This window comes from Amycolatopsis sp. NPDC058278 (assembly GCF_042881395.1).
GTDB lineage: Bacteria > Actinomycetota > Actinomycetes > Mycobacteriales > Pseudonocardiaceae > Amycolatopsis.
Map to the genome: position 1 here is coordinate 1 of NZ_JBHVXZ010000045.1, position 55921 is coordinate 55921.

Genomic DNA, 55921 nt, shown 5'->3' on the forward strand with positions numbered 1-55921 from the left:
TGCCCCTTTGTTTGTTGTTGTCCCCCCGGGTGCTGCTGCTCTCCTGTGTTTGGGGGGGCGGGGGGCCGCCCGCCCGCCGCCGCCCCCCCGCGGCGATCGGGACGTCGACGGCCAGGCCACTTGCAGCCGCGCTTCGCTGAGCCCGTCCAGCTCGCGGTAGGCGATGCCTTCGCGGGGGTAGCGGCGGGCCACCGATCGCGGCAGGAACGTCACCGCACGGCCGAGTTCGACCAGCCGCAGCGCCTCGGCGAGGTCCTTCGCCGCCCGCCCGGCGGTGGCGGGCGGCGGATCGGTCAGCCGGGCGAGGGTCCCGGGGTCGCGGGCGCGGTAGTAGGCGTCGAGGCGCTCGTCGACGCCGGGCCACGTGACGGCCGGGAGGGCGAGGACTGCCGCCAGCGTCGTCGCTTCCCGGCCACGCGGCTGAGCGGCGACGCGCGGTTCGGCGTGGACCTGCTCGACGTCGAGCCCGGTGCGGTCGAAGGGCGCGGCCACGAGCGCGACGTCACCGCGACCGTCGCGGAGCATGCCTGCGGCCTCGTCGCCCGTGGTCGCGAAGAGCAACTGGACGGGTTCGCCGAGTCCTTCGAGGATCCCGGGCAGAAGGCCGGCGTCACCGTCCGGTTTGGACACGACGACCAGCGACCCGGCCCGCCGGGCCCGTCGCCGCGCGGCTCGGGCGGCGTCGACGGCGGTACGAGCGTCGGGCAGCATCGCCTCACCTTCGGGGGTCAGGGCGACGCGGCGGGTGGTGCGTGCGAAGAGCGTCACGCCGAGCGCGCGTTCGAGCCCGCCGACGGCCCGCGAGAGCGTCGGCTGGCTGACCCCCAGCCGGTCGGCGGCGCGGCCGAAGTGCAGCTCCTCGGCGACCGCGACGAAAGCCTCGAACCCATTCATACGCCTTCAGCATAAATGGCGTATTTCCGTTCGGGCCAGGACGCTGGTTGCCTGGGCGCCATGACCACCATCGATGTCATCCGCCGCTACCTGGACGCCTTCAACCGCGGCGACCTCGACGCGTTCGACGAGCTGATCGACCCCGAGTACGTCAACCACAGCCCGAGCCTGCCGGACCTGCCACGCGGGCCGGCGGGGCTGAAGCCCATCGTGGAGGACCTGCGGCGGCAGGCGCCGGACCTGCGCTTCGAGGAGATCCACCTGCTGGCGGACGGGGACTTCGTGGCCGCGCACCTGCTGGTCCACGGCTTCGGCCCGGAACCGGCGCGGCAGATGCAGATCGAGCGGCTGCGCAACGGCCGGATCGTGGAGCACTGGCGGGTCACGGCCTGAGCGGGAGGACGGCGGCGACCTCGTCCCCCTCGGTGGTGAGGTTGGCGCCGATCCCGCCCAGCAGTGCCCGCGCGCCGCGGTTGTCGGCGGTCGTGGAGGCGATGAAGCTCGCCGCGCCGGTCGCGCGGGCCTCGGCCAGCAGCAACGCCGTCACCTGCTTGCCGATCCCCCGGCCGCGGGCGGCCCTGCTCAGCCAGATGCCCGCCTCGACTGCCTCGCCGTGGCGCTCCAGGCGGGCCGCGCCGACCGCGGTTCCGTCGACGTCGATCACCCAGGTGCGTTCCACCGCCGTCGCCGGGTTCAGCGAGCGGGCGCGGTGGAACGCCAGGAACGCGGCGCGGCGCACGGAAGTCCAGCCCGGTGGCCCCTCGACCGGGGGCATCACTTCCCGAGGATCGGCTCCGGCCTCGGCAGCTTCGAGAAGCCGCGCCAAGGCGGCCTCGTCCAGCGGCGTCAGGCGGGTCACGCTCGCAGTTTCGCGTCGATCCGCGTGCGGCGCGAGCGCATTTCGCCGAAGGCCCTCCGCCCCGCGACCGGCGTGGGTTCCGGCTACCGGCGGACCTCCGCCAGCTTCACCGGACGCCGTTCCCTCCTCGACACCTCGCAGGCCTCGGCGATGTAGAACGCCTCCAACGCGTCCGCCGCCCCACAGGGCGAAGGTGCCCGGCCCGCGACGACGTCCAGGAACGCTCGCAGTTCTGTCGTGTACGCCGGGCGGAAGCGCTCCATGAAGCCCGGGTACGCCGGGCCCGGCAGCGGGGCCACCCCCGGCTCCACCGACCGCAGCGGGGCCCGGTCGTCCAGGCCGACCACCACGCCCGACACCGAACCCAGCACGTCGAGGCGCACGTCGTACCCCGCGCCGTTGTAGCGGGTCAGCGACACCGTCGCCAGCGTGCCGTCGTCCAGGGTCAGCGTCGCCGCCGCCGTGTCGACGTCGCCCGCGTCGCGGAAGAACTGCTCGCCGCGGTTCGCGCCGATCGCGTACACCTCGTCGACCTCGCGGCCGCTCACCCAGCGGATGATGTCGAAGTCGTGCACGCCGCAGTCGCGGAACAAGCCGCCCGAGTGGGCCACGTACTCCGCCGGCGGGGGCGCCGGGTCGAACGTCGTCGCGCGCAAGGTGTGCAGCCGGCCCAGCTCGCCGGACGCGACCGCCGCCCGGGCCGCCGCGTAGCCCGCGTCGAAGCGGCGCTGGAAGCCGATCTGGACCGCGACGTCCGAGGCGCCGATGCGGTCGATCACCGCCAGGGTGCCCGGGATGTCCGCGGCCACCGGCTTCTCGCAGAACACCGGGAGGCCCGCGTCGACCGCCGCGATGATCAGGCCGGGGTGCGCGTCCGTGGCCGCCGTGACGACCAATCCGTCGAGACCCGCGGCGAACAGCTCGTCGAGGGACACCGATTCGACGCCGAGCTTCGCGGCGGCGGAAGCGGCACGCGCGGTGTCGACATCGGCCACGACGACCGATTCGACCTCCTCGAAGCCCTTCAGCGTCTCCGCGTGCGCGGTACCGATCCGGCCGGTGCCCGCCAATCCCAACCTCATCGTGGTGCTCCTCCTGTCGCAGACTGTGCTGATGGTTTCCGATCCGGCCACAGCCACGGCCGAATGACTTCGCAGCAACGATTACGTGCCGCTCGGAGGTCGGCCTGCTTTGGGCCGGATCAGAAACTCGGCGGTGGTCGCCCGGACCACCAAGGACGGGTGCAGCAGGTGCCGGACCGGCTCCGTGCGCTCCCCGCGGACGCGCTCGATCAGCGCTTCGAAGGCCAGCCGCCCCATCTCGGTGCGTGGCTGGTCCACTGTGGTCAGTGAGAGGTGCCGCAGCGCGGCCAAGGACGTGTTGTCGTAGCCGACGACCGAGACGTCCTCGGGCACCCGCAGCCCGGCTTCCTCCAGCGCCGAGATCGCCCCGACGGCGTTGAAGTCGTTGCCCGCCACCAGCCCGGTCGGCAGGTCGAGCCGCGAGTACGTCGCCAGCAGTTCGCGCACCGCCTTCTCGCCGCCGGTGTCGGTGTGCTCGCTGCGGACGACGATCGGCTCCAGCCCGTGCCGCCGCATCGCCGACTGGAACCCGCGGCGCCGCTGGGCCGCCCCGGCCGCACCCCCGCCGTCCAGGTGGGCGATGCGCCGGTGCCCGAGGCGGACGAGGTGGTCGACGGCTAGCGCGGACCCGGCCTCGCCGTCGTCGTTCACCGTGTCCACCGTGGCCGAGCGGATCGTCCGCGAGACCAGCACGACCGGGCACTGCTTGGCCGCGATCCGGATCGACGCCGCCGGAACGACCGGCGAAAGCAGGATGATCCCCGCCGGGCGGAAGGAAAGCAGGTTGTGCAGGGCGTTCCACTCGCGGGTGGGACTGCGGCCGCCCGTGTTGAGGATCAGGTCGAAGCCCGCGGCCTGTGCGGCGGCGTCGAGCCCCTCGACGACGTCGGCGAAGAAGGCGTTGCGCAGGTCGTTGACCATCACGCCGAGCACGGTGGACGTCCGGCTGGCCAGGGACCGCGCCATCACGTGCGGCTGGTAGCCGAGTTCTTCGGCCGCGCGCAGCACCGCCGCGCGCCGCGCGTCGGACACCTTGGGTGAATTCCGCATCACCAGGGAGACCAGTGCGCGGGAAACTCCGGCCCGTTCCGCGACGTCCTCCATGGTCGGACGCGCCATGCGCACCTCCCCTGATCTCGGAAAACTCAGCCTTGACTTGCTGTGACGGACGCTACAAGATTAGAGCGCTCTAATCAATAGAGCGCTCCAACGGACCGACGGAGGCCCCCTGTGACAGCGACGATCCGCGTGGCCGCCGCCCCGATCTCCTGGGGCGTCTGCGAAGTCCCGGGCTGGGGCCGGGTGCTGGACGCGGCGACCGTGCTCGGCGAGATGGCGGCGCTCGGTGTCCAGGCCACCGAGCTGGGCCCGCCCGGGTACCTCCCGCGCGACCCCGCCGAGCTGCGGGAGCTGCTGGCCGGCTACGACCTGACACTCGTCGGCGGCTTCCTCGCGGTCGTCCTCCACGAAAACCAGGAGAATGCTCTCAAGGAAGCGGAAGAATCCGCCGCGCTCTTCGCCGCCTGCGGGGGTGACGTCCTCGTCCTCGCCGCCGCGACCGGCCTCGACGGCTACGACGACCGCCCGCGGCTCACCGACACCGAATGGGCGACCCTCGTCGACACTGCGGGCAAGATCCGGGACATCGCGGCGGCCCACGGCCTGCGCACGGTGCTGCACCCGCACGTCGGGACGCACGTGGAGCAGCAGGCCGAGGTCGAGCGCTTCCTCGCCGACTCCGAGCTCGGGTTGTGCCTCGACACCGGGCACCTGATGATCGGCGGGACGGATCCGGTGGAGCTGGCGAAGCGGTATCCCGAACGGGTGGGGCACGTGCATCTCAAGGACGTCCGGGAAGACCTGGCGGCCGAGGTCCGCGCGGGCCGGCTCGCCTACACCGACGCGGTCGGGCGGGGCATGTACACCCCGCTCGGCGAGGGCGACGTGGACGTGGCCGCCATGGTGCGCTCCGTCCAGGCCGCCGGCTACGACGGCTGGTACGTCCTCGAACAGGACACCGCCCTCGGTGACGCGAGCCCCGACGACGTACCCCGGCGGGACACCGAGCGCAGCCTGGCCCACCTCGCGAAGATCACCGACTCCCTCTAGAAACCTGGTCCCAAAGGAGTGACTGTGTTTTCCTTCAAGAAGCTGGCCGGCGTGGCGGCGATCGCCGCCGCCGGGCTGGTCCTCTCCGCCTGCAGCGGCCCGACGGCCGACAACTCGAACACCAGTGCCAGCGGCAGCCCGTCGGCCGCGGCGCCCGGCACGGGTGGCCCGCTGAAGGTCGCCGTGGTCACCCACGGCAGCGCCGGCGACGCCTTCTGGAACGTCGTGAAGAACGGCGCCGAGCAGGCGGCCAAGGACCTCAACGTCGGTGTCGACTACTTCTCCGACGGCGACCCCGGCAACCAGGCCCGGCTGATCGACAACGCGGTCGCGCAGAAGGTCGGCGGCCTGGTCGTCTCGATGGCCAACCCGCAGGCGCTGCAGACGTCGATCCAGAACGCGGTGAAGGCCGGCATCCCGGTCGTCACCATCAACTCCGGCGAGGACTTCAGCGCCCAGTTCGGCGCGATCGCGCACGTCGGGCAGAGCGAAGGCCTCGCGGGCCAGGGCGCCGGCCAGCGGCTCAAGGCGGCCGGCAAGACCAAGCTGCTGTGCGTCATCCACGAGGCCGGCAACATCGGCCAGAACCAGCGCTGCGACGGCGCGAAGCAGTCCTTCGGCAACGTCACGACGCTGCAGGTCGACATCTCCAACCCGACCGACGCGCAGGCCCGGATCCGCGGCGCACTGCAGTCCGACCCGTCGATCGACGCCGTGCTGGCGCTGAACTCGCAGGTCGCGGCCCGCGCCGTCGCCGCGGCGAAGGAAGCGAGCTCCAAGGCCCAGGTGGCCACCTTCGACCTGAACGCCGACGTCGTCGCGGCCATCAAGGACGGCAGCATCCTCTTCGCCGTCGACCAGCAGCAGTACGAGCAGGGTTACCTGCCGATCGTGTTCCTGAAGCTGTACAAGGAGAACGGCAACACCATCGGCGGCGGCAAGCCGGTCCAGACCGGCCCGGGCTTCGTCGACAAGACCAACATCGACACGATCGCCCCGTACGCGCAGCGCGGCACGCGATGACCGCAGCGTCTTCTGGGGCCGAGCCCCAGACCCCGGCCGGGGGCCAAGCCCCCCTGGACCCCCCAACGGCCGGTGGGATCCAGGCCCAACCCGACGAGCGCGTCGCCAAGAAGAGCCTGACCGACCGATTGGTGGTCCGGCCCGAGATCGGCGCGCTCCTCGGCGCGGTGCTGGTGTTCGTCTTCTTCTCCGTCGTCACCGGCCAGTTCCTCAGCCCGCTGGGCGTGGCGACCTGGCTCGACGACTCCTCGACCCTGGGCATCATGGCCGTCGTGGTCGCGCTGCTCATGGTCGGCGGCGAGTTCGACCTGTCCGCGGGGGTGATGACCGCGTCGACGTCGCTGGTCACGGCGATCCTGGCGACGCAGGCGGGCTGGAACGTCTGGCTCGCGCTGGCCGCGTCACTGGTCTTCGCGCTCGGTGTCGGCGCGTTCAACGGGTGGCTGGTGATGAAGACCGGGCTGCCCAGCTTCATCGTCACGTTGGGGTCGTTCCTGGCCCTGCAGGGGCTCAACCTCGGCGTGACGCGGCTGGTCACCAACACCGTCCAGGTGTCGGGCATGCGCTCGACCAGCGGCTACGAGTCGGCGGGCGGGCTGTTCGCGTCCACGTTCGACATCGGCGGCACGGAGTTCCAGTCCTCGATCGTCTGGTGGATCGTCGTCACGGCGATCGCCGCGTGGCTGCTGGTGCGGACCCGGTTCGGCAACTGGATCTTCGCGGTCGGCGGGTCGCAGGTGTCGGCCCGCTCGGTCGGGGTGCCGGTGGTGCGCACGAAGATCCTGCTGTTCATGGGCACCGCGCTCGGCGCGTGGCTGGTCGGCTCGATCAACATCCTGCGCTTCGCCAGCGTGCAGGCGAACCAGGGCATCGGGCTGGAGTTCCAGTACATCATCGCCGCGGTGATCGGCGGCTGCCTGCTCACCGGCGGGTTCGGCTCGGCGGTGGGCGCGGCGATCGGCGCGCTGATCTTCGGCATGGCGCGCCAGGGCATCGTGTTCGCGCAGTGGAACAGCGACTGGTTCATGCTGTTCCTCGGCGTCATGCTGCTGGCCGCGGTCCTGGTCAACAACGCCTTCCGGCGCCGCGCGGAGAGGGTACGCCGATGAGCTTGCTGGAAGTGAAGGACATCGGGAAGACCTACGGCAGCGTGATCGCGCTGCGCGATGTGTCCACTGTGGTCAACGCGGGCGAGGTGACCTGCGTGCTCGGCGACAACGGCGCGGGGAAGTCGACGCTGATCAAGATCCTGGCCGGGGTGCACCAGCACGACCGGGGCGAATTCCTCGTCGAGGGCGAGCCCGTGCGGTTCTCGTCGCCGCGAGAGGCACTCGATCGCGGCATCGCGACCGTCTACCAGGACCTCGCCGTGGTGCCGCTGATGAGCGTCTGGCGGAACTTCTTCCTCGGCTCCGAGCCGACGACCGGGTTCGGCCCGTTCAAGATGCTGGACCGGAAGAAGGGCCGCGAGACGACGAAGAAGGCGTTGTCCGACATGGGCATCGACCTGCGGGACGTCGAGCAGCCGGTGGGGACGCTCTCGGGCGGTGAGCGCCAGTGCGTCGCGATTGCGCGGGCGGTGTACTTCGGCGCGAAGGTGCTGATCCTGGACGAGCCGACGGCCGCGTTGGGCGTCAAGCAGGCCGGAGTCGTGCTGAAGTACGTCGCCCAGGCCCGTGACCGCGGGCTCGGCGTCGTGCTGATCACGCACAACCCGCACCACGCCTACCCCGTCGCCGACCGGTTCCTGCTGCTCAAGCGCGGTGCCGCGCTCGGGCACTACGAGAAGTCCGAGATCGACATCGGCGAGCTCACCCGGCAGATGGCGGGCGGAGCCGAGCTGGAAGCCCTCGAACACGAGCTGCGGCAGGTGGAGAAGGCGTGAGTCTCGAAGCGCTGACGATCGGCCGGGTGGGCGTCGACCTCTACCCCGAGCAGAGCGGCGTGCCCCTGGCCGAGGTCAGCACGTTCGCCAAGTCGCTCGGCGGGACCGCGACCAACGTCGCGGTCGCCGCCGCGCGGCTCGGCCGGCGCACGGCGGTGCTCACCAAGGTCGGCCCGGACGGCTTCGGCGACTACGTCCGGCAGGCACTGGAAGGCTTCGGCGTGTCTTCGGCGCACGTCGGTACGTCGCCACACCTCCAGACGCCGGTGGTGTTCTGCGAGCTGAACCCGCCCGCGGACCCGCCGCTGCTGTTCTACCGCTCCCCCATCGCGCCCGACCTCACGCTCACCGACGACGACGTGCCGTGGGACGTCGTCGAGTCGGTGCCGCTGCTGTGGGTGACCGGCACCGGCGTCTCCGCGGAACCGGCGCGGGCGACCCAGCGGAAGATCCTCGAAGCCCGGGGCCGCCGGGAACACACCGTCCTGGACCTGGACTACCGGCCGATGTTCTGGCCTGACGTCGCCGGCGCGCGAACCGAGATCGGCGGGATGCTCGACCACGTCACGGTCGCGGTCGGGAACCGCGCCGAGGTGGAGGTCGCCGTCGGCACCGCGGACCCGGACACCGCCGCGGACCGGATGCTGGACCGGGGGCTGCGCCTGGCGGTGATCAAGAAGGGCGCCGAAGGAGTCCTCGTGGCGACTCCGGACGGCCGCTGGACCGTGTCGCCGCAGCGGGTCGAGGTCGTCTGCGGGCTCGGCGCGGGCGACGGCTTCGGCGGGGCGCTGATCCACGGGCTCCTGTCGGGCTGGGACCCGGTGCGGATCGCGGAGTACGCGAACGCGGCGGGCGCGCTCGTCGCGTCCCGGCTGGCCTGCGCCGACGCCATGCCGACCGCCGGGGAGATCGAGGAGCTGCTGTGATGCTCTCCGACGAGCGCCGGACGGAGCTCCTGCACACCCGCGCCACGAACCCGGGCGCGGTCGTGGGCCACACCCAGCTCGGCGGAAACGCCAGGGCTGCTGTCGAAGCCGCCGCAAAGACACTGGAGGCCGCGAAGTGAGCAAGCTGCACCGTCCACTCGGGACACTGTCCGACGACGCCGACCCGGTCCGGCTGACCCCGGACACCGCGGGGTGGCGGTACTCCGGGCTGCGGGTGCTCTCGCTGGCCCCCGGCGAAGTGCGGATCCTGCACACCGGCGAGTTCGAGGCCTTCGTGCTGCCGCTTTCCGGTTCCGCGACCGTCCGGGTGGACGGCGAGGCCTTCGAGCTGGCCGGGCGGTCTTCGGTCTTCACCCGGGTGACGGACTTCGCGTACGTACCCCGGGAGGCCGAAGTCGAGTTGTCGACAAAGGACGGTCTCGAGGTCGCGCTGCCGATGGCGCGCTGCACCCGCCGTCTCTCACCTGCGTACGGTCCCGCGGAGAACGTCCCGGTCGAGGTGCGTGGCGCCGGACAGGCGACGCGGCAGGTGACCAACTTCGGCGTGCCCGGGGTGTGGGACCACGCCGACAAGCTCAACGCCTGCGAGCTGATCACGCCGGGCGGCAACTGGTCGTCGTACCCGCCGCACAAGCACGACGAAGCGACCGAGTGCGAGGTCGTCAACGAGGAGATCTACTACTTCCGCATCGCCGGCCGCGACGGCGTCACGCCGTCCCGCGAAGGCTTCGGCCTGCACCGGACGTACACCGCCGACGGCGAGCTGGACGAGGACGTCGCCGTGCGCGACCACGACGTCTTCCTCATCCCCCGCGGCTACCACGGGCCGTGCGTGGCCGCGCCGGGCTACCCGATGTACTACCTGAACGTCCTGGCCGGGCCGGCCGAGGAGCGGTCCATGGCGTTCTGCGACGACCCGGCGCACGGCTGGGTCCGCGACACGTGGGCGGCGCAGGATCTCGACCCACGGTGTCCGGTCACGAGTCACGAAGGGCGTGTGCAGTGAAGCTGACGACGGCTCAGGCGCTGGTCCGCTGGATCCTCGCCCAGCGCTCGGAAACCCTGGACGGACGCGAGGTTCCGCTGTTCCCGGGGGTGTTCGCGATCTTCGGGCACGGCAACGTCCTCGGCCTCGGCACCGCGCTGGAGGAACACCGCGGGGACATCCCGGTCTGGCGCGGGCACACCGAGCAGGGCATGGCGCTCGCCGCGGTCGGGTACGCGAAGGCCACGCACCGGCGGCAGGTCGGCGTCGTGACGTCGTCGATCGGGCCGGGCGCGCTGAACATGGTGACCGCGGCCGGCGTCGCGCACGCGAACCGGCTGCCGGTGCTGCTGCTGCCGGGCGACACGTTCACCAACCGGGCGCCGGATCCGGTGCTGCAGCAGATCGAGCCGTTCGGCGACGCGACCGCGACGGTGAACGACGCCTTCCGCGCGGTCTCGCGCTACTTCGACCGGATCAGCAGGCCCGAGCAGCTGATTTCGACGTTGCCGCAGGTCGCCCGGGTGCTGACGGACCCCGCCGACGCCGGGCCGGTGACGCTGGCGCTGCCGCAGGACGTCCAGGCCGAGACGTACGACTTCCCGGACGCGCTGTTCGAGCCGGTGACGCACCGCCCGCAGCGCCCGCGCCCGGACCGGCGCTCGGTCACCGAGGCGGCCGGGGTGCTGCGTGCCGCCCGCCGCCCGCTGATGGTGCTCGGCGGGGGCGTCCGGTACTCCGGTGCCGGGCAGCGCGCGCTCGAGTTCGCCGAGCGGCACGGGATCCCGCTCGTGGAGACAACGGCGGGCCGGACGCTGGTGCCGCACGGGCATCCGCTGCACGCGGGTCCGCTGGGCATCACCGGCTCGACGTCGGCGAACGTCGTCGCGGCGGCCGCGGACGTCGTGCTTGCGGTCGGGACGCGGCTGCAGGACTTCACGACGGCGTCCTGGACGGTCTTCTCCCCCGACGTCCGGCTGGTGTCGCTCAACGCGGCCCGGTTCGACGCGGTCAAGCACGGCGCGCTGTCGGTGGTCGGGGACGCGGACGCGGGCCTGACGGACCTCGCCGTCCAGCTGGAAAGCTGGCGGGTGGACCCGGCGTGGACGTCCCGGGCCGCGGCCGAACGGGCTTCGTGGGACGCGCACATCGATGCACTCCGTTCCGCAGCCGCGGAGCTCCCGTCGTACGCGCAGGTCGTCGGCGTGGTCAACGACCTGTCGGCGGCCGACGACTACGTCATGACGGCGTCCGGCGGGCTACCGGGCGAGCTCATCGGCGGCTGGCGTGGGTCCGGCTCGGTCTCGATGGACGTCGAGTACGGGTTTTCCTGCATGGGCTACGAGCTGTCCGGAGCGTGGGGCGCGGCGATCGCCCACCCCGGCCTGGTGACGACGCTGCTGGGTGACGGCTCGTACCTGATGCTGAATTCGGAGCTGTTCTCGGCCGCGTTCGCCGGTCACCCGTTCGTCGCCGTCGTCTGCGACAACGACGGGTACGCGGTGATCGCGCGGCTGCAGGAGGGTCAGGGCGGGAAGCCGTTCAACAACTTCTACGCCGACTGCACGACTTCGCACGTTTCGCCGCCGCGGGTCGACTTCGCGCGCCATGCGGAGTCGCTGGGGTGCGTGGTGTTCACCGCGTCCGATGTGGACTCCCTGCGTTCTGCCTACGCTTCGGCCCGCGAATCGGCCGTCTCGGAGCAGCGGCCGGCGGTCGTCGTGGTGAAGACGCAGCCGTCGGCGTGGACCGAAGCCGGTGCCTGGTGGGAGGTCGGCGTGCCCGAGCACTTGGCCGGCCGGGAGGGCTTCGAGCGCGGGAAGGGCGCCCAGCTGCGTTACCTGGAGTCCTGAGCGGGCGCGAACCGCTTGGTGTACGAGCCGACGGTCGCCGTCTCGATGCCCTGGACGCCCGGGAGGGCGCCGACGCGGTCGGTGAGGTAGCCGTACAGGTCGTCCGCGTCCCGGCAGACCAGCACGGCGAGGAGGTTGTGGCTGCCCGTGGTCGCGGCGACGTGCGCGGTCCGGGCGTCCGCGGCCAGCTCGTCGGCGACCTTCGCGAGGTGCTTCGGCGCGACGGAAAGCCACAGCAGGCCCTGGGTCCGGTAGCCGTACAGCGCGGGGTCGACCTCGACGTGGAACCGCAGGTGACCGGCGCGGCGCAGCTCGTCGAGGCGGCGGCGCACCGCGGACTCGGACCAGCCGACGCGCCCGGCGAGGTCGGCGTACGGCGCCCGGCCGTCGGCGGCGAGGGCGGGCAGCAGGCGCCGGTCGAGGTCGGCCGGCTCCAGTTCGGACCGTCCGGGGCCCGGCTCCCGCAGTGCGGCGATCTGCTCCGCCGTGAGCGCCGAAGTCCGGCCCGGCCACCAGCCGTCCATGAGCGACCGCAGGAGCTGCTGCGCGCGGACGTCGGTGACGTGCGGGTGCCGGCTCAGCTCGCCCAGCGCACCGGACGTGCGGAGCAGGCACGCGATCTCGGTGTCCCCGGACAGGAGTGTCACCCACGCGGTGTCGGTGCGCTCGGCCAGGGCCCGGGCGAGCGCGGCGGCGCCGTGCGGGCGGACGCGCAGCCGGACGAGCCACTCGGCGGGTCCCCGGGACACCGCGCTGACCCGCACGGCCCCGGCTTCGCGGAGCCGGGTGAAGCGGCGGACGACGGTGCGGTCGGAGACGGCGAGGACTTCGGCGATCCGGCTGAACGGCACCCTCGCGTCCAGCTGGAGGGCGTGCAGGAGCCGCCGGTCCAGGTCGTCGAGGCTGACGGATTCCACCCGGCCAGGATAGGAGCGTGCCGGATTCCGGCGTCGCGCCGTCCGCCACGGGCTCCGGCCCGGGCCGCCGGGCCAGGCTCGGCCCATGACCATCACCGGCTTTCACCACATGGGTGTCGTGACCCGCGACCTCGACGGCCTCGCCGCCCGGTACGCCGCGCTCGGGTTCACGGTGAGCCCGCGCTCGCGGCACCTGCTCAGCGCTTCCCCCGGGTCGCCGCCGATGCCGAGCTGCACCGCCAACCAGTGCGTCTACCTCGGCAACGCCTACATCGAGCTGCTGGGCATCGTCGACGACACCGCGCCGGCCCCCTGGCACGCCCGCGAAATGGGCACCGGCTTCCGGATCCTCAACTTCGAGACGCCCGATGCCGCGTCCCTGTCCGTGCCGGGCATCCCGGCTTCCGGCGTCCTGGATCTGGAGCGGAACGTCGAGGGCGGGCGGACGCTGCGGGCACGGGCGGTGCACCTCGATCCGCGCTCGACGCCGGAGGGGTACATCGGCGTCGCCCAGCACCTCACGCGGGAGTACACGCGGGGTGGCGAGCACCCGAACGGTGCCCGGTCCCTGGCCGCGGTCCGGATCTCGGCGACGGACGCCGACTTCGACGCCATCGTGGACCGCTACGCGCGGCTGCTCGGCGCGGCGGCCGCATCGGTGTTCACGGTGGGCGACGCCCGGTTGGAGATCGTCCGCGGCCCGGTCACGCGACTCGAGTCGATGACCGTCGTGGGCGACGGCCTCAGCCTGGACATCACGTCATGATCCTCGGCGTTCTCGTGGTGGCGAGCCTGCTGTTCCGGCTGCGGTTCCCTTCGTGGCGAGTGGCCGCCGCGCACGGGCTCGCGGTGATGCTCGTGGTGACGGCGTCCGCGCACTTCGTGCCGAGCGGGCTCGGGTTCATGCCCGGCCACGACGACCTCGTGGCCATGGTGCCGCCGTTCGTGCCGTTCCCCTCGGCGGTCGTGTCCGCCACCGGTGTGCTGGAGCTGCTCGGCGCGCTCGGGCTCGTCCTCGAACGGACGCGGGTGGCCGCCGGGTGGTGCCTGGCCGCGCTGTTCGCCTGCTTGCTCCCGGCCAACGTCCACGCCGCGGACGTGCCGCTCTGGTTCCGGATCCCGGAGCAGCTGGTCTGTTTCGCGGTCGCCGTGGCGGCCGCGCGGTCCCGGGCCCGCGGCCGCAGCGTGAAGCCGGTGGACCTCACCCCGTGACCGCCGGCGACGCTGCCCCGCCGACCAGCCGCCGCGGCGCGCCGGAGCCGTCCGCCGGAACCGCCCAGACCGCGTTGTCGAGCCCGTACAGGATCGTCCGGTCGTCCTGCCAAAGGGCTTGGTCGTCGACGCTGCGGGTCTCGGCGAGCTCGGTCTCCCGCATGCTCGCGAGGTCCAGGACGGCCAGCCGCCAGGCGCCGTCGCCGACCTTCTTCTTGAACGCGATCCGCTGGCCGTCCGGGGACAGCGAGGGGCATTCGACGTTCTCGCGCAGGGTCTTCCCGCGGTAGCGCCGGTAGTCGGCTTCGACGAGGTACGTCTTGCCCTTGCTGCCGAGGGTGGCGTAGAAGCGGTTGCCGTCGGCGGCGAAGGTGATGCCCCAGTAGTTGACGTCGGCCGCGAAGTACCGCTCGTCGCCGATGAACACCGGGAGCTCCTCGATCGTCTTGACCAGCCGTCCGGTGTCGGCCTCGTAGAGCCCGGCGCGGGTCGAGAAGCCGGTCTGCGCATAGGAATCGCCGGTGACGAACAGCGTCCAGTCGACGCGCTTGCCGTCGGGTGAGACACGCGCGCGGCTCGGGGTGCCGGGCACTGTTTCGGTGTGGCGGACGGCGAGGTGGTCGTCGAGGACGAGGACGTCCGTGATCGCCGGGAGGGTGCCGGGCCGGACCGCCAGGCACACCGCCGTCTGGCCCGCCACCGCGAACCGGTCGCACTTCAGGTCGCTGAGCTGAGGTTTCGCCGTGGTTTCGCCGAGCGGGACGGCGCCGACGCGGCCGGTGGCGGTGTCGCGGAACAGCAGCTGCCCGGGCGCGAGGGTCAACGCGGCGGCGGGTTCGGCGGCCGCGGTGCCGTGCCGCGCGCTGACCGTGTACGTGACGGCCGCGGCGACCAGGAGGGCCGTGCCGGTGAGGGCGAGGACGAGTTTCTTCACGGGCGCACCGGTTTCGCGAGGGCGGCGGCGATGGCGACAGCGGCCAGGCAGGCCGCGGCGACGAGCACCGCGGGCCGCAGATCCCACAGCGTCCACGCCAGTCCGAAGAGGACGGAGGAGAGCATCCGGGCCACGGCCTGGCCCGTCTGCACGACGGCCAGCCCGGTGGCGCGCAGGCCGGCCGGGATGAGCGGGCCGGCGGCGGCCATCAGGACGCCGTCGGTGGCCGCGTAGAACACCCCGTGCAGGCCGAGCGCGACCACGGCGAGCCACAGCCCCGCCTGCGGGCCGCAGAGCAGCACCAGGGCCAGGCACAGTGCCGCGTGCCCGCCGAGGAACACCGGCCAGCGGCCGGCGCGGTCGGCGAGCTTGCCGAGCGGCACGGCCAGCAGCAGGTAGACCCCGGCGGTACCCAGCGGCAGCAGCGGGAAGTACGTCGCCGCGATCTCCCAGCGCCGCTGCAGGACGAGGTAGACGAACGAGTCGCCGACCGTCACCAGTCCCAGCAGGGCCGCCCAGAGCGCGACGCGCCGGAAGTCCTGCTGCTTGAGGAGACCGAGCGCGGCTCTGGCGGACACCGCCGCGCGGTCGGCGCTGCCGGGCCGGTCGCGGACGAACAGGGCCAGCAGCAGCACGGCGACGGCCGCGATGCAGAAGCTGGTGACGAACACGCTCGGGTAGCTGCCGAGGCTCAGCGCGAGCACCGCCATCGCCACCAGCGGGCCGAGGAACGCGCCGACGGTGTCCATCGCCCGGTGCACCCCGAACGACCGGCCGAGGGCCGCCGGCTCGCTGCTGAGCGAGATCAGCGCGTCACGCGGGCCGGTGCGCAACCCCTTGCCGGTGCGGTCGGCGGCGAGGACCAGGCCGATGGCCGCGACCGACGAGCCGGCCGCGACCAGGCCGAGCTTGCACACCGCGGACAAGCCGTACCCGAACCCGGCGACGGCCTTGAGCCGCCGCCACCGGTCGGCGAGGTGCCCGCCGAGCACCCGCACGACCGCGGTGGCGCCCGCGTAGAGGCCGTCGAGCAGCCCGAACTGCAGCGGGTTCAGGCCGAGGCCGAGCACCAGGTAGAGCGGGAGGACGGCGGTGACCATCTCCGACGAGACGTCGGTGACCAGGCTGACCATCCCGAGCGCCACCACGTTGGCGGACACCCGCTTCAGCGCCGGCTTGCGGTCGGTCCCGGAAGCCAGGTCCGAGGTACGGCTTGCCGCGATGTACATGCCCGCGCCTACTGGTGGCAGGTGTAGGTCGGGCTGCTGTCGAGGACCTTGCCGTCGACGCCGATGAGCTGCGTCTGGAACGAGGTGTCCGTCATCGAGAGCTTCAGGACGCCGAAGGTCTTCAGCAGCTTGGCGGTCGTCGCGTGCGCCGGGCTCAGGTCGTACAGGTTGGCGCCTCCGCTGCCGCCGACGATCTCGACCGGACCGTTTGCGTCGGCCTTCCCGTCGGCGTTCTGCGGCACGAACCGCTCGTAGTCGTGGTCGTGGCCGTTGAGGACGAGGTCGACCTTGTTGGCCACCATCAGGTTCCACAGCTCGATGCTGTCCTTGTTGTCACCGTGGTCACCCGAGCTCCACCGCGGGTGGTGGTAGTAGGCGGCGACGCAGCTCTTCGTGTTGTCGGCGAGGTCCTGCTTCAGCCAGGTGATCTGGGGCGGCTCGGCGAACTCGTCGTGGGTCACGAAGTCGTTGGAGTCGAGGGCGATGAAGTGCCAGTTGCCCATTTCCCAGCTGTAGTAGCGCTTGCCCTGCGGCTTGGCGATGGCGCCGAAGTACTGGTCGTAGCCGGTGAACCCGCTGTAGGACTCGTGGTTGCCTGGGACCGGGTGGGTGATGTTCTTGAACTTGCCCCAGGTCTTGTCGTAGTAGTTCTTGAAGTCCGACAGGGTGGGCTCGTCGTACTGGTTGTCGCCCATGGTGATCACGGCCGCGGGGTTCATGTTCTCGACGAGCTTCGCGGTCTTGGGGTGGACGCAGCCGGAACTGCTCGCGGTGCATTGTTCGGCGATGTCGCCGGCCGCGGCGAGGACGAATCCCGCGCTTCCGGCCGCGGTCTTGATCGTGATCGGCGTGCTCGCGGGCGAGGCGTTCCCCGCGGCGTCGCGGGCGCGGACGGCGTAGGTGTAGCTCGTGGCCGGAGTGAGCCCGGTGTCGGTGTAGGACGTCGTCGCGCTGGTGGCGACGGCCGTGCCGTTGCGGAGGATGTCGTACCCGGTGACGCCGACGTTGTCGGTGGCGGCACCCCAGGTCAGGGGGACGCTCGTGGCGGTCGCCGTGCCCGCGGCGAGGCCGGCCGGGGTGGTCGGGGCCTGTGTGTCGCCGGAGGAGTCCGTGCTGCCGAAGACCTGCATCTCCCAGAAGGAGTAGCCGTAGCTGGTGCCGCGGGTGAGGCCGACGAAGCGCACGAAGCGGCCGCGGGCGGTCAGGCCGCCGAGGTCGTCGATCTTGCCGTCGCCGGTGTCGACCGTCGCGGCCGTGGTGAACGACGTGCCGTCGTCGGACACCTCGATGCGGTACTTCTTCGCGTAGGCGGCTTCCCAGTTGAGGACGACGCGGTGGATGCTCGCGGACTGGCCGAGGTCGATCCGCAGCCACTGCGGGTCGGCGCCTTCGGCGCTGGCCCAGCGGGTGGTGGTGCTGCCGTCGACGGCCTTGGCACCGGTGTACGACGAGCTTTCGATCGTCGAAGTGGCAACCGGCTTTCCCTGCGACAGCAGGACATCGGCGGCCTGGGTGGTGGCGGCCGCGGCGATCGCGGACGGCAACAGCACCACGGCGGCGATCACCGGGGTGAGTCGGGCTGAGGGACGTAGTCGGGTGGACGGCACGTCGCGCTCCTTACGGGCCTGGCGGTGGCTGGTGGGCTGCGGCGTCGGGTTGAACCGTTAGGAAAGTTTCCTAACAAATGGAACGACTCGGACTGTAACGAGACCGCGTTCCGGCTGACAAGACGTGTCTTGTCCTTGAATCGGTCAAGAGGGTGAGTTTTTCACGATTTCCGCTGCTCACCGGGGTGTGCCGATGAGCGGCACACTGCTCCGCGTCCCGGGACCGCTCTTCAGGCGGGAGGCGCTTGCAGTCCTGCGAAGACGGCAGCGATCAACCGCCGCCCCTGAGCCGCGCCGTCTTCGTTGTTCGCGACCCGCCACAGGAAACTCATGAGCATGATGATGTCGGCGGGGTCGTGCCCGGGCGCGATGGTGCCCTCGGCCACGCACGCGTCGACGAGCTTCTTGACCGCCGCGGTGGTCGGCGCCCACGAAGCGCTGATCAGCTCCTGGGCGGCCGCGCTGTGCAGCGCGTCCCCGAGGCCGTGCTTGATGCGGATGTAGGCCGACAGCGTCTCGAACCACTCGACGAAGGCGGCCTTCGCGGACGAGTGGCGGGCCAGCACCTCGTCGGCGGTGCTCGTCAGGCGTTCGATGTCGTGCTGGCAGGCCCCGAGGATCAGGTCTTCGCGGGTCGGGAAGTGGCGGTAGAGGGTGCCAACGCCGGCGCGCTTCGCGACCTCGCTCAGCGGAACCAGCGGGTTCTGCGCGAACAGCTCGTGCGCGGCCTCGATGATCGCGACCCGGTTGCGCGCGGCGGCCTTGCGCTGGGTGAGAATCCCATGCGTTACGTGAAGCTCGGCGCCACCGGCCTGGACGTCTCACCCGTCGCGATCGGCGCGATGAGCTACGGCGAGCCCGACCGCGGCCACCCCGTCTGGTCCCTCGGCGAGGAACAGGCCCGGCCACTGATCAAGCACGCGCTCGAGGCGGGCATCAACTTCTTCGACACCGCGAACATGTACTCGAACGGGCCCGAACGGGAAAGGGTTGTCCCGCAAAGCGATCATGACCGAGATCGACCACAGCCTCCGGCGGCTCGGCACCGACTACGTCGACCTCTACCAGATTCGTCGATGTTCGACTGGGAGTTCGCCAAGGCCCTGCACCTGCAGAAGCAGCACGGCTGGGCGCGGTTCGTGTCCATGCAGGACCACTACAACCTGCTGGCCCGCGAAGAAGAACGCGAAATGCTCCCCCTGTGCCTGGACGAGGGTGTGGGCACGACCATCTGGAGCCCCCTGGCCCGCGGCCGGCTGGGCCGCGCCTGGGACGACGCGAAGTCGACGGCGCGTTCCGGCACCGACGGGGCTTACGCGGACCTGCTGTATTCGCCCGCGGAAGAGGCATCGAACCGCGCGATCGTCGAGGCGGTCGGAAAGGTGGCGGCGGCCCACGGCGTGAGCCGCGCGGCCATCGCCCTGGCGTGGCTCCACCGGCAGCCGGTCGTCACGGCTCCGCTGGTCGGCGCCGGTTCGATTCAGCAGATCGACGACGCGATCGCGTCGCTGGACGTCGCATTGACCGACGAGGACGTACGCACTCTCACGGAGCCGTACACGCCGCGGTACGACTGGCAGGGCATCTCGGACGAGGCGACCATGGCGGCGATCCGGGCCCGCGTTCCGGGGATGGCCTTGACGTGACGCCGGCGTCCTTTCTGTTGTCCCACAACGGAAAGGTTCCCTTCCGGAAGACCACCCGATTCAGCGATGGTGTTCGCACAGATGTTCGGTAGCGTGGGTCTTATGGCTCCTACGACCCGCGCCTCCGCCTTCCGGCGAAGACCTTCACCGCTCCGAAGTCAGCAGTTTCCGGATCTCCGTCACGGCGGCCCGGCCAGCCCGGTTGGCCCCGACCGTGCTCGCCGACGGCCCGTACCCCACCAGGTGCAGGCGGGGTTCCAGCACGACCCGCGTGCCGTCCATCCGGATGCCGCCACCGGGTTCGCGGACGTGCAGCGGCGCGAGGTGGTCGATCGCCGCGCGGAAGCCGGTGGCCCAGAGGATCACGTCGGCGTCGAAGTGCGAGCCGTCCGCCCAGGCGACGCCGCCGGGCGTGATGCGCTCGAACATCGGCCGCCGGTCGAGGATCCCGGCGGCGCGGGCGGCCCGCACCTCCGGCGTCACGGCCAGGTCGGTCACGCTGACGACGCTTTCGGGCGGCAGGCCCGCGCGCACCCGCTCGTCGACCCGCGCGACGGCGTTGCGTCCCCAGTTCTCGCTGAAGGGCTCGTCCCGCCACACGGGCGGCCGACGGGTGACCCATGCCGTGGCGCGGGCGAGCGGAGCGAATTCCATGAGCAGCTGGACGGCGGACGACCCACCGCCGACCACGACCACCCGCCGGCCGCGGAAGTCCTCGGGTCCGGTGTAGTCGGCGGTGTGCAGCTGGCGCCCGGCGAAGGTTTCCTGGCCGGGATAGCGCGGCCAAAAGGGACGGTCCCAGGTCCCGGTGGCACTGATGACGGCTCGTGCGGCCCAGGACTCGGCGGGGCTCGAGACGACCAGCCGCTCCCCTGCCCGCGTCACGGACTGGACGTCGACGGGCCGGAGCACGGGGAGATCGTAAACGCTTTCGAAGCGCGCGAAGTATTCGGAGACGACCTCGGAGGCGGGCCGCGTGACGTCCGGAGTGCCGAAGGCCATGCCGGGAAGGTCGTGGATGCCGTGCACCTTCCCGAGGACGAGCGACGGCCACCGGTACTGCCAGGCACCCCCGGCCCGCTTCCCGTGGTCGAGCACCACGAACCCGGTCCGGTTGGCGAACCCGGCCCGCCGCAGGTGGTAGGCAGCGGACAACCCGGCTTGCCCGGCCCCGATGACCACCACGTCCGTCTCGTGATCAGCGCCGCTCATGAAAGGTGCAACACCTCGCGCGAAGAGGTATTTCGCGTGCTGAATCACAGCGGCGGCCCGGCTGGAGCGGTCCCTTTCCGCTTCCATCACGAGCCACCCTTCGGCCGGTCCCCCGCCTCGAGGCTTGCTTACCTCGGTGGCACCAGCCCGTGGCCCACTCCGCCCGGAGCCGCCCTCCGGGGCTTCCCGAGCCCGCCACACCTCAGACGGCGACCCGGTTCCGACCGGCCTCTTTGGCCCGGTACAGCGCCGCGTCAGCAGTGCGGAGCACGTCATCGAGGGTCGGCCCGGCGTCCGGGTGCCGCGCGACCCCGATCGACACCGAAAGGCCGCTCACCCGGACCGTCCCCGTACCCGTCGAGATCACCACGTTCAGCTCGCCCACCGCCACCCGCACCCGCTCGGCGATCGCCAGCACGTCCGCGCGGCCGATGCCCGGCAGCAGCACCACGAACTCCTCGCCGCCGAACCGGCCCACCGTGTCGCCCTGGCGCACCGAACCGGAGATCGCCACCGCGACCGCCGCCAGCACGTCGTCACCGGTCAAGTGGCCGTAGGTGTCGTTGATGCGCTTGAAGTGGTCCAGGTCGATCATCAGCACCGCGAAGCCCCCGGTGGCGCCGCGACGCTGCACCCGGGCGTGCTCGCGCGTCGCGGATTCGTGCCAGCCGGCGGTGTTGAGCAGCCCGGTCTTCTCGTCCGTGACGGCCGCGACCTGCAGCTGCTGCTTCAACAGCAGATACCGGTGCAGCAGCAGCAACGGCGCCACGACGAACACCACCAGCACGGGCTGCTCGACCAGCGCGAGGGCGGCGAGCCCGCCCAGGCAGAGGGTCGCCAGCTCGAAGGCGTTGTCCTCCCAGGTGCCGATCAGGTCGGCCGCCGAGCGCTGGCTCGTGTACAGGTAGATGCCGGCCGCGACGAGGCCGACGTTCACCAGCTCGAACACCGCGGCTGCCAGGCAGAGCGCGAACAACCCGCGCGGCGTCTGCAGGGGCGTCCCGTGCAATCCGGACACCGCGAGAACGGAGGAAGCAGCGAAACAGGAGAGCATCGCCCACGCCGTGCTCGCCACGAAGCGGTGGGCGGGCCGGGTACGGACCTGTCGCCACACTCGCACCCACAGGTGCGTGTAGAGCACGACGGCCAGCAGCGCCACCCACGCCGGCGGGAGCAGGACGACCCCGGCGAGGTACCAGACGGAAGTGACGTTGATGTGCATCTGCCCGCTCATCCACCGTCGCACCCGTTCGATGCGGCGCGACATCTCGGCTTGAGCGACGCCGAGGGCGACCAGCACGGCGAACCACCCCGGACGCACGGGCCCACCGAACCCGGTGGCCAGCGCCGTCCCGGTAGCGATAACGGCGAGCAGTTCACAGCCGAGGGCGTAGGCGATCCAGCGGGTCTTCGCACCACCCCACATCGCCCATCGCGCGGGCCACCCCGGCCAGGTGGAAAGCGCTTCCCGGCGCACGGCGACCTGGGCTCTCAAGAGCCGAGGCCGCAGACGCGACAAACCGGCATCGTGACGTACCCCTTGCGCGAAGTTCGGCCGACCAGGTAGCCCAGCGTAGCCGTTCCGGCGACCCGCGTCGCCAGTCCGGGGGAATTGCCGGCAACGCACCTGCGCAAAGACCCGCCCAAAGTAGATCAGCGCAGGTCAGCACCTCACTGAAGAATGACCATCGGGGCACGCCGGCCGCGGCGACGGCGCCACCCCGCGAAATCGCGGCTCACTCGCGCAGCGCGAACAACGGCCACCAAACCCACCCCCGCAACGGCAGCGCCACCTCGGCGACTTGCGGGCCGCGCCCTGCAAGAACCCGCGCGGAGTAGACCAGCGCAGCTCAGCGGCTGACCAACAGCCCACTCCGACAATCCATGCCGAGCAGACCGGCGCAGCTCAGCGGCCCACCAACAGACCACTCCGACAATCCATGCCGAGCAGACCGGCGCAGCTCAGCGGCTCACCAGCGGGCACCGACCCGTGGCGTCCACACGAGCCGTCCACAGGGGGCCGGCTCACTTGCGGAGTGCGCGGACGATCGCCACCAGGCCGGCCACCGCGGCGATAGCGAGCAGCACCGGGGCCACCCGCTTGAGCACCGACTTGCCCGCGTAGTCGAGCAGGTCGATCGCCTCGGTCTCCGGGGGTGCCGGGACGCTGCGCAACGCCGGGCGGTCCGCCGGCTTCGCCTTCGGCTCGGTGTTGATCTCCGGGGTGGTCGGTGCCGGCTTGGCCACCGGCTCGGACGTGGCCGTCGGCGCGTCCGGCTCCGGCACCGGCTTCGCGGCCGGTTCGGCCACCGGCTGGGCGGCCGCCGCGGCCGGGGCCGGGGCGCTCCCCTGCACCGGGGCGTTCCCGGAGCCGGCACTCTGCGCCGAGGCATCCCCAGCCGGAGCCGCCTGCGCTGCGGTCCCCTGCGCCGGAGCGCTCCCCGCCGCCGCGGCAGGGGCAGCCGCCGCCGGGGCGCTCGCGGCGGTCCCCTGCGCCGCCGTCTTCTCGGCCGCCGCAGTGGGCTCCTGCGGGGCCAGCTTGCCCGACAAGCAGCCCGCGAACGTGTCGAGGATCTTGCCGCCCACCTCGCTGATCAGCCCGCGGCCGAACTGGGCCGGCTTGCCCGTGATCGCCAGGTCGGTCGACACCGATCCGTGGGTTCCGCCGTCCGTCTCCGTCAACGTCAGCGTCACCGTTGCCGCCGCCGTGCCCGCTCCGCGGGAGTCCTTGCCCGAAGCCTTGATCGTCACCTTGCGGGCGGCTTCGTCCTTCTCGAGGAACTCACCGTTGCCCTTGTACAGCAAAGAAATCGGGCCCAGCTTGACCTTCACCGTTCCGCTGAACTTGTCGCCCTCTACCTTGGTCAGCGACGCTCCGGGCATGCACGGGGCGACGCGCTCGGGGTCGACGACCGCCTGCCAGACCTCGCCGAGCGGAGCCGGGACGGTGAATTCGTGGTCGAGCCGCACGGGCCGACCTCCTTTCTGCCGAACCTGGGGTGTCCGCACCCCACCCTAGCCGCCCCGGGGCCGCGGCTCGCCGGACGAGCGCGGCCCCCGGGCGTGCGTCAGGCTCCGGCCGCCGCCGCGATCGCGCGGCCCGTCAGCACCTCCGCGAGGTGACGGCGGTATTCGACGTCGGCGTTGCTGTCGACGGGCGGATTCGTGCCCTCCGCCGCGTGCGATGCCGCCGCGGCGATCGAGTCCGGCGAGGCCTGGACGCCGACCAGCGCCGCCTCGACACCAGTGGCCCGGACCGGTGTCGAACCCATGTTCGTCAGCGCGACACGAGCCTCCTCGATGACGCCGGCCTCGGTGCGGACGGTGACCGCGACCGCGACCATCGACCACGCCTGGGCGACCCGGTTGAACTTCTCGTAGTGCGCCCGCCACCCCGTGTGCTTGGGGACGCGGATCTCGACCAGCAGCTCGTCCGGAGCCAGCGCGGTGGTGAACAGGTCGCGGAAGAACTCCGCGGCCGGGACCGTCCGGCGCCCCGAAGGCCCGGCCACCACCAGCGACGCGTCCAGCGCCAGCACCGGCGCCAGCAGGTCGCCGGCCGGGTCGGCGTGGGCGATCGCGCCGCCGAGCGTGCCGCGGTGGCGGATCTGCGGGTCGGCCACCGTGTCCGTCGCCTCTTTGAGCAACGCCGCGTGCGAAGCCACCAAGGCGTCCCGCTGGACGTCGTAGTGCGTCGTCATCGCGCCGATCACCAGCGTGTCGCCGTCCTCGCGGACGCCGCGCAGCTCGGCCACGCGCCCGAGATCGATCAGCGTGGTCGGCGTGGCGAGCCGCATCCGCAGCACCGGCAGCAGGCTTTGCCCGCCGGCCAGCACCTTGGCGTCCTCGCCCGCCGCGGCCAGGGCCTGCACCGCTTCGTCCACTGTGGACGGGCGGACGTAGTCGAAGGGAGCCGGGATCACTGCGCACCTCCGGTGGCGTCGATGGAACCGAGGCCGCCGCCCGCTTCGCCGCGGCCGGGGCCGCCCGCGTCGGTGGTGCCGTGCTGGATGGCGTGCCACACCCGCATCGGCGTCAGCGGCATCTCGATGTCGTCGACGCCGAAGTGCCGGACGGCGTCGATCACCGCGTTGACCACCGCCGGGGTCGACGCGATGGTGCCCGCCTCGCCGACGCCCTTGGCGCCGAGCGGGTTCGTCGTCGACGGTGTCTCCGTGCGGTCGGTGGTGAACGACGGCAGGTCGGCCGCCGACGGCAGCAGGTAGTCGGCGAACGTGCCCGTGGTGAGCGTGCCGCCCTCGTCGTGCTCGGTGCCCTCGAACAGCGCCTGCGCGATGCCCTGCGCGAGCCCGCCGTGCACCTGGCCCTCGACGATCAGCGGGTTCACCGCGACGCCGACGTCGTCGACGCAGACGTACGAGCGCAGCTTGATCCGGCCCGTCTCGGTGTCCACTTCGGCGGCGCACAGGTGCGTGCCGTGCGGGAACGAGAAGTTCTCCGGGTCGAACGTGGCGTCCGAGTCGAGCGACGGCTCAACGCCGTCGGGCAGGTTGTGCGCCGCGAACACCGCGAGCGCGACGTCGCCCATCGAGGTGGACGTGTCGGTGCCCTTCACGGTGAACTTGCCGTTCGCGAACTCCAGGTCGTCCTCGGCGCATTCGAGCAGGTGCGCCGCGATCGGCTTGGCCTTGGCGATCACCTTCTCCGCGGCCTTGATGACGGCGATGCCACCGACCACCAGCGACCGCGAGCCGTAGGTGTCCATGCCCTTGTGCGACGACTGCGTGTCGCCGTGCAGGATTTCGACGTCCTCGAACGCGACGCCCAGCTGGTCGGCGACGATCTGGCTCCACGCCGTCTCGTGGCCCTGGCCGTGCGCGGACGCGCCGGTGGTCACCTCGACCTTGCCGGTGGGCAGCATCCGGATCGAGGCGTACTCCCAGCCGCCGGCGCCGTAGTCCAGCGAGCCGAGCACCCGGGACGGCGCGAGCCCGCACATCTCGGTGAACGTCGAGATGCCGATGCCGAGCTGCACCTTGTCCTTCGACGCGCGGCGCTTCTCCTGCTCGGCGCGCAGGCCGTCGTAGTCGAAGAGCTGCTTCGCCTTCTCGGTGGCGGCCTCGTAGTTGCCGGAGTCGTAGGTCAGCCCGCACACGGTCGTGAACGGGAACTCGTCGTGCTTGATCCAGTTCTTCTCGCGCAGTTCCATCGGGTCCATGCGGAGCTCGACGGCGAGCTCGTCCATGATCCGCTCGATCGCGAACGTCGCCTCCGGGCGGCCGGCGCCGCGGTAGGCGTCGGTCAGCGTCGTCGTCGTGTACACGTTGGTGCACGCGAAGTGGTACGCCGGGATCTTGTAGATCGCGTTGAACATGAACGCGCCGAGGATCGGCACACCCGGCCCGACCAGGCCGTTGTACGCGCCGAGGTTGGCGAGCAGCTCGACCTTGAGGCCGGTGACCTGGCCGTCGCGGGTCGCCGAGATGGTGATGTCCTGGATCTGGTCGCGGCCGTGGTGCGCGGCGAGCATCGTCTCCGACCGCGTCTCGTTCCACTTGACCGGCTTGCCGAGCTTCTGCGCCACGAGCAGCGACATCATCTCTTCCGGCAGCACGCCGATCTTGCCGCCGAAGCCGCCGCCGACGTCCGGGGCGATCACGCGCAGCTTGTGCTCGGGGATGCCGAGGGTCAGCGCCGACATCACGCGCAGGATGTGCGGGACCTGCGTGGCCGACCACATGGTGATCTGGGTGCTGGTCGGGTCGACGACGCAGGCGCGCGGCTCCATGAAGGCCGGGATGAGCCGCTGCTGGCGGAAGCGGCGTTTGAGCACGACCTCCGACGAGCTGATCGCGTCCTCGACGTTGCCGCCGGTGCCGGCCTCGCCGGAGTCGAACTTCCAGACCGCGCTCGTGTTGGTGCCCAGGTCCTCGTGGACCAGCGGGGCACCGTCGGCGATGGCGGCTTCCATGTCGAGGATGACCGGCAGTTCGTCGTACTCGACGTCGATCTCCTCGAGCGCGTCGTGCGCTTCGGCGGACGACCGCGCGACGACGACCGCGACGCCCTCACCGGCGAAGTTGACGGTGTCGGAGGCGAGCACCGGGCGGCGCGGCGCCTTCATGTCCGGCGTGATCGGCCACGCGCAGGGCATGCCGATCGCGCCGTCCGGGTCGAGGTCCTTCGCGGTGTAGACGGCGATGACGCCCGCCGCGTTCTTCGCCGCCGACGTGTCGATCGAGACGATCTTGGCGTGCGCGAACGGGCTGCGCAGGACGGCCATGTGCAGCAGGCCGGGCAGCGTGATGTTGTCGGTCCAGCGGGTGCGGCCGGTGATCAGCCGCTCGTCCTCCTTGCGGCGGCGGGACTTCCCGACCTCCGGTTCGATCGTGGCGGTCATCAGTCACCACCCACGCCGACGTGCTTGTTCTCGGCGATGCGCTCGGCTTCGGGCCCGGCCCCGGGGCTCATGTGCTTCGCGGCGTCGCGGACCGCGCGGACGATGTTCTGGTAGCCGGTGCAGCGGCAGAGGTTGCCCTCGAGGCCCTCGCGGACGGCCTGCTCGTCCGGGTCGGGGTTGTCGGCCAGCAGGTCGATCGACTGCATGATCATCCCCGGCGTGCAGAACCCGCACTGCAGCGCGTGGTTGTCGTGAAAAGCCTGCTGCACCGGGTGCAGCTTGCCGTCGCGGGCGAGGCCTTCGACGGTGGTGACCTCGCAGCCGTCGGCCTGCACGGCCAGCACGGAGCAGGACTTCACGCTGTGCCCGTCGAGGTGGACGGTGCAGGCGCCGCAGTTGCTGGTGTCGCAGCCGACGACGGTGCCGACCTTGCCGAGCCGCTCTCGCAGGTGGTGCACGAGGAGGGTGCGGGGTTCGACTTCGTCGGTGTACTTCGTCCCGTCGACGGTGACGGTGATGCGCATCAGGCCTCCAAAAGCCGGTTCGGGAACGGCCTGCCCGACAGTGATCGGGCTCACAGACCCGAGCGTGCTACGCGACCTTGGCGCAGACAAGGCCTGATGTCACACGTTCAACTACCTGCTCCGCAGATACCCGTCGAAGCACGACGCAACTCCGCAGGTGCGGAAGTCCGGCCGGGTGAACTTTGTGGGCCACCCGGCGTAGTCAGCCGTGGATGCGTCCCGACAGCTCCGCCAGCCGCTTCCCGCCGCCGCCCCACCGCAGCGCGATGATCTCCGCCGCGATCGACACGGCCGTCTCCTCCGGCGTGCGCGCGCCCAGGTCGAGACCGATCGGCGACGACAGCCTTTCCAGCTCCGCCTCGGTGATCCCCGCTTCGCGCAAGCGCGAGAAACGGTCGTCGTGGGTCTTGCGGGATCCCATCGCACCGACGTACCCGACGTCCAGGCGCAGCGCGACCTCCAGCAGCGGCACGTCGAACTTGGGGTCGTGGGTGAGCACCGCGATCGCCGTGCGCTGGTCGATGCGGCCGGCGTCCGCCTCCGCCCGCAGGTAGCGGTGCGGCCAGTCGACGACGACCTCGTGCGCGTCCGGGAAGCGGCTCGCGGTGGCGAACACCGGCCGCGCGTCGCACACCGTGACCTGGTAACCGAGGTAGGCGCCCATGCGCGCCATCGCGGCGGCGAAGTCGATCGCGCCGAAAACCAGGAGCCGGGGCGGCGGCTCGAAGGAGTTGACGAACACCGCCATCCCCTCGCCGCGGCGCTGCCCGTCCGGGCCGTAGTGCAGGGTGCCGGTGCGGCCGCTGGCCAGCAGGCCGCGCGCGTCGTCGGCCACCGCGTCGTCCATCCGCGACGAGCCGAGCGAGCCCGCGGTGCGGTCCGACCAGACGATCATGTGCTCGCCGACCAGGCCTTCGCGTTCGTGCTCGATGATCGTGACGACCGCGACCGGCTCGCCGCCGCGCACCGACGCGACGACCTCACCGAGCTCCGGCATCGAGTCGCGATCGACGTGCTCGACGTAGATGTCGATGATCCCGCCGCAGGTCAGGCCGACCGCGAAGGCGTCGTCGTCGGTGACGCCGTAGCGCTGCAGCACCGGCTTGCGCTCGGCCACGACTTCCCGCGCGAGTTCGTAGACCGCGCCTTCGACGCAGCCGCCGGACACGCTGCCGGCGACGGTCCCGTCCGGGGCGACGACCATCGCGGCGCCGGGCGCGCGCGGCGCCGACGAGAAGGTCGCGACCACGGTGCCGAGTCCGACCGTCTCGCCGTCGGACCAGCGGCGGAACACGTCGTCGAGTACGTCACGCATCGGAAATCTCCCCGAGCAGTCGTTCCAAGGTGGCCAGGGTGTGCCCGGCCAGGAGCCGGTCGATGTGGGGCAGCGCGGCCACGATGCCCGACTGGACCGGAGCGTAGCCCGCACGGCCGGCGTGCGGATTCACCCAGAATACGGCGTGTGCGAGCCGGCGCAGCTGCGCGAGCTGCTCGCCGAGCAAGCGGGTGTCACCGCGCTCCCAGCCGTCGGAGAACACCGTGACCACGGCGCGGCGCGCCACCCCGCGCCGGCCCCAGCGATCGAGGAACGCCTGGAGCGTCTCGCCGAGCCGGGTCCCGCCGGCGAAGTCCGGCACGGCCGAGCCTGCCGCGAGCATCGCGCGTTCGGGATCGCGCTGCCGCAGCTGGCGCGACACTCTCGTCAGCCGTGTGCCGAGGGTGAACACCTCGACGGACGGCGGCGCGGCCCGCGTCACGACGTGGGCGAACCGCAGCAGGGCGTCGGCGTACGGGCTCATCGAGCCGGAGACGTCGATGAGCAGCACCACCCGCCGCGGCCGGCTGCCGCGGCGGGCGCGCACGAGCTTGAGGGGCTCGCCGCCGCTGGCCAGCATGGCGCGCAGCGTGCGCGACGGGTCGAGGCGGCCCCGCCGGGACGGGGTCCGCCGGGCGGCCGGGCGCCGCGGGAGCACCGGCTTCAGGGTGGCCAGCAGCTCGCGGAGGTGTTCGCGTTCGGCGGTGGTCAGCTCGGCGAGGTCGCGATGGCGCAGGACTTCGTGGGCGCTGGCGGCGACTTTCAGCTGGTCGTGGCCCTCCCCGCCCTCGGCGTCCGCGCCTTCGGCCGCGCCCAGCGGGGCGATCCTGGCCTTCTTGGGCGCGGCCGACGTCGCGCGGCGCGCAGAGGGGGTTTCGATCGAAAACCACTGGCTGAAGGCTTCTTCGTAGCACGGGAGGTCGTCGGGGCTCGAGCAGAGGGTGAGCCGCCCCGCCCAGTACAGCCGGGTCGGCTCGGCGACGTCGATCTCGGCGACGGCGGTGAGGTACGCCTGCACGCGGTGCGCGTCGCAGGCGACACCGGCTTCGCGCAACGCGGCGGCGAACCCGGCGTACCCCGCTACCGGATCGGAGACCGTGGTCATGTCTCCATTGTGCGCTCGTTTGCCCGGCTGTGTGGCGTCCCGGCGAGGACTCGAACCTCGGACCTCGGCGTTCGTAGCGCCGCGCTCTGTCCTGCTGAGCTACCGGGACAAGGGCGGTCTGCGCACACGCCCCTCCCCGGACGGGCGCGCAGACCGCGCTCTTCGCCGCGGCCGACCCAAGGTAGCGGCGGGTGGGCGCGAAGAGCTTTTCGGAAAGAAAAGGAATTTCAGCGAACGACGCGGGAGATCGCGCCGCATCGGTTCCGGTCTTGCCGTCGGGGCACGATCTCCTCCTCTCGGTGTGGCGTGCTGTCCTGTGGTGAAAAGAAGGATGCCTCAGTCCGCCGGGAGCGGCAACGCAATTAAAAACGCCCACCTCGGCGGTCCTTTGTGGACCATCGAGGCGGGCGCGCCGTTTTCGGAGTCAGGCAGCGGCCTTGAAGCCGGGCTGGATGTTCGCGCAGCCACGCAGCCCGGCCCCCTTGTTCAGCTCCAGGAGCGGCGGCAGGGTCTGCTGGGTGTAGGCCTTGAGTTCCGCGAGCTTCGCGTCGTCGATCAGGTCGCGGCGGACGTGGTAGCTGACCCAGTTGCGCGAATCGACGGTCAGGTTGCCGATCGGCGGGTGGACGAAGATCGTCGCGTATTCGCGCTCGAACCGCGGGTCCTGGTCGAAGCCCAGTGTGGTGATCCACGAACCGATGAACGTCACCAGCTCCGGCTTGGCCTGGTTGAACACGTAGTTGCGGACGCCGGTCACGTCGGACTCGTGCAGGTAGTCGGCGACCTGCTTGTCGCCGAGGCCGGCCAGGTCGAGCACCCGGATGCGGCTGCCCAGCGACGTCCCGCCGAGGTCGATCAGGCCGACCTGGGCGGAATCGGGCAGCTTCAGGATGTCCGCGAGGCCGTTGATGGTCCGGGCGTCGCGCTCGGCGACGATGCACATCGCCGTCTTGACGTTGGCGCGGTAGGACCCGCCCTGGTCACGGAGCCCGCTCACCGAGCTGACCAGCGCCACCACGAGCAGGCACGCGAGCGCGATCCGGCCGCGCAGGCGGGCCGCGGCGAGCGCCTCGACGACCACGATCGCGCCGCCGAACGCGCCGAGCGTCCAGACCGGGGTGGCGAAGCGCAGCTGCCCCATCCAGTCGAACTCGAGGACGATGTAGGCGACCACGGTGAGCCCGAACGGCACCATCAGGGCGATCAGCCCGGTGCGCAGGCGCGACGGGCGGACCAGCAGCATCACCAGGCACGCGACCGCGACCGCGACGACCAGCCAGCCCACGTAGGAGACGATCTCACCGGGCCGGGCGAGGTCCTCGACCGTCGGCGGCTCCTGCCCCTTCGCGACGGCGGTGTTCGGGACCAGGCGGCCGAATTCGACCCAGCGGAAGACCAGGTAGGCGCCGTACGGGACGGCGAAGCCGGCGACGGAGAGGACGACCGCGCGGACGCTGCGGCCGAGCAGCTCCCGCTTGAGGAACAGCAGGACGACGATCGGGTACGCGCCGGCGTAGATGATCCCGTCGGGCCGGGTCAGCGCGGCGAGCATGGCGATCAGCCCGGTGCCGAGGGCGATCTGGGTGTCGAGGAGCCGGCCGCTGTGGACCGCGCGGACGATCACCACCGCGAGCGCGGCGACGGTGAGCGCGTAGAAGGAGTTCTCCAGTCCGGAAAAGCACCAGATGACGAACGACGGGATCGCGGCGAGCGCGGCCCCGGCGATGAAGGTGATCAGCGCCGGGCGGCGGCTGAGCACCTTGGCACCGAAGTAGAACAGCACGAGGATGGCGGCACAGCAGGCCAGCGCGAGCGCCTTCGGGAAGAGGATCTGGTCGGAGACGCCGAAGAGCGTGCCGTGGTCGAACAGGCCGACGAGCTTGCCGAGCGCGAGCAGGATCATCCAGGTCGGGTTGGAGTACCCCTCGACCGGCGCGGCGCCGGGCTGGAGCACCGGCCCGAAGCCGTCGGCGACGTTGCGCGAGTAGGCGAACGTGATGGCCGCGTCGTCGATCAGCCAGTGACCGTAGAGGGAGGCGTGCACGGCGATCAGCGCGGTGCCCCCGAGTACCGCGGCCACGGCGGCGAGCTTCCCCCGCCAGGTCCGCCCGGCGGTCGCCGGCCCGGCCGGCCCCGGCCGATCGGGCTCCGATTCGGACGGCGGCCTCGTCTCCGTCGTCTCCGCCACGCTCATCCGCAGGTTCTCCCTCGCTTCGACCACACCCCGTCCCCGACCCGGGCGGTCAGGCGAACAAGGCGTCGAGTTTCGCCCGGACCCGGTCGAGGTCTTCGCTGTATTTCAGGACGGCTCCGAGCGTTCGTGCCGCCGTTGCCGCGTCCAGCTCGTCACGCTGAAGTGTCAATAGAGCGCGCGCCCAATCGAGCGACTCCGCTACTCCCGGCGGTTTCAGCAGGTCCATTTCCCGGAGCCGATGCACCGCTTCAGCGATTTGCCGAGCCAGAGCTTCACTTACCCGCGGGATCCTACGGCGCAGGATTTCGACCTCCCGCACCAGGCCCGGGTGTTCGAGCCAGTGGTAGAGGCAGCGGCGTTTGAGCGCGTCGTGCACCTCGCGGGTCCGGTTGGAGGTGAGGACCACCAGCGGGGGATGCTCGGCGCGGACTTCGCCGTACTCGGGGATGGTCACGGCGTGTTCGTCGAGCAACTGCAGGAGAAAGGCTTCGAACTCGTCGTCGGCGCGGTCGATCTCGTCGATCAGCAGGACGCACGGCGCGGTGATCAGGGCCTGCAACAGTGGCCGGGCCAGCAGGAACCGCTCGGTGTAGAGCGAGCGCTCCGCGGCCTCGACGTCGAGGTGCCCCTCCCCGGCCGCCTCGAGCGCGCGCAGGTGCAGGAGCTGGCGCGGGAAGTCCCATTCGTAGAGGGCTTGGGCGGCGTCGATGCCTTCGTGGCACTGGAGGCGGATCAGCGGCCGCTCCAGCGCGGTGGCCAGGGCCATGGCCAGTGACGTCTTGCCGGTGCCGGGCTCGCCCTCGCAGAAGAGCGGGCGGCCCATCCGCAGGGCGAGGAAGCCGGCGGTCGCCAGCCCGTCATCGGCGAGGTAACCGGTCGCCTCGAGGGCGGCGGCGAGTTCTTCGGGCGAGTCCGTCACGCTGTCGATCGTAGGTCTTCACGCGGGACCCGCCAGATCACCGGGGCGGTCGACGTCTCGGCCACTGCCGAGGTCACCGCACTCGATCAGGGCGAGGTCGGCACGGGTGGCGAGCCAATCCCGCGCCCCGCGATCACCCCGGGCGGCGCCGGCGACCTCGCCCCACCAGCGCCGGCCGAGCAGCACGGGGTGGCCGGGAACGCCGTCGTAGGCCGCGCGGGCCACGGTTTCGGCGGAGGCGTGGGCGGTGACGCGGGCGATGATGTCGGGGCCCACCCAGGGGAGATCGACGAGGTGGACGAGCGCGGCGACGGGCTGGTCGGTGTGTTCGGTGTGTTCGGTGTGTTCGGTTCGCCGGAGCGAGGCCAGACCGGCGCGCAGGGAGGCGCCCATGCCGGTCGCCCAGTCTTCGGCAGTGACGGTTTGGGCGGGATCGGGCAGAAGGGCCCGGACTTGATCGGCGGAGGCCCCGACAACGACCCGCACGGGATCGCACCCGGCCGCGGCGAGGGTGCGGAGGGCACGGAGGACGAGCGGTTCGCCGTCGAGCTGCGCGAGGGCTTTCGGGCCGCCGAAGCGACGACCGGCACCGGCGGCGAGCAGGAGACCGGCGACCGGCCGAGGAGAAGGGCCGGTCATGAGGAGGAGCCTGCCGCGGCGGCGGTCAGGGTAGGTGCGGTCGGGCCAGCCGCGGGCGGTGGTGGAGGTGTGGGTGGTAGGGCTGATGCTTGGTCGGTTGGGGGTGGAGTGCGGGTCAGCAGCTCGGCCACCCGCGCCGCCGGCTGCCGCGCGACGGGCTTCGGCGTGGTCGCCGCCGGCTGGCCGATCCGCACCGCCTGCTGCTGCCCGACGGGGTTCGGCATCGTCGCCGGGCTGCCCAGTCGTATCTCCGGGCGCCGTGCGGTGGGCGTCGGCCGTGGGGTTGGGTGCTCGGGCGCGGGCGCCTTGTGGGGCGGCCGGTCAGCCACGGGCGTGGTCCGGGGCTCCGACCGCCAGGTCCGCTTCGATGGCGCGGGCCGTCTCCAGCAGGGGTGGGAGCAGCTCTCTCTGCACCGACTCTGCCGTTGTGCGGCTTGCGTGAGTTGACAGGTTGACCGCTGCCACTACCCGGCCCGTTCGGCCGCGGATCGGGGCCGCCACCGATCGGAGGCCTTCCTCCAGCTCCTGGTCCACCATCGCCCAGCCCTGGTCGGCTACCTTGGCCAGCTCCGTGCGCAGGTGGCCGGGGGCCGTCAGCGTGTGGTCCGTCAGGCGGTCCAGGCTCGCCACCAGGAAGTACTGCTCCAGCTCCGCCTCGCTGAGCCCCGCGAGCAGGACGTGACCCATCGATGTCGCGTACGCCGGGAAACGGGTGCCCACGTTGATGCTCACCGTCATGATCCGGGAGACCGCCACCCGCGCCACGTACACGATGTCGGTGCCCTCCAGCACCGAGACCGAGCTCGACTCGTGGACGCCCGTGGACAGGTGCTCCAGGTGCGGCTGGGCCACCTCCGGCAGCGTCATGCTCGACAGATACGCGTAGCCCAGCTCCAGCACCCGGGCCGTCAGCGAAAAGTACTTGCCGTCGGTGCGGACGTAGCCCAAGTCGGCCAGAGTGAGGAGGAACCTTCGCGCCGCTGCGCGCGTCAGGCCCGTCGCGCGGGCCACGTCGCTCAACGTCAGCTCGGACGCGCCCGCGTGGAAGGCCTTGATCACGGCCAGCCCGCGCTCCAGCGACTGCACGTGGTGGGCACCGCGGTGCGCCGGTTCGCTGTCCAGCCGGACGTCGAACGGCGGCCTCGTCACGTCCATGCCCGGCACCCTATCCGGCGTCGGCGGGCAGGGCGCTCGGCTCGCCGAGCTCGGCCAGGGTGCGCTGGGCGATGGCGAACGCCGCGTTCGCCGCCGGTGCTCCGGCGTAGACCGCGGTGTGCAGCAGGACTTCGCTGATCTCCGCCGCCGTCAGGCCGTTGCGGACCGCCGCCCGGACGTGCATCGCCAGCTCGTTGTGCGCCTGCAGCGCCGTCAGCGCCGCCAGCGTCACGCAGCTGCGGGTGCGGCGGTCCAGGCCGTCGCGGGCCCACACCGAACCCCACGCGCCCTCGGTGATGTAGTCCTGGAACGGGCGGCTGAAGTCCGTGGTGCCCGCGACCGCGCGGTCGACGTGCTCGTCGCCGAGCACCTCGCGCCGCACCTTCATGCCCTGCTCGTGGCGGTCCGTCACGCTCGCTCCAAGTGGTCCAGGATCAGCCGGGTGAACTCCGCCGGCTGTTCGAAGTTGCCCAGGTGCGCGGCGTTCGCCACGACCTCCAGCCGCGCGCCCGGGATGCCCTCGGCGATCGGCCGCGCGTGCTCGTCCGGGGACGTGGCCGGGTCGTCGGCACCCGCGATCACCAGGGTCGGCGCGGAGATCTTCGGCAGGGAGTCGAGCTGGTCCATCCGCTCGATCGCGCCGCAGCAGGCCGCGTAACCCTCGGCCGGGACCGCCGCGACCATCGCGCGGAGGAACTCGGCCCGCTCCGGGTGCCGCTCGATGTACCCCGGGGTCAGCCAGCGTTGCACGGCCGCCTCGGCCACCGCCGCGGTGCCCTCGGCGCGGACCGTGCGAGCCCGCTCCACCCACATCGACGGCGGCCCGAGCTTCGCGGACGTGCAGCACAACACCAGGCTCGCGACCCGATCCGGCGCGTGGACCCCGAGCCACATCCCCGTCATGCCGCCGAGCGACAGGCCCACGAGGTGGGCCTGCTCGACGCCGAGCTCGTCGAGCAGCGCCAGGACGTCGGTGCCCAGGTCGCCGAGCTCGTAGGGCCCCGGCGGCACCGGCGACGCGCCGTGCCCGCGCGCGTCGTAGCGGACCACCCGGAACCCGCGCTCCACCAGCGGCGCGACCTGGGGTTCCCACATCCGCAGGTCGCTGCCGAGCGACCCGCCGAACACGACCACCGGCCCGTCCCCCGGTCCGTCCACGACCCGGTGCAGCTTCACGGCACTCACGGGCCTCACACCCGGAAGAAGACGGTCTCGCCGTCCCCCTGCAGCCGCACCTCGAAGCGGTAGCCGTCGCCGGTCTTCGCCGCGATCAGCGTGCCGCGCCGCTGCTCCGGCACCGTCGCCAGCACCGGGTCGCCCGCGTTGTCCTGGTCTTCGAAGTAGATCCGCGTGACGACCCGGTGGAGCAGGCCGCGCGCGAACACCGAGACGTCGATGTGCCGCGCCTGCGGGGTGCCGCCCTCGCCGGGGACGACGCCCGGGAGCAGGGTGAGGATCCCGTAGGTGCCGTCGGTCTCCGTCGGGCAGCGGCCGAAGCCGCGGAACTCGCCGTTCGCCGCGCCGCGCGGGTCGTCCGGGTGGCGGAAGCCGCCGTCCGGGTCGGCCTGCCACGTCTCGATCATGGCGTCCGGGACCGGGTCGCCGTTGCCGTCGCGGACGGTCCCGCGGATCCAGAACGCGCCCGGCGTGCCCTCGGGCACGACGTGCGGGCCGTCGGGCCAGGGCAGCCCGATCGACAGGTACGGGCCGACGGTCTGCGAAGGGGTCGGAAGCAGCTTGGTCATTCGTCTTCGTCCTCTTCCTCTTCGAACACCGACGCGTCGCGCCCGCGCAGCACGATGTCGAACTGGAACCCGAGCGCCCACTCGGCCTGCGTGATGTCGTGGTCGTAGCGCGACACCATCCGCTGCCGGGCCTTCTCGTCCGGGATCGAGTTGAAGATCGGGTCCTGGGAGAACAGCGGGTCGTCCGGGAAGTACATCTGGGTGACCAGCCGCTGGGTGAACGCCGAGCCGAACACCGAGAAGTGGATGTGCGCCGGGCGCCAGGCGTTGTCGTGGTTCTTCCACGGGTAGGCGCCGGGTTTGATGGTGGTGAAGGTGTAGCGGCCGTCGCTGTCGGTCAGGGTGCGGCCGACGCCGTCGAAGTTCGGGTCGAGCGGGGACGGCCAGCGGTCGCCGGTGTGCCGGTAGCGGCCGCCCGCGTTCGCCTGCCAGATCTCCACGAGCGAATCGCGCACCGGGCGGCCTTCGCCGTCGAGGAGCCGTCCGGTGACGATGATGCGCTGGCCCTGCGGTTCGCCGGCGTGCTGCCGGGTGAGGTCGTTGTCGTGCTCGCCGAGGCGGCCGCGCCCGAGCAGCGGGCCGGTGACCTCGGTCAGCATCTGCGGGAGCAGGACGAGGTCCTGCTTCGGGTGCCGCAGCGCCGTGGAGCGGTAGCCGCTGGAGTCGAGGGGCGGGTGGGTGCCTTCGGGGTCTTCCCCGTAGCGCGGCAGCCGGAATTCGGTCGGAGTGGCCACGTTTCTCTCCCTTATCGACCTTCGAGGACGACGGCCAGCCCCTGGCCGACGCCGATGCAGATGGCAGCCAGGCCCCAGCCACCGCCGCGGCGGTGCAGGTCGTGCGCCAAGGTGCCGAGGATCCGGCCGCCGGACGCGCCGAGCGGGTGCCCGATGGCGATCGCGCCGCCGTGGGTGTTCACGATCTCCGGGTCGAGGTCCTTCCAGTCGCGCAGGCAGGCCAGCGACTGCGCGGCGAACGCCTCGTTGAGCTCGACCGCGGCCAGGTCGTCCCAGCCGATGCCGGCACGTTCGAGGGCGATCTCCGCCGCGCGCACCGGGCCGATGCCGAAGACGTCCGGGTCGACGCCGGCCGCGCCGCGGCCGGCGATCCGGGCGAGCGGGGCCTTGCCCAGGCGGCTCGCGGCCGCCTCGTCGCCGAGGAGGAGGGCCGAGGCGCCGTCGTTCAGCGGGGAGGCGTTGCCCGCGGTGACGGTGCTGTTTTCCTTGCGGAACACGGGCTTCAGCTTGGCGAGCTTCTCGGGGCTGGAGTCCGGGCGGATGCCTTCGTCGCGGGCCAGGTCGACGCCCTCGACCGGGACGACCAGGTCGTCGTAGAAGCCCTCGTCCCACGCCTTGGCGGCGTTGACGTGGCTGCGGGCGGCGAAGGCGTCCTGCTCGTCGCGGCCGATTCCGTAGCGCTCGGCGAGCTGCTCGGTGGACTCGCCGAGGGAGATCGTCCACTGCGAGGGCATCGCCGGGTTGACCATGCGCCAGCCGAGCGCGGTGTTGTACAGGGTCTGGTTGCCCGTGGGGAACGCCTTCTCCGGCTTCGGCATGACCAGCGGCGAGCGGGTCATGGACTCGACGCCGCCGGCGACGACGAGGGAGGCGTCGCCGGTCTGGATCGCGCGGCTGGCCTGGATGGCCGCGTCGAGGCCGGAGCCGCAGAGGCGGTTGACCGTGCTGCCGGGGACGGTCGTGGGCCAGCCGGCGAGGAGAGCGGCCATGCGGGCGACGTTGCGGTTGTCCTCGCCCGCACCGTTCGCGTCACCGAGGGTGACTTCGTCCACTGTGGACGGGTCGAGGTCGTTGCGCTGTGCCAGAGCGCGCAGGACTCCGGCGGCGAGGTCGTCGGGGCGGACGCCGGCCAGCGCGCCGCCGTAGCGGCCGAACGGGGTGCGGATCGCGTCGAGGATGTAGACGTCGGTCATGCGCTTGCCTTCTCCAGGTCTCGCAGGAGGGTCAGCTCCTGCTCCGTGGGCGCCGGGGTGGTCTCGAGGTCGTCGGCCACCTTCAGTTTCCACCCCGTGGCCGCAATGGCGCTGTCGAGGTCCACGCCGGGGTGGAGCTGCGTCAGGGTGAGCTCCGCGGTCTCGGGGTCGGGACGCAGCAGGCCCAGGTCCGTCACCACCAGTGTCGGGCCTTGGCCGGGGAGGCCGAGCTTCTCGCGGTCGCCCTTGCCGGTTCCGTGGCCGAACGACGTCACGAAGTCGACCTTCTCCACGAAAGCCCTGGGGTTCTGGCGCAGGACGATGAACACCTCGCCACACGAGGCCGCGATCTCCGGGGCGCCGCCCGCGCCCGGCAGCCTGACCTTCGGGTCGTGGTAGTCCGAGCCGATCACCGTCGTGTTGATGTTGCCGAACTTGTCCAGCTGGGCCGCACCCAGGAAACCCACGTCGATGCGGCCGGGCTGGAGCCAGTAGTTGAACACCTCCGGCACGCTGATCACCGCGTCCGCCGTGTCGGCCAGCTCGCCGTCGCCGATGGACAGCGGCAGGCGGGACGGCTTCGCGCCCAGGCAGCCGGATTCGTAGATCAGCGTCAGGTTCGGCGCGTGCGCGCGGCGGGCGAGGTTCGCCGCCTTGCTCGGCAGGCCGATGCCGACGAAGCAGGACATGCCGTCGCCGAGGGCGCGGGCCGCCGCCACGCTCATCATCTCGTCGGAGGAGTACTGGGCACTCATGCCGTCACCCCGGTCAGCTCGTTCAGCCACTTCGTGAACTCTTCGCGGTCGCTCCCGATCTTGTCCCAGGCCTGGTACGCCGAGTTGTCCCGCTCGTAGTAGCCCGCCGCGTACGACGGCTTCGCGCCGCCCGGGACCTCCGCCACCGCCGTGACCACCCACGCCGGGAGCACGACCGCGCCCGGGCGGGGCGCCAGTTCGTCGACGATCTCCTCGACCGTCACCAGAGACCGCTTCGCCGCCAGTACCGCTTCCTTCTGGACGCCGGTGATGCCCCACATCTGGACGTTGCCGGAGCGGTCGGCGCGCTGGGCGTGGACGATCGAGACGTCCGGGTTCAGCGCCGGGACCGCCGTCAGCTTCTCGCCGGTGAACGGGCAGGTGATCGGCTTGATCGTGGCGGTCTGCGCCGGGAGGTCGGTGCCGGTGTAGCCGCGCAGCACCGCGAACGGCAGGCCGGACGCGCCGGCGACGTACCGGTTCGCCATGCCGGCGTGGCTGTGTTCCTCGATTTCCAGCGGCACCGGCCACTCGTGCTGGACGGCGTCGCGGAAGCGGTGCAGCGAGCCGACGCCCGGGTTGCCGCCCCAGGAAAAGATCAGCTTGCGCGCGCAGCCCGCCCCGATGAGCTGGTCGTACACGATGTCGGGGGTCATCCGCACCAAAGTGAGATCCCGGCGGCGCTGCCGGATGATCTCCTGCCCGGCCGCGACCGGGATGAGGTGCGTGAACCCTTCGAGCGCGACGGTGTCGCCGTCGTGCACCAGCCGGGCCACGGCCTCCTCCAGTGACAGCAGCTCTGCCATCCCACGCTCCGAATCCGTTCGCATCACGCACACTCGTTCTGTCACCGAACATAGCACGGCGAACGGTGGCCCGACCAGACGTCTTCCACCCAATGGATGACGCACGCACGGCGAAGGGGACTTTTCTCGCGACAGCCGCGGGAAAAGTCCCCTTCGAAAGCAGCGCTCAGCCGATCCGGACCAACCTCGAGCCGTGGGACGGCACGGTGGACCGCCTGCTGCGTCCCGGATTTGCCGTACGCGTGGTACCACTGCCGCAGCGTGGTCTTCGCCCCCGAAGAGGCGCTCTTTCATGGGCTCACGAGGTGTCTCGTTAGACGCTGTCGGACGCGAAAAGGCTCTGGACGGCGACGGCGGCGGCGCCCCGGGCCCACTCCTCGAACGGCAGGGGCCGGATGACCAGACCGCACCGGGCGGCGCTGGCGAACGCCTGGACCGCGAAGGTCCGGCGGATCTGCTCCTCGAACAGGTCGTAGGTGGCGACGCCCTCACCCGAGACCACCACCCGTTCCGGGCCGAACAGGTTGACCAGCGCGGCCAGCCCCAGGCCGATCGCGTGGCCCGCGGCGGCGAAGACCTCCCGCAGCGGCTCGTCGCCGCCACGAGCGCGTGTCACGGCGTCGTCCATCGACAGCGCGGGTTCGCCGGTGACCTGCCGGGCGCGCGTCAGGATCGCTTCGGTGGACGCGATCGCCTCGACGCAGCCCTGGCCACCGCAGTGGCACGGCGGCCCGTCGTCGGCGACCGGGACGTGCCCGATCTCGCCCGCGACGCCGTGGGCGCCACGGACCAGACCGCCGTTCACGACCAGCGCGCTGCCGATCCCCGTCCCCACGGTGACCAGCGCGAACGACGACGCGCCGACCCCTTCGCCGAACCACTGCTCGGCGACGGCGAGGGCCTTGACGTCGTTTTCCAAAGTCACCGCGAGCCCCGTGGCCGCTTCAAGGAGTGAAGCCAGGGGAACATCCCGCCAGCCGAGGAACGGCGAGTACCGGACGACGCCGGACGCTCGGTCGACGTCGCCGGACACCGCGACACCCAGGCAGTAGGCGCGCTCGCGGAGGTCGCCGGTCAGCAGCTCGCCGACGAGGTCGGCCAGCGCCTGCACGACGTGGCCGACGTCGTGGCTGGTCAGGGCGTGGCGGGCGCTGGCCCGGACGTCGGCGCGCAGGTCGGTGACCACGCCGATCAGGTCGTCGCCGGTGATCTTGACGCCGACGAAGTACTCGCGGTCCGGGCGGATCGCGAGGGGGTTCGCCGGACGTCCCGCACCCGGCGCGGTGCGGCCGCCGGAGGCGAGTTCTTCGAGGTAACCGGCTTCGATGAAGGGCCGGGCGGCCTTGGTGACCGCCGCCGAGGAGAGCCCGGTGCGGCGGGCGACGTCGACGCGCGAAACCGGCCCTTCGGTGAGGACCGTGGTGAACACGGTCCCGGCCGCGGGGCTGGTGATTGGCGCCCTTGCCGGTGCACTGCGAGGCATGGCCGGAAGGCTAGGCAGCATTAATTAACTTCGTCAAGAATTTATTTCTGAGCTGGTCAGCTCTACGCTGTCGGGCATGTCGCTCGTCGAACACGACCCCGCGCACCGGCTCTGGCTGCTGCACACCCGCGAGAGCTCGTACGCCCTCCGGCTGGACGCCGACGACCGCCCGCGGCACGTCCACTGGGGCCCGCCGCTGACGCTGGCCCAGGCCACACAGGTCGCCGCGCGCCGCAATCCGGCCGACAGCAGCTTCGACGAGCCCGGCGACGAGCGGCAGGAGCTCCCGGCCGAGGGCGGCGCGTTCTTCGGCGTCGCGGCACTGGCCGTCCGGTACGCCGACGGCACTTCGGCGCTCGAGTGGCGCTACGACGGCTTCGCGCTCGAAGACGACACGCTCGTCGTGCGGCTCACCGACCGGCACTACCCGCTGGAGCTGTCCCTGCACTACCGCGTCCGCGGCGACGTCGTCGAGCGCTGGACGTCGCTGCGGCACACCGGTCCGGAAGCGCCCATTGCGTTGCTGCGCACGGATTCCGCGTCGTGGACGCTCCCCCGGCGCGACGGCGCGCGGCTGAGCCGGACGTCCGGCGCGTGGAGCGCCGAGTACGGCGTGCTGCGGGAACCACTGCCGGTCGGCGAGACCACGCTCACCAGCCGTCGCGGCGCCTCCAGCCACCAGGTCAACCCGTGGGTGATGCTCGACGCGGGCGACGCGACCGAGACCGCCGGCGAGGTGTGGAGCAGCGCGCTGGCGTGGAGCGGGAGCTGGCGGATCACCGTGGAGCGCACGCACACCGGCCGCGTCACGTGGACCGGCGGGTTCGGGCACGAGCACGTCACCTGGCGGCTGCAGCCCGGCGAGACGTGGGAGACGCCGGTCTTCGCCGGGCTCTACACGGCCGACGGCTTCGGCGGCACCAGCCGGCGCTGGCACTCCTACGTCCGCGAGTTCGTCCAGCCGCACCCGGGCGAGCTGCGGCCGGTCGTCTACAACTCCTGGGAGGCGACCGGCTGGGACGTCGACGAACAGACCGAAACCGAGCTGGCCGCGGCGGCCGCGCGCCTCGGGGCGGAACTGTTCGTCATGGACGACGGCTGGTTCGGCGCCCGCACCGGCGACTCGGCCGGGCTCGGCGACTGGATCGCCAACGAACGGCGCTTCCCGGCCGGGCTGGGGCCGCTGGTCGAGGCGGTCCACGCGCACGGGATGCGGTTCGGGCTGTGGGTCGAGCCGGAGATGGTCAACCCGGACAGCGACCTCTACCGCGCGCACCCGGACTGGGTGCTGCACATGGCCAACCGCTCGCGGACGACGTTGCGCAACCAGCTGGTCCTGAACTTCGCGCGGCCGGAGGTCGCGGACTGGGCCCACAAGTGGCTCGACGGTCTGGTCGGCGAGCACGGCATCGACTACCTCAAGTGGGACATGAACCGCGCGTTCACCGAGGCGGGCTGGCCCGAAGCCGGTCCGGACGCGCAGCGGCTGTGGGTCGGCCACGTGCGGGCGGTGTACGCGATCCTGGACCGGCTGCGTGCCGACCACCCGGACCTGCGGATCCAGGGGTGCGCGGGCGGCGGCGGGCGCACCGACCTGGGAATCCTCGCGCGCACCGACGAGATCTGGGCGTCGGACAACACCGACGCCGCCGACCGGATCACCATCCAGCACGGCTACGGCCAGCTCTACCCGGCCGGCACGATGTCGGCCTGGGTGACCGACAGCCCGAACCCGGCGACGAAGCGGGAAGCGCCGCTGAGCTTCCGGTTCCACGTGGCGATGGCGGGCGTGCTCGGCCTGGGCGGTGACCTGCCGCGCTGGACGCCGGACGAACTCGCCGAAGCGGCGTCGCTCGTGGCGCTGTACAAGGAGATCCGGCCCGTCGTGCAGCACGGCACGCTGTACCGGCTGGCGGATCCGGCGGTCTCCGCGCTGACGGCGGTGCAGTACGTGCTCGGCGACGAGGTGGTCCTCTTCTTCTGGCGGCGGCCCACGGAGTTCGCTCGGCCGTTCACCCCGCCGCGGCCGGCGGGCCTGGATCCGGCCGGGCGCTACCGCGACCAGGACGGCGTCGTGCACCACGGGGCGGTGTTGCTGAGCCACGGCCTGGACGTCGATCTGCCCGGCAGCGGGTACGCGAGCGCGGTGGTGCGGCTGGCGCGGGTGGGCTGAATCGCCGGTGACATCCGGGGCTTCGCCCCAAGTCGGGGCTCCGCCACCCGAACCCCCGAAAACCGTCGGTGCGGTGACCTAGGCTGTCGGGGTGGCCAAGATCGCGGTGACCCGATGGATTCCCGACGACGCGGTGAAGCTCCTCGCCGAAGCGGGCGAGGTGGCGGTCTCCCCCGCCGACCGGCCGTTGACGCCTGCCGAACTGCACGAGTTCGTCGGCGGCGCGTCGGCCGTGGTTGGGATGCTGCACGACCGGCTCGACGGCGCGCTGGCCGACGCCGCCGGTCCCGGGCTGAAGGTGGTCGCGAACGTCGCCGTCGGGTACGACAACGTCGACGTCGCGGCGCTGGCCGAACGCGGCGTCGTCGTCACCAACACGCCGGGTGTGCTCACCGACGCCACCGCCGACCTCGCCTTCGGGCTGCTGCTCGCCGTCACGCGACGCCTCGGCGAAGGCGAACGGCTGCTGCGCTCGCGCACGCCGTGGTCGTTCCACCTCGGCTTCCTGCTCGGCTCCGGTCTGCAGGGCAAGACGCTCGGCGTCGTCGGGTTCGGGCAGATCGGGCGGGCGATGGCGCACCGGGCGTCGGCGTTCGGGATGTCCGTCGTCTACTCCGGACGGTCCAAAAAGGACACCGATGCCGGATTCGTGTCGTTCGAGGAGCTGCTCGCGCGCGCGGACGTCGTCTCGCTGCACTGCCCGCTGACGCCCGAGACGCGGCACCTCATCGACGCCGCCGCGTTGCGCGCCATGAAACCCGGCGCGTACCTGGTGAACACGACCCGCGGCCCGGTCGTCGACGAAGCCGCGCTGGCCGACGCGCTGGAAGCCGGGGAGATCGCCGGGGCCGCCCTCGACGTGTTCGAGAAGGAACCCGAGGTCGAACCGCGGCTGCTCGGCCGGGACGACGTCGTGCTCAGCCCGCACCTGGGTTCGGCGACGGTCGAGACCCGCACCGCGATGGCCGTGCTGGCCGCGCGCAACGTCACGGCGGTGCTCGCCGGGCGTCCCCCGCTGACGGAGGTGAAGCCGTGACCCGTGTCGTCATCGCGCCCGACAAGTTCAAGGGCAGTCTCACCGCGGTCGAGGCCGCGGAGGCGATCGCGCTCGGCGTGCGCGATGCCTTGCCGGACGCGGAAATCGTCACCTGCCCGGTCGCCGACGGCGGGGAGGGCACCCTGGACGTCCTGGAAGCCGCGGGCGCGCGGATCGTGCGGCTGGCGGTTCGCGGGCCGCTCGAGGAGCCGGTTCAGGCGCGGTACGCGGTGCTGGACGGCACGGCGTACATCGAATCCGCGCGCGCGTGCGGCATCGAATTCGTCGAGCCCTCGCCGGCGACCGCGCTGGCCGCGCACACCTGGGGCGTCGGCGAGCTGCTGGCGGACGCGCTGATCCACGGCGCCAGGCAGCTCGTGCTCACGGTCGGCGGCACGGCCAGCACCGACGGCGGTGCCGGGATGCTGGGCGCACTGGGCGCCGGCGTGCTCGACGCGTTCGGTGCGCCGGTCGGCCTGGGCGGCGGGACGCTGACGCGAGTGGCGTCGACCGAGCTGACGCCGGTGCGGGAACGGCTGGAGGGCGTGCGCGTGGCGGTCGCGACCGACGTGACGAACCCGCTGCTGGGCCCGGATGGCGCGGCGGCGGTGTTCGGGCCGCAGAAGGGGGCCGGGCGTTCGGAGGTGGCACTGCTCGAAGAGGGACTGACGCGGTGGGCCCACGCGCTGCAGGTGGGCGGCGCGCCGGACGTCGCCCGGGTGCCGGGGGCGGGCGCCGGCGGCGGCGTGGCGGCGGGGGCGATCGCGCTCGGGGCGAGCGTCGAGTCCGGGTTCGACCTCATCGCCGGGCTGACCGGGGTCGATCAGGCGCTGGACGGCGCGGATCTCGTGATCACCGGCGAGGGATCGCTGGACGAGCAGAGCTTGAACGGCAAGGCCCCGGCGGGCATCGCCGACCGGGCGCGGCCGCGCGGGGTGCCGCTGATGGCGCTGGCGGGCCGGATCCAGCTCGACGCGGCGGGGCTCGCGCGGCTGGGCGTGGTGGGGAGCAGCGCGTTGATCGATCACGCGCCTTCGCTGGACCACGCCCGCACTCACGCGGCGGAGTTGCTGCGGGTCCGGGCGGCGGAACTGGTCCGCGCTTGGCGGGCGGGGTAGCGGCGGACGCTCCGGGCCGCCGCGACCGGATGCCGCCGTGGCACGCGGCGCGAGCGAACGGACCTTTCGCACCCGAGGTGCGAAAGGCCCGTCCGCCGCGGTCAGCTCGTGTGCTGGGGCAGCACGGCGAACGCCACGCCGCCCGCTTGGTCCTCTTGGACGTCGAGCACCTTGTCGTCCAGCAGCGCGGCCGCCTGGGGCTCGAGGAACACCTTCGGCCCCTCTTCGGTGCCCAGCACGCTGTCGCCCGCTGCCGGCTCGGGGGCCACCGACAGCGCCAGCTGGGCGCTTTCGCCGTCGGTGTTCTGGACCGCCAAGCGGAGCCCGGCGTCGCCCTCCCCCTGGCTCGTCAGGGCGGTGATCGCCTCGGCGGCGGCTTCGGTCACGGTCAGCATCTTCGGCCTTCCCTTCGTCGCGGTCCGATGCACTGAGGTCCCCACGCTAGGGGCGTCCGAACGGACGTGCAGCCTGAGCGGATCAGCCCTGCCGCGCCGCGCGAATGGCATCCGCCACCGATTCGCCGGCGTAGTCCGTCGTCTCGCGGCGGCCCTGGTTCGAGTGCCGGCGGGGCACCGTCTCCTCCGGGACCACCGGCTCGAAATCCGGGGGTGCGTCCTCGATCGTCTCGTCGAGCTCCGCCGCCGGCGTCGCCGCGAGCGGGCGCTCCGGCACCGGCTCCGGCTCGGCGTCCGGCACCTCTTCGGCCAGGCGCTGGTCCATCGGCTCGCCTTCGCGAACCTCCCGGGGCGTGGTGCCGTAGCGGTTGGCGGCGCTCCAGTGCTCGGGTGGCTCGATGCCCTCTTCGAGCGAGTCAACGCGCAGTTCGTCCTCGTCCAGCGCCTCGCTGGGGCTCAAGCTCTGCGATTCGGCCGAGTCACGGTCACTCACTGGCCCTCCTGGCGCATCGAAAATTTGTCGTCGCCGGTGACCTACCCCGGCCGGCGGGGCGGCGAAACCCCCGCGGTGTCACGGGGATCACATTTCTTCAACTGGTTTAACACATTCACAAGTTTGTGAACGCGAGGTAGGTTGGGATCATGGCCACCACCAGGTGCGCACCGGAGCACCGGCTGCTCGCCACCGACCCGGACCGCCACCACGAGCTCGGCACGCACGCGGCGTGGTACGTCGTGGCCGGCGTGGTGACCACCGGCCTGCAGGCCGTCCTGTTCCTCCTGCTGCGCGACGAGCTCGGCTCCCAGGTGGCGAACCTGGTCGCGATCGCGCTCACCACGGTCGGGAACACCGAGTTCCACCGCCGCGTCACCTTCGCCGGGCGTCCCAGCAACGCCGGGAAACGGCACTTGCAGGATCTGCTCACCTTCGCCTTCTACGCCCTGTACGGCTCAGCCGTGCTGGCCGTCCTCGACGCCTTCGTCGACCGGCCGACGTCGTGGGAGGAAACCGGCACGCTGCTGCTGGCCAGCCTGGTCGGCGGGTTCGTGCGGTTCGCCGTGCTGCGCTGGTGGGTCTTCGCGCACCGCACCGGACCGGCCGCGGCCGCCCACACCGGCTAGCGTCTGCGGGCGTGGCGTCGGACGACATCAAGCCCCACTCGGGCGGCACCGAACCGGACTACCGCTTCACGCTGGCCAACGAACGCACCTTCCTCGCCTGGCTCCGCACGGCCCTCGGCCTGCTCGCGGGCGGCGTGGCCGTGCACCAGCTGGTGCCGTCGCCGGCCGCGGCGAGCACGGTGCTCGCCGGGCTGTGCGTCGCGCTGGCCGCCGTCCTCGCCGCGACGGCGTACCCGCGGTGGCGGCGGGTGCAGATCGCGATGCGGGCCGGCGACCCCCTGCCGCCGAGCCGGATGATCCTGGCGCTGACGGGCGGCCTGCTGGCGCTCATCGTCGCCGCGGCCGTGCTGCTGGTGGTCTCGTGAGTGACACGGAAGGCTGCGGACGGTGACGGCCGCGAAAACCGGTCCGCATGCCCGGCCTTCCCGCCGAGCCGGACGACCCGACGTGGAGGACGAGCGCCGCCGGACGCGAATACCGCTGGTTCGCGATTATCGTGACGTCAAAAGTACCGTCAAACGACTCGAGATCCGGCCGTGACCACCCCCACCGGCGCTCAGGCCGAGCGCACCGGCCTCGCCTGGCGGCGGACCGCGCTCTCATCCGCCGGCTGCACGGTACTGCTCCTGCACTCCGCCGCCCAGCGCCATTGGGGTGGCACGCTGGTCCCCGTACTGCTCGCCGCCGGGACGTCTGCCCTGCTGGCGGGCATCGGGATGCACCGCGAACGGGCCTTGCGGGCCGCCGAACCGGGGCCGCCGAGCCCCGTACTGCCGGCCATCGCGTCGCTCGCCGTGACCGTGACGGCCGCTTCCGTGGTCGTCTTCCACTGACGAGTGAACTCGGCACATCCTGAAACCGATTAATCGCAATGTGCGGGTGCGGGTCGCGGGAACATCACGGTCCCTACTGCTAACGGGGTATTGGTCGTTGAAATCTGGACTGACCCACCCGGAGGTGCTTACGATTACCCTGCGTCGCACGGACCGCAGATGCACCTTGATCTACCCGAGCATCTGCGATGGATCAGTTACGGAGTGTTGAACCCCCGGCAGCGACGGTCGAGGGTCGGCCGGGGAGACGACCATGACAGCACCGCCGAGGACCACCGAAGCATCCGCTTCCAGCGTTCGCGATTATCGCACTCCCGAGTCATTGCCCCGCCCGGGCGGACGGCTCACCAAGGAGGACCTCGACCCGCTCGTGAAGGACGCGGGCGGGGGCAACCCGGCCGCGATCCACTCGCTGCTGCAGATGATCGAGCCGGTGGTGGTCCGCTACTGCCGCGCCCGCATGGGCGGCCGGGACCTCTCCTACCTGTCGGCCGACGACGTCGCCCAGGAAGTCTGCCTCGCCGTGCTCAAGGCCCTGCCCGACTACCAGGACCGCGGCGGCTCCTTCCTGTACCTGGTCCACGCGATCGCGGCCAACAAGGTCGCCGACGCCTACCGAGCCGTCGCCCGCGACCGCTCCGAGCCCGTCCCCGAGCTCCCGGAGCGCCCCCTGGTCTCCGGCAACGAGCCCGAGAGCCACGCGCTGCACCTCGACCTCGGCGCCCGCCTCGGCCGGCTGCTCGCCTCCCTGCCCCGGGTGCAGCAGGAGATCCTGACCCTGCGCATCGCCGTCGGCTTCTCCGCGACCGAAACCGCCGAAGCCCTGGGGATTTCCGCGGGCAACGTCCGCGTGACGCAGCACCGGGCCCTGACCCGGCTGCGCGGCATGATCCGCGACGACGAGTTCTGACAAGCCATTTCAGCGGCGGGCGGGGAAACCTCTCTTTACCCCCTGGAGGAGGTGGCCCCGCCCGCATCCAGCCGATAGACCGTGCGGGCGTTGTGCTCGAAGACGGCCAGGCGCTCGGCGTCCGACAGCGAGCCCGTCAGGGCGATCGCCGCGTCGAGGACGAGTTCGTAGGACGCCGCCAGTTCGCAGACCGGCCAGTCCGAGCCGAACAGCAGGCGCGCCGGGCCGAACGCCGCCAGCACATGGTCGACGTACCGGCGCAGGTGCCCGACCTCCCAGCCCGTCCAATCGGCCTCGGTGACCAGCCCGGACAGCTTGCAGACGACGTTCTCGCGCGCCGCCAGCGCGGCCACGCCGGACGCCCACGGCTCCCAGTCCCCCGCCGCGATCGGGGGCTTCGCCGCGTGGTCGAGGACCAGGCGCAGCTGGGGCAGCCGCAACGCCACCTCGGCCGCGGCCGGCAGCTGCGAGGGGCGGACCAGCAGGTCGAACGCCAGCCCCGCCGCCGCCACGGTGCTCAGCCCGGCGACCACTTCCGGCCGCAGCAGCCAGTCGTCGTCCGGCTCGCCCTCCACCCGGTGCCGGATCCCGACCAGCGGGCCGTCGAGGGCGGCCAGCCGGTCGGCGACGTCCGGAGCGGTGAGGTCCACCCAGCCGACCACGCCCGCGATCACGGGCTCCGCCGCCGCGGTCGCGAGGAACTCCGCCGTCTCCTCTTCCGACGACACCGTCTGGACCAGGACGGTCGCGTGCACGCCCGCCGCCTTCGTCACCGCGCGCAGGTCGCCGGCCGTGTACGGGCGGCGGATCGGGTCCATGGCCGTCCCCGCCATCCACGGGTACTCGCGCCGCGAGGGGTCCCACAGGTGGTGGTGCGCGTCGATCATGAGACTCCTTCGGCGATGACGACGTCGGCGCGCAGCAGTCCCGCGTCGGCCAGCTCGGTCCACAGGGCCGTCGGCACGGCCGTCCTGGCCCGCCGCGCGTTCACGCCGACCTGCTCCGGATCATGCGCGCCGACGACCACCGACGCCACCACGGGATGCGCCATCGGCAGCGCCAGCGCCGCTTCCGGCAGCTCGACGCCGTGCCGCGCGCAGACCCGGGCGATCCGCCGGGCCCGCTCGACCAGCTCCGCCGGCGCTTCGGCGTAGTCGTAGACCCGGCCCGGTTCGGCGGTCGCCAGGATCCCGCCGTTGAACGCGCCCCCGACCACCACGCGGACGTCCCGCGCGGCGCACAACGGGAACAGCTCGTCCAGCGCGGGCTGGTCGAGCAGCGTGTAGCGGCCGGCCACCAGCAGGACGTCCAGGTCGGTGCGGCGGACGAACTCGGCCAGCATCGGCGCCTGGTTCATCCCGGCCCCGAACGCGCCGATCACGCCCTGCTCCCGCAGCTCCCGCAGCGCGGGGAAGGCACCGCGCAGGGCGTCCTCGAAGTGATCGTCGGGGTCGTGGACGTAGACGATGTCGACGCGGTCGAGGCCCAGCCGGGTCAGGCTCTCCTCGAGCGAGCGCAGGACGCCGTCGCGGCTGAAGTCCCACCGGCGCTTGTACGCGGCCGGCACGGCGAAGCCCTGGTCGTCCCGGGCGCCGGCGCCGTCCGGGTTCGGCTCCAGCAGGCGGCCGACCTTCGTCGAGAGCACGTACTCGTCCCGCGGGTACGAGCTCAGTGCCGCGCCCAGCCGGGCCTCCGACAGGCCGAGGCCGTAGTGCGGCGCGGTGTCGAAGTAGCGGATGCCCTCGTCCCACGCGCGCCGGACGGTCGCGGCCGCCGTTTCGTCGCTGATCGCGTGGTACAGGTTGCCCAGCTGCGCGCAGCCGAGCCCCAGCGGGGACAGGGAGAGTTCCAACGCGGTCACTCCTTCACCGGCGGTTCCCAGACCGGTCCGAGGCCGGTGTCGTCGCCGGAGCAGTCGTCTTCGAGGACGTGGAACAGGGCGGGTCCGTTACGCCGGGTCCGCCGGGAGGGGACACCGGCTGCGCGCGGAGCCACCCGTTGTGGTGTGCGCTGGTGGGTCATCGCCCCTCCTTCGCCGGGACATGGCACGCTGGGGAGTAACACCGAAACATCCGAGGTCTGTTGCAGGGAGGGCGGACGCGATGCCCGTCACCGATGTCGCGATCGACAAGATCAAGGACATGATCATCACCGGCGAGCTGGCGCCGGGCGACCGGCTGCCGAAGGAGGCCGAGCTGGCCCAGCGGCTCGGGCTGTCGCGCAGTTCCCTGCGGGAGGCCGTCAAGGCGTTGTGCCTGATCAGGGTGCTCGACGTCCGCCAGGGCGACGGCACGTACGTCACCAGCCTCGAGCCCAACCTGCTGCTCGACGCCATGACGTTCGTCGTCGACTTCCACCGCGACGACACCGTGCTCGACTTCCTGGCCGTGCGCCGGATCCTGGAGCCCGCCGCGACCGCGCTGGCCGCGCTGCACATGAGCGACGCCGACATCGCGGAGCTCGGCGCGCTGCTCAGCGAGCTGGAGGACTCGCCGACCGTGGAAGCGCTGGTCGCCAACGACCTGCAGTTCCACCGCAAGATCGCCGACGGCTCCGGCAACCCCGTGCTCTGCTCGCTGCTCGACAGCCTCTCCGGGCCGACCGCGCGCGCCCGGATCTGGCGTGGCCTCACCCAGGAGGGCGCGGTCGCGAAGACCCGCGAACAGCACTCGGCGATCTACGAGGCCATCGCCGCGCGCGAGCCGGAACTGGCCCGCTCGTGGGCGACCGTGCACGTCGCGGGCGTGGAGCAGTGGCTGCGCAACGCCCTGGGCACCGCGGACGACCCGACGGTGCTCGATCAGACAGGGCCCGAACCGGACGCCGAGCCGGCCGCGGAAGCCTCGTAGCACACGCCCTCCTGAGAACGTCGGATCTCCACGGGGTGAGCGTCAGGTTTGGGGCTTTCCGCCCGCGTACCGGGCGATGATCAGCGCGACCAGGATGATGGCGCCGTAGATCGCCCCCTGCCACTCCGCCGTGACGTGCGCGTAGTTGAGCAGGCTGGCCACCGATGCCAGCAGCAGGACGCCGGTGAGGGCGCCGACCAGGGTGCCCTTGCCGCCGTCGAGCGAGACGCCGCCGATCACCGCCGCCGCGAAGACCTGCAGGATCATCCCCGAGCCTTGGTTCGCGCCCAGCGCGCCGACGTAACCGGTGTACGCGAGCCCGCCGATCGCGGCGAGGATCCCGGCGACGACGAACACCGCCCACGCGATCCGGTCGACGCGCACGCCCGCCGCCCGCGCGGCCTCGCGGTTGCCGCCGATCGCGTACAGCGCGCGGCCGACGCGGTGGTAGCGCAGCACCCAGCCGGCGACCGCGAACAGCGCCGCGGCCAGCCACACCGACATCGGCAGCCCGAGGAACGTCGTCGTCGCCAGGTCGGTGAACGAGTCCGGCAGGTTGAACAGCGTCTTGCCCTTGGTCGACCCGACCTGCACCCCACGCAGCACGGTGAGCATGGCCAGGGTGACGATGAAGGCGTTCAGCTTCAGCTTCACGATCAGGAAGCCGTTGACGAACCCGACCAGCGCCCCGCACAGCGGGATCACCAGCAGCCCGACCGCGGCGGGCAGCTCGACGCCGAAGCCGGCCGACGCCGCCGGGATCACGACCATCGCGCCCAGCGCCGGTGCCAGGCCCATCGTCGATTCCAGCGACAGGTCGAACTTCCCGGTGATCAGCACGAGCGACTCGCCCAGCACGACCAGGGACAGCGCCGCCGACGCGGTCAGGATGCTGACGATGTTGCTCCAGCCGACGAAGGTGTCGTCGACCAGGCCGCCGATGAGGAACACGACGACCAGGGCGGGCAAGAGCGCGAGTTCACGCAGCCAGACGGCCTTGCGGCGCCGCGGTGGGGCGGGCAGCTCCGTCTGGGGAGAGGTCATCACGTCGGTCACGAAAGCTCGACTCCTTCGATGTCGGCCACGAGGTCGCCGTCGGACCACCCGGCCTGGTGTTCGGCGACCACGGCCCCGGCGCGCAGCACCAGGACCCGGTCGCTCAGGCGCAGGTCGTCGAGCTCGTCGCTGACGATCAGCACCGCCTTGCCCTCGGCGCGCACCCGGTCGACGACCGCGAGCAGCGCCTCCTTCGACTTCACGTCCACACCCGCAGTCGGGTTGATCAGCACGACCACCCGCGGATCGCTCAGCAACGCCCGCGCCAGCACGACTTTCTGCTGGTTGCCGCCGGACAGGTCGGAGACCGGCTGGTCGGCACCCGCGGCCACGATGTCGTAGTCCTTCAGGGCCTGCGACGCCTTCGCGTACCGCGTGGCCGGGGACGCGATCCCGCCGCGGCCCAGCTTGTCCAGGATGGACAGGGTGGCGTTGTCCGCGATCGAGTGCGCCAGCACCAGGCCTTCGTGGTGCCGGTCGCGCGGCACGCACCCGATCCCCGCCCGCAGCGCCGCCGGGATGTCGCCCGGCCGCAGCGGCGACCCGTCGACGCGGATCGTGCCCGCGGACGGTGTCCGCAGGCCGTAGACCGTCTCGGCGACCTGGTGCTTCCCGCTGGCGTTGCTGCCCGCGAGCCCGACGACCTCACCGCGGCGCAGCCGGAAGGAGACGTCACGGAAGCCGTCACCGGCCAGCCCGTCCACCGAAAGGATCTCGTCCGCGCCGGCGTCGAGGGCCTCCCGCGAAGCGGCGTCCCGCACCGACAGGCCGCCCGGCTCGCCTGTCATGGCGTCGACCAGCTCGGCCTTGCCGACCTCGGCCACGGGTGCGGTGAGGACGTGCTTCGCGTCGCGCAGCACGGTCACCGCCTGGCAGACCTCGTAGACCTCGTGCAGGTGGTGCGAGATGAACAGGAACGTCACCCCGCCCGCCTGCATCTGGCGCATCCGTTCGAAGAGCCGCTCGATGGCCTGGCTGTCCAGCTGCGCGGTCGGCTCGTCGAGGACGATGAACCGGGCGCCGTAGGACAGCGCGCGGGCGATCTCGACGAACTGCCGGTCCTCGACCGACAGGTCCCCGGCGGGGGTGTCGACGTCGACGTGCACGTCCCACGAGTCGAGCAGCTCGCGTGCCTTGCGCCGCAACGACTTCCAGCCGATCGAGAACCCGCCGCCCGCCTGCCGGTTGAGGAACAGGTTCTCGGCGACGGTGAGCTGCGGGACGACCATGGCGTGCTGGTACACGCAGGCGACGCGCGCCTTCCACTCGTCCTGTTTGGACAGTGGTGGCGCCGGCCGGCCGCCGAACTCGACGTGCCCGGTGTCCGTGGCGGACAGGCCGGTGAGGATGGAGACGAGCGTCGACTTGCCGGCCCCGTTGCGCCCGACGAGCGCGTGCGACTCGCCGGGGTGCACGGTGAGGCTGACGTCGTGGAGCGCCACGGTGGGGCCGTAGCGCTTGCCGACGCCGTGGGCGCTGACCACCGGGACGGCGGATTCGCCGGCGGGCAGCGCGGTCACAGGTTGTTCCCCCAGAGGGCCTTGTCGTCCACGTTGTCCTTGGTGATGACGGGCGCGGGCAGCTGGTCCTCGAGGATGCCGGGGCTGATCTCGACGATGGTGCTGTCGTGGTCGGTCGGGCCCGGCTTGAACGTCTCGCCCGCCATGGCCTTCTTCAGCCAGTACAGGCCGTACTTCGCGTAGGCGTCGGCCGGCTGCGACACGGTGGCGTCCAGCTCACCGGCGCGGATCGCGGCCAGCTCCTGCGGAATGCCGTCGTTCGAGACGAGCACGATGTGCTTCGGGTCCCCGACCGGGAAGAACAGGTTCTTCCGCTTGAGCGCCTGCTCGGTCGGGGCCAGGTAGACGCCGCCGGCTTGCATGTAGACGCCCTTGATGTCCGGGTTCGCCGTCAGCATGCTGTCCAGCCCGGAGGACGCCTTGTCGGCCTTCCACTCGGCCGGGATCTCCAGCACCTGGATGCCCGGGTACTTCTGCTTCATGCAGTCGCGGAAGGCTTCCGAGCGGTCGCGGCCGTTGACCGAGGCGAGGTCGCCCATGATCTGCACGACCTTGCCGGACTTGACCTTCTCGCCGATCGCTTCGCAGGCTTTGGTGCCGTAGGCCTTGTTGTCGGCGCGCACCACCATGGCGACCTTGCCGCTCTCGGGGGCGACGTCGACCGCGACCACCGGCACGCCCTTGTTCTCCGCCTGCTTGAGCCCGGCGACGATGGCCGCCGAGTCCAGCGGCGTCACGACCAGGCCCTTGACGCCCTGGTTGAGGAAGGTGCCGATGTCGGTGATCAGCTTCGCGGGGTCGCTGTCGGCGTTGACCGTCGGGAGGACGTCGACGCCCTCCTCCTTGGCCATCTTGGGCACGTAGTTGTTGTAGGCCTGCCAGAACGGCGAGGTCAGCAGGGGCAGCGTCGCGCCGACCTTGCCGCCCGCGCCGCCACCCGCCGGGGGCGCCGACGCGTTGTCCTTGGTGGACCCGCAGGCGGCCAGTACCAGGCCGCAGACGGCGGCCGTGGCGGCCACCTGGATCACCCTGTTTTGAAATACCACAGCGCGCACCGCATCCTCCTTGATGACAGCGGAAATCAAGTCTGTTTACTGCTGAACCGGGCCGCGAGGACGCAGGCCGTACATGCCGCCGTCGACCGCGAGCGCGGTGCCGGTGGTCGAGGCGGAAAGGGGACTCGCCAGGTAGGCGATCGCGTTGGCGACCTCCTCCGCGGTGACCAGCCGGCCCATGGGCTGGCGGGCCGCGAGGGCCGCGCGTTCGGCAGCCGGGTCGTCGGCGGCGTCGAGCAGCCGGCCCACCCACGGGGTGTCCGCCGTGCCCGGGCACACGCAGTTGACGCGGATGCGATCGGGCAGGTGGTCGGTCGCCATGGCCAGGGTCAGCGAGAGCACCGCGCCCTTGCTGGCCGAGTAGAGCGCGCGGTTGGGCAGGCCGGCCCAGGCCGCGATGGAGCAGGTGTTGACGATCGCCGCGGACGGCGAATTCCTGAGGTGCGGCAACGCGGCCCGGGCGAGCCGGACCATGCCGAGGACGTTGACGTCGAGCACGCGGTGCCACTCGTCGTCGCTGTTGGCGGTGACG

At 71.9% G+C, this 55921-nt stretch carries 57 protein-coding genes, 1 tRNA gene and 2 pseudogenes (1 of these 60 cut by a window edge); 20 read left to right on the forward strand and 40 right to left on the reverse strand.

The features are described from left to right. The coding region (locus tag ACFVYA_RS23510; protein WP_387047897.1) for a LysR family transcriptional regulator at positions 1-894 on the reverse strand (894 nt) is incomplete at its 3' end. 60 nt (positions 895-954) lie between these two features. Between ACFVYA_RS23510 and ACFVYA_RS23515 the strand changes: the two genes are divergently transcribed. Further along, positions 955-1287 (forward strand): ester cyclase, encoded by a 333-nt coding sequence (locus ACFVYA_RS23515; protein ID WP_285989180.1) that lies wholly within the window; start codon positions 955-957, stop codon positions 1285-1287. Here the strand turns inward: ACFVYA_RS23515 and ACFVYA_RS23520 are convergent. The 3 genes from ACFVYA_RS23520 to ACFVYA_RS23530 form a co-directional block, all read right to left on the reverse strand. Further along, positions 1277-1753: a GNAT family N-acetyltransferase gene (locus ACFVYA_RS23520; RefSeq protein WP_387047899.1), complete on the reverse strand. Its 477-nt coding sequence runs from the start codon at positions 1751-1753 to the stop codon at positions 1277-1279. The genes ACFVYA_RS23515 and ACFVYA_RS23520 overlap by 11 nt on opposite strands. 83 nt (positions 1754-1836) lie before the next feature. Beyond that, a complete protein-coding gene (locus tag ACFVYA_RS23525) occupies positions 1837-2835 on the reverse strand; it encodes a Gfo/Idh/MocA family oxidoreductase (protein ID WP_387047901.1) in 999 nt (332 codons plus the stop codon). A gap of 81 nt (positions 2836-2916) precedes the next feature. After that, a complete protein-coding gene (locus tag ACFVYA_RS23530) occupies positions 2917-3954 on the reverse strand; it encodes a LacI family DNA-binding transcriptional regulator (RefSeq protein WP_387047903.1) in 1038 nt (345 codons plus the stop codon). A gap of 111 nt (positions 3955-4065) precedes the next feature. On the opposite strand from ACFVYA_RS23530, the gene ACFVYA_RS23535 reads away from it, so the two are divergent. The 8 genes from ACFVYA_RS23535 (at position 4066) to iolD (ending at position 11637) form a co-directional block, all read left to right on the forward strand. Continuing rightward, complete coding sequence (locus ACFVYA_RS23535; RefSeq protein WP_387047905.1) at positions 4066-4944, forward strand: TIM barrel protein; 879 nt, start codon at positions 4066-4068, stop codon at positions 4942-4944. A 24-nt stretch (positions 4945-4968) separates the two neighbouring features. After that, entirely contained in the window at positions 4969-5967 is a 999-nt protein-coding gene (locus tag ACFVYA_RS23540) for a sugar ABC transporter substrate-binding protein (protein ID WP_387047907.1), read from the forward strand. 167 nt (positions 5968-6134) lie between these two features. Then, positions 6135-7076, forward strand: coding sequence for an ABC transporter permease (locus ACFVYA_RS23545; RefSeq protein ID WP_387048008.1), 942 nt, complete (start codon positions 6135-6137; stop codon positions 7074-7076). Next, on the forward strand, positions 7073-7852 hold the full coding sequence (locus ACFVYA_RS23550) for an ATP-binding cassette domain-containing protein (RefSeq protein WP_387047909.1): 780 nt from the start codon (positions 7073-7075) through the stop codon (positions 7850-7852). The genes ACFVYA_RS23545 and ACFVYA_RS23550 overlap by 4 nt, the downstream gene beginning before the upstream one ends. Continuing rightward, on the forward strand, positions 7849-8778 hold the full coding sequence (iolC, locus tag ACFVYA_RS23555; protein WP_387047911.1) for a 5-dehydro-2-deoxygluconokinase: 930 nt from the start codon (positions 7849-7851) through the stop codon (positions 8776-8778). Before ACFVYA_RS23550 ends, iolC begins: the two co-directional genes overlap by 4 nt. Further along, positions 8778-8918 carry a hypothetical protein gene (locus ACFVYA_RS23560; RefSeq protein WP_387047913.1) on the forward strand — a complete coding sequence of 47 codons (141 nt, stop codon included), beginning with the start codon at positions 8778-8780 and terminating at the stop codon, positions 8916-8918. The genes iolC and ACFVYA_RS23560 overlap by 1 nt, the downstream gene beginning before the upstream one ends. Continuing rightward, positions 8915-9805 carry a 5-deoxy-glucuronate isomerase gene (gene iolB, locus ACFVYA_RS23565; RefSeq protein ID WP_387047915.1) on the forward strand — a complete coding sequence of 297 codons (891 nt, stop codon included), beginning with the start codon at positions 8915-8917 and terminating at the stop codon, positions 9803-9805. Before ACFVYA_RS23560 ends, iolB begins: the two co-directional genes overlap by 4 nt. Further along, on the forward strand, positions 9802-11637 hold the full coding sequence (iolD, locus tag ACFVYA_RS23570) for a 3D-(3,5/4)-trihydroxycyclohexane-1,2-dione acylhydrolase (decyclizing) (RefSeq protein ID WP_387047916.1): 1836 nt from the start codon (positions 9802-9804) through the stop codon (positions 11635-11637). Before iolB ends, iolD begins: the two co-directional genes overlap by 4 nt. Here the strand turns inward: iolD and ACFVYA_RS23575 are convergent. Continuing rightward, entirely contained in the window at positions 11622-12554 is a 933-nt protein-coding gene (locus ACFVYA_RS23575; protein WP_387047918.1) for an Lrp/AsnC family transcriptional regulator, read from the reverse strand. The genes iolD and ACFVYA_RS23575 overlap by 16 nt on opposite strands. Positions 12555-12639: 85 nt before the next feature. On the opposite strand from ACFVYA_RS23575, the gene ACFVYA_RS23580 reads away from it, so the two are divergent. Together ACFVYA_RS23580 and ACFVYA_RS23585 are read left to right on the forward strand one after the other, a co-directional pair. After that, positions 12640-13320: a VOC family protein gene (locus ACFVYA_RS23580; protein ID WP_387047920.1), complete on the forward strand. Its 681-nt coding sequence runs from the start codon at positions 12640-12642 to the stop codon at positions 13318-13320. Beyond that, complete coding sequence (locus tag ACFVYA_RS23585) at positions 13317-13766, forward strand: hypothetical protein (RefSeq protein WP_387047922.1); 450 nt, start codon at positions 13317-13319, stop codon at positions 13764-13766. The genes ACFVYA_RS23580 and ACFVYA_RS23585 overlap by 4 nt, the downstream gene beginning before the upstream one ends. Here the strand turns inward: ACFVYA_RS23585 and ACFVYA_RS23590 are convergent. The 5 genes and pseudogenes from ACFVYA_RS23590 to ACFVYA_RS23610 all read right to left on the reverse strand — a co-directional run. Further along, positions 13756-14700, reverse strand: coding sequence for a hypothetical protein (locus ACFVYA_RS23590; RefSeq protein WP_387047924.1), 945 nt, complete (start codon positions 14698-14700; stop codon positions 13756-13758). The two genes, ACFVYA_RS23585 and ACFVYA_RS23590, sit on opposite strands and share 11 nt — an antisense overlap. Further along, on the reverse strand, positions 14697-15929 hold the full coding sequence (locus ACFVYA_RS23595) for an MFS transporter (RefSeq protein WP_387047926.1): 1233 nt from the start codon (positions 15927-15929) through the stop codon (positions 14697-14699). Before ACFVYA_RS23595 ends, ACFVYA_RS23590 begins: the two co-directional genes overlap by 4 nt. 8 nt (positions 15930-15937) lie before the next feature. Beyond that, positions 15938-17494, reverse strand: a complete 1557-nt coding sequence (locus ACFVYA_RS23600) for a discoidin domain-containing protein (RefSeq protein ID WP_387048010.1) — start codon at positions 17492-17494, stop codon at positions 15938-15940. A gap of 272 nt (positions 17495-17766) precedes the next feature. Continuing rightward, the gene (locus tag ACFVYA_RS23605; RefSeq protein WP_387047927.1) at positions 17767-18102 is read right to left on the reverse strand and encodes a hypothetical protein; all 336 of its coding nucleotides are present in this window, start codon (positions 18100-18102) and stop codon (positions 17767-17769) included. A 105-nt stretch (positions 18103-18207) separates the two neighbouring features. Beyond that, positions 18208-18315, reverse strand: a pseudogene (locus ACFVYA_RS23610) (TetR family transcriptional regulator); the annotation flags it as partial. 3 nt (positions 18316-18318) lie between these two features. On the opposite strand from ACFVYA_RS23610, the pseudogene ACFVYA_RS23615 reads away from it, so the two are divergent. Further along, positions 18319-19182: pseudogene (locus ACFVYA_RS23615) on the forward strand (aldo/keto reductase). 144 nt (positions 19183-19326) lie between these two features. Here ACFVYA_RS23615 and ACFVYA_RS23620 read toward each other — a convergent pair. The 21 genes from ACFVYA_RS23620 to ACFVYA_RS23720 all read right to left on the reverse strand — a co-directional run bounded on the left by ACFVYA_RS23620 (position 19327) and on the right by ACFVYA_RS23720 (position 41322). Then, entirely contained in the window at positions 19327-20394 is a 1068-nt protein-coding gene (locus ACFVYA_RS23620) for an NAD(P)-binding domain-containing protein (RefSeq protein ID WP_387047929.1), read from the reverse strand. A gap of 202 nt (positions 20395-20596) precedes the next feature. Next, a complete protein-coding gene (locus tag ACFVYA_RS23625) occupies positions 20597-21820 on the reverse strand; it encodes a diguanylate cyclase (RefSeq protein ID WP_387048012.1) in 1224 nt (407 codons plus the stop codon). 599 nt (positions 21821-22419) lie between these two features. Then, entirely contained in the window at positions 22420-23364 is a 945-nt protein-coding gene (locus ACFVYA_RS23630) for an SRPBCC family protein (protein ID WP_387047931.1), read from the reverse strand. A 98-nt stretch (positions 23365-23462) separates the two neighbouring features. Next, on the reverse strand, positions 23463-24317 hold the full coding sequence (locus tag ACFVYA_RS23635) for an FAD binding domain-containing protein (protein ID WP_387047933.1): 855 nt from the start codon (positions 24315-24317) through the stop codon (positions 23463-23465). Next, entirely contained in the window at positions 24314-26755 is a 2442-nt protein-coding gene (locus ACFVYA_RS23640; RefSeq protein ID WP_387047935.1) for a xanthine dehydrogenase family protein molybdopterin-binding subunit, read from the reverse strand. Before ACFVYA_RS23640 ends, ACFVYA_RS23635 begins: the two co-directional genes overlap by 4 nt. Beyond that, positions 26755-27279 carry a (2Fe-2S)-binding protein gene (locus ACFVYA_RS23645; RefSeq protein WP_360169253.1) on the reverse strand — a complete coding sequence of 175 codons (525 nt, stop codon included), beginning with the start codon at positions 27277-27279 and terminating at the stop codon, positions 26755-26757. Before ACFVYA_RS23645 ends, ACFVYA_RS23640 begins: the two co-directional genes overlap by 1 nt. 202 nt (positions 27280-27481) lie before the next feature. After that, positions 27482-28594 (reverse strand): XdhC family protein, encoded by a 1113-nt coding sequence (locus ACFVYA_RS23650; RefSeq protein ID WP_387047937.1) that lies wholly within the window; start codon positions 28592-28594, stop codon positions 27482-27484. After that, positions 28587-29699 (reverse strand): VWA domain-containing protein, encoded by a 1113-nt coding sequence (locus ACFVYA_RS23655; RefSeq protein WP_387047939.1) that lies wholly within the window; start codon positions 29697-29699, stop codon positions 28587-28589. The genes ACFVYA_RS23650 and ACFVYA_RS23655 overlap by 8 nt, the downstream gene beginning before the upstream one ends. Before the next feature lie 32 nt (positions 29700-29731). Continuing rightward, positions 29732-29808: transfer RNA gene (locus ACFVYA_RS23660), tRNA-Arg, on the reverse strand. Positions 29809-30123: 315 nt separating this feature from the next. Beyond that, the gene (locus ACFVYA_RS23665) at positions 30124-31920 is read right to left on the reverse strand and encodes a hypothetical protein (RefSeq protein WP_387047940.1); all 1797 of its coding nucleotides are present in this window, start codon (positions 31918-31920) and stop codon (positions 30124-30126) included. Between the two features lie 22 nt (positions 31921-31942). Further along, positions 31943-32812, reverse strand: coding sequence for a MoxR family ATPase (locus ACFVYA_RS23670; RefSeq protein ID WP_285989155.1), 870 nt, complete (start codon positions 32810-32812; stop codon positions 31943-31945). 18 nt (positions 32813-32830) lie between these two features. Continuing rightward, positions 32831-33451, reverse strand: coding sequence for an NTP transferase domain-containing protein (locus ACFVYA_RS23675; protein ID WP_387047942.1), 621 nt, complete (start codon positions 33449-33451; stop codon positions 32831-32833). 321 nt (positions 33452-33772) lie between these two features. After that, a complete protein-coding gene (locus tag ACFVYA_RS23680; protein ID WP_387047944.1) occupies positions 33773-34606 on the reverse strand; it encodes an IclR family transcriptional regulator C-terminal domain-containing protein in 834 nt (277 codons plus the stop codon). Positions 34607-34616: 10 nt separating this feature from the next. Then, positions 34617-35018 (reverse strand): 4-carboxymuconolactone decarboxylase, encoded by a 402-nt coding sequence (pcaC, locus tag ACFVYA_RS23685; protein ID WP_285989152.1) that lies wholly within the window; start codon positions 35016-35018, stop codon positions 34617-34619. Next, positions 35015-35791 carry a 3-oxoadipate enol-lactonase gene (pcaD, locus tag ACFVYA_RS23690; RefSeq protein WP_387047946.1) on the reverse strand — a complete coding sequence of 259 codons (777 nt, stop codon included), beginning with the start codon at positions 35789-35791 and terminating at the stop codon, positions 35015-35017. The genes pcaC and pcaD overlap by 4 nt, the downstream gene beginning before the upstream one ends. 5 nt (positions 35792-35796) lie before the next feature. After that, positions 35797-36351, reverse strand: a complete 555-nt coding sequence (gene pcaG / locus ACFVYA_RS23695; protein ID WP_387047948.1) for a protocatechuate 3,4-dioxygenase subunit alpha — start codon at positions 36349-36351, stop codon at positions 35797-35799. Continuing rightward, positions 36348-37085: a protocatechuate 3,4-dioxygenase subunit beta gene (gene pcaH / locus ACFVYA_RS23700; protein WP_387047950.1), complete on the reverse strand. Its 738-nt coding sequence runs from the start codon at positions 37083-37085 to the stop codon at positions 36348-36350. The genes pcaG and pcaH overlap by 4 nt, the downstream gene beginning before the upstream one ends. Before the next feature lie 11 nt (positions 37086-37096). After that, positions 37097-38278, reverse strand: coding sequence for a thiolase family protein (locus tag ACFVYA_RS23705; RefSeq protein WP_387047952.1), 1182 nt, complete (start codon positions 38276-38278; stop codon positions 37097-37099). After that, positions 38275-39033 carry a CoA-transferase subunit beta gene (locus ACFVYA_RS23710; RefSeq protein WP_285989147.1) on the reverse strand — a complete coding sequence of 253 codons (759 nt, stop codon included), beginning with the start codon at positions 39031-39033 and terminating at the stop codon, positions 38275-38277. The genes ACFVYA_RS23705 and ACFVYA_RS23710 overlap by 4 nt, the downstream gene beginning before the upstream one ends. Next, a complete protein-coding gene (locus ACFVYA_RS23715; protein WP_387047954.1) occupies positions 39030-39839 on the reverse strand; it encodes a CoA transferase subunit A in 810 nt (269 codons plus the stop codon). Before ACFVYA_RS23715 ends, ACFVYA_RS23710 begins: the two co-directional genes overlap by 4 nt. 313 nt (positions 39840-40152) lie before the next feature. Next, positions 40153-41322 carry an ROK family protein gene (locus tag ACFVYA_RS23720; protein ID WP_387047955.1) on the reverse strand — a complete coding sequence of 390 codons (1170 nt, stop codon included), beginning with the start codon at positions 41320-41322 and terminating at the stop codon, positions 40153-40155. Positions 41323-41398: 76 nt separating this feature from the next. On the opposite strand from ACFVYA_RS23720, the gene ACFVYA_RS23725 reads away from it, so the two are divergent. The 3 genes from ACFVYA_RS23725 to ACFVYA_RS23735 all read left to right on the forward strand — a co-directional run bounded on the left by ACFVYA_RS23725 (position 41399) and on the right by ACFVYA_RS23735 (position 45649). Continuing rightward, positions 41399-43495 carry an alpha-galactosidase gene (locus ACFVYA_RS23725; RefSeq protein WP_387047957.1) on the forward strand — a complete coding sequence of 699 codons (2097 nt, stop codon included), beginning with the start codon at positions 41399-41401 and terminating at the stop codon, positions 43493-43495. Between the two features lie 91 nt (positions 43496-43586). Continuing rightward, positions 43587-44531, forward strand: a complete 945-nt coding sequence (locus ACFVYA_RS23730) for a 2-hydroxyacid dehydrogenase (RefSeq protein ID WP_387047959.1) — start codon at positions 43587-43589, stop codon at positions 44529-44531. Then, positions 44528-45649, forward strand: a complete 1122-nt coding sequence (locus tag ACFVYA_RS23735) for a glycerate kinase (protein ID WP_387047961.1) — start codon at positions 44528-44530, stop codon at positions 45647-45649. The genes ACFVYA_RS23730 and ACFVYA_RS23735 overlap by 4 nt, the downstream gene beginning before the upstream one ends. 101 nt (positions 45650-45750) lie before the next feature. Here the strand turns inward: ACFVYA_RS23735 and ACFVYA_RS23740 are convergent, their stop codons facing one another. Then, positions 45751-46044: an iron-sulfur cluster biosynthesis family protein gene (locus ACFVYA_RS23740; protein WP_285989141.1), complete on the reverse strand. Its 294-nt coding sequence runs from the start codon at positions 46042-46044 to the stop codon at positions 45751-45753. 82 nt (positions 46045-46126) lie between these two features. Further along, the gene (locus tag ACFVYA_RS23745; RefSeq protein WP_387047963.1) at positions 46127-46537 is read right to left on the reverse strand and encodes a hypothetical protein; all 411 of its coding nucleotides are present in this window, start codon (positions 46535-46537) and stop codon (positions 46127-46129) included. Positions 46538-46686: 149 nt separating this feature from the next. On the opposite strand from ACFVYA_RS23745, the gene ACFVYA_RS23750 reads away from it, so the two are divergent. The 4 genes from ACFVYA_RS23750 to shbA all read left to right on the forward strand — a co-directional run bounded on the left by ACFVYA_RS23750 (position 46687) and on the right by shbA (position 48909). Continuing rightward, positions 46687-47166, forward strand: coding sequence for a GtrA family protein (locus tag ACFVYA_RS23750; protein WP_285989139.1), 480 nt, complete (start codon positions 46687-46689; stop codon positions 47164-47166). A gap of 11 nt (positions 47167-47177) precedes the next feature. Then, on the forward strand, positions 47178-47531 hold the full coding sequence (locus ACFVYA_RS23755; protein WP_285989138.1) for a YidH family protein: 354 nt from the start codon (positions 47178-47180) through the stop codon (positions 47529-47531). A gap of 171 nt (positions 47532-47702) precedes the next feature. Continuing rightward, positions 47703-47999: a DUF202 domain-containing protein gene (locus ACFVYA_RS23760; protein WP_387047966.1), complete on the forward strand. Its 297-nt coding sequence runs from the start codon at positions 47703-47705 to the stop codon at positions 47997-47999. A gap of 322 nt (positions 48000-48321) precedes the next feature. Then, positions 48322-48909 carry an RNA polymerase sigma factor ShbA gene (gene shbA, locus ACFVYA_RS23765; protein WP_285989136.1) on the forward strand — a complete coding sequence of 196 codons (588 nt, stop codon included), beginning with the start codon at positions 48322-48324 and terminating at the stop codon, positions 48907-48909. Positions 48910-48944: 35 nt separating this feature from the next. On the opposite strand, the gene ACFVYA_RS23770 is transcribed toward shbA, so the two are convergent. Genes ACFVYA_RS23770 through ACFVYA_RS23780 form a run of 3 tightly spaced genes read right to left on the reverse strand, consistent with a single transcriptional unit; the run spans position 48945 to position 50931 of the window. Continuing rightward, on the reverse strand, positions 48945-49796 hold the full coding sequence (locus tag ACFVYA_RS23770) for an amidohydrolase family protein (protein ID WP_387047968.1): 852 nt from the start codon (positions 49794-49796) through the stop codon (positions 48945-48947). Then, positions 49793-50761, reverse strand: coding sequence for an aldo/keto reductase (locus ACFVYA_RS23775; protein ID WP_387047970.1), 969 nt, complete (start codon positions 50759-50761; stop codon positions 49793-49795). The genes ACFVYA_RS23770 and ACFVYA_RS23775 overlap by 4 nt, the downstream gene beginning before the upstream one ends. A 5-nt stretch (positions 50762-50766) precedes the next feature. Continuing rightward, positions 50767-50931, reverse strand: coding sequence for a hypothetical protein (locus ACFVYA_RS23780; protein ID WP_285989133.1), 165 nt, complete (start codon positions 50929-50931; stop codon positions 50767-50769). An 80-nt stretch (positions 50932-51011) separates the two neighbouring features. On the opposite strand from ACFVYA_RS23780, the gene ACFVYA_RS23785 reads away from it, so the two are divergent. Then, positions 51012-51758: a FadR/GntR family transcriptional regulator gene (locus ACFVYA_RS23785; protein ID WP_387047972.1), complete on the forward strand. Its 747-nt coding sequence runs from the start codon at positions 51012-51014 to the stop codon at positions 51756-51758. Positions 51759-51800: 42 nt separating this feature from the next. Here the strand turns inward: ACFVYA_RS23785 and ACFVYA_RS23790 are convergent, their stop codons facing one another. The 4 genes from ACFVYA_RS23790 to ACFVYA_RS23805 form a co-directional block, all read right to left on the reverse strand. After that, positions 51801-52814 (reverse strand): ABC transporter permease, encoded by a 1014-nt coding sequence (locus tag ACFVYA_RS23790; RefSeq protein ID WP_387047974.1) that lies wholly within the window; start codon positions 52812-52814, stop codon positions 51801-51803. Next, positions 52811-54334 (reverse strand): sugar ABC transporter ATP-binding protein, encoded by a 1524-nt coding sequence (locus ACFVYA_RS23795; protein ID WP_387047976.1) that lies wholly within the window; start codon positions 54332-54334, stop codon positions 52811-52813. The genes ACFVYA_RS23790 and ACFVYA_RS23795 overlap by 4 nt, the downstream gene beginning before the upstream one ends. Further along, positions 54331-55362, reverse strand: a complete 1032-nt coding sequence (locus ACFVYA_RS23800) for a sugar ABC transporter substrate-binding protein (RefSeq protein WP_387047978.1) — start codon at positions 55360-55362, stop codon at positions 54331-54333. Before ACFVYA_RS23800 ends, ACFVYA_RS23795 begins: the two co-directional genes overlap by 4 nt. Before the next feature lie 63 nt (positions 55363-55425). Continuing rightward, positions 55426-55921 carry the 3' portion of an SDR family NAD(P)-dependent oxidoreductase gene (locus ACFVYA_RS23805; protein ID WP_387047980.1) on the reverse strand. Its footprint extends 248 nt past the window's final position, so only the last 496 of its 744 coding nucleotides appear in the window; its start codon lies beyond the right edge, outside the window — the gene reads right to left on this strand; the stop codon is at positions 55426-55428.

What these genes read in the sequence shown, in the direction of transcription:
- ACFVYA_RS23515 (WP_285989180.1), top strand. Translation starts at nt 955, where the DNA reads ATGACCACCATCGATGTCATCCGCCGCTACCTGGACGCCTTCAACCGC.
- ACFVYA_RS23525 (WP_387047901.1), bottom strand. Translation starts at nt 2,835, where the DNA reads ATGAGGTTGGGATTGGCGGGCACCGGCCGGATCGGTACCGCGCACGCG.
- ACFVYA_RS23530 (WP_387047903.1), bottom strand. Translation starts at nt 3,954, where the DNA reads ATGGCGCGTCCGACCATGGAGGACGTCGCGGAACGGGCCGGAGTTTCC.
- ACFVYA_RS23550 (WP_387047909.1), top strand. Translation starts at nt 7,073, where the DNA reads ATGAGCTTGCTGGAAGTGAAGGACATCGGGAAGACCTACGGCAGCGTG.
- ACFVYA_RS23560 (WP_387047913.1), top strand. Translation starts at nt 8,778, where the DNA reads ATGCTCTCCGACGAGCGCCGGACGGAGCTCCTGCACACCCGCGCCACG.
- ACFVYA_RS23580 (WP_387047920.1), top strand. Translation starts at nt 12,640, where the DNA reads ATGACCATCACCGGCTTTCACCACATGGGTGTCGTGACCCGCGACCTC.
- ACFVYA_RS23585 (WP_387047922.1), top strand. Translation starts at nt 13,317, where the DNA reads ATGATCCTCGGCGTTCTCGTGGTGGCGAGCCTGCTGTTCCGGCTGCGG.
- ACFVYA_RS23595 (WP_387047926.1), bottom strand. Translation starts at nt 15,929, where the DNA reads ATGTACATCGCGGCAAGCCGTACCTCGGACCTGGCTTCCGGGACCGAC.
- ACFVYA_RS23620 (WP_387047929.1), bottom strand. Translation starts at nt 20,394, where the DNA reads ATGAGCGGCGCTGATCACGAGACGGACGTGGTGGTCATCGGGGCCGGG.
- ACFVYA_RS23625 (WP_387048012.1), bottom strand. Translation starts at nt 21,820, where the DNA reads ATGTGGGGTGGTGCGAAGACCCGCTGGATCGCCTACGCCCTCGGCTGT.
- ACFVYA_RS23640 (WP_387047935.1), bottom strand. Translation starts at nt 26,755, where the DNA reads ATGACCGCCACGATCGAACCGGAGGTCGGGAAGTCCCGCCGCCGCAAG.
- ACFVYA_RS23645 (WP_360169253.1), bottom strand. Translation starts at nt 27,279, where the DNA reads ATGCGCATCACCGTCACCGTCGACGGGACGAAGTACACCGACGAAGTC.
- ACFVYA_RS23650 (WP_387047937.1), bottom strand. Translation starts at nt 28,594, where the DNA reads ATGCGTGACGTACTCGACGACGTGTTCCGCCGCTGGTCCGACGGCGAG.
- ACFVYA_RS23655 (WP_387047939.1), bottom strand. Translation starts at nt 29,699, where the DNA reads ATGACCACGGTCTCCGATCCGGTAGCGGGGTACGCCGGGTTCGCCGCC.
- ACFVYA_RS23675 (WP_387047942.1), bottom strand. Translation starts at nt 33,451, where the DNA reads ATGACCGGCCCTTCTCCTCGGCCGGTCGCCGGTCTCCTGCTCGCCGCC.
- ACFVYA_RS23680 (WP_387047944.1), bottom strand. Translation starts at nt 34,606, where the DNA reads ATGGACGTGACGAGGCCGCCGTTCGACGTCCGGCTGGACAGCGAACCG.
- pcaG (WP_387047948.1), bottom strand. Translation starts at nt 36,351, where the DNA reads ATGACCAAGCTGCTTCCGACCCCTTCGCAGACCGTCGGCCCGTACCTG.
- ACFVYA_RS23705 (WP_387047952.1), bottom strand. Translation starts at nt 38,278, where the DNA reads ATGACCGACGTCTACATCCTCGACGCGATCCGCACCCCGTTCGGCCGC.
- ACFVYA_RS23710 (WP_285989147.1), bottom strand. Translation starts at nt 39,033, where the DNA reads ATGAGTGCCCAGTACTCCTCCGACGAGATGATGAGCGTGGCGGCGGCC.
- ACFVYA_RS23715 (WP_387047954.1), bottom strand. Translation starts at nt 39,839, where the DNA reads ATGGCAGAGCTGCTGTCACTGGAGGAGGCCGTGGCCCGGCTGGTGCAC.
- ACFVYA_RS23720 (WP_387047955.1), bottom strand. Translation starts at nt 41,322, where the DNA reads ATGCCTCGCAGTGCACCGGCAAGGGCGCCAATCACCAGCCCCGCGGCC.
- ACFVYA_RS23725 (WP_387047957.1), top strand. Translation starts at nt 41,399, where the DNA reads ATGTCGCTCGTCGAACACGACCCCGCGCACCGGCTCTGGCTGCTGCAC.
- ACFVYA_RS23740 (WP_285989141.1), bottom strand. Translation starts at nt 46,044, where the DNA reads ATGCTGACCGTGACCGAAGCCGCCGCCGAGGCGATCACCGCCCTGACG.
- ACFVYA_RS23750 (WP_285989139.1), top strand. Translation starts at nt 46,687, where the DNA reads ATGGCCACCACCAGGTGCGCACCGGAGCACCGGCTGCTCGCCACCGAC.
- ACFVYA_RS23770 (WP_387047968.1), bottom strand. Translation starts at nt 49,796, where the DNA reads ATGATCGACGCGCACCACCACCTGTGGGACCCCTCGCGGCGCGAGTAC.
- ACFVYA_RS23780 (WP_285989133.1), bottom strand. Translation starts at nt 50,931, where the DNA reads ATGACCCACCAGCGCACACCACAACGGGTGGCTCCGCGCGCAGCCGGT.
- ACFVYA_RS23785 (WP_387047972.1), top strand. Translation starts at nt 51,012, where the DNA reads ATGCCCGTCACCGATGTCGCGATCGACAAGATCAAGGACATGATCATC.